Origin of the sequence: Chromobacterium sp. IRSSSOUMB001 (assembly GCF_023507765.1) — a bacterium.
GTDB classification, from domain to species: Bacteria; Pseudomonadota; Gammaproteobacteria; order Burkholderiales; family Chromobacteriaceae; genus Chromobacterium; species Chromobacterium haemolyticum.
In genome coordinates this window covers 1-57671 of the sequence record NZ_JALCYU010000015.1, presented here as the reverse complement: position 1 = coordinate 57671, position 57671 = coordinate 1, and the positions used below count along the sequence as shown (strand labels likewise).

At 59.6% G+C, this 57671-nt stretch carries 48 protein-coding genes (1 of these 48 running past the window's edge); 18 read left to right on the top strand and 30 right to left on the bottom strand.

All coding sequences use genetic code 11. The features are described from left to right. From MOV80_RS18665 to rpmH, 17 genes are all read right to left on the bottom strand, one after another. A protein-coding gene (locus tag MOV80_RS18665) for an oxidoreductase (RefSeq protein WP_146176164.1) crosses the window boundary here: on the bottom strand, positions 1-333 show its 5' end (the start). 633 nt of this gene lie to the left of the window's left edge; the window shows 333 of its 966 coding nt (coding positions 1-333); the start codon lies at positions 331-333; the stop codon falls past the left edge of the window. Between the two features lies 1 nt (position 334). Further along, positions 335-976: an imidazole glycerol phosphate synthase subunit HisH gene (gene hisH, locus MOV80_RS18660; RefSeq protein ID WP_107732989.1), complete on the bottom strand. Its 642-nt coding sequence runs from the start codon at positions 974-976 to the stop codon at positions 335-337. Between the two features lie 3 nt (positions 977-979). After that, on the bottom strand, positions 980-1753 hold the full coding sequence (gene hisF, locus MOV80_RS18655) for an imidazole glycerol phosphate synthase subunit HisF (RefSeq protein ID WP_107733155.1): 774 nt from the start codon (positions 1751-1753) through the stop codon (positions 980-982). 2 nt (positions 1754-1755) lie between these two features. Continuing rightward, positions 1756-3078: an N-acetyl sugar amidotransferase gene (locus MOV80_RS18650; protein ID WP_107732990.1), complete on the bottom strand. Its 1323-nt coding sequence runs from the start codon at positions 3076-3078 to the stop codon at positions 1756-1758. Next, positions 3079-3762: an acylneuraminate cytidylyltransferase family protein gene (locus MOV80_RS18645; RefSeq protein ID WP_107732991.1), complete on the bottom strand. Its 684-nt coding sequence runs from the start codon at positions 3760-3762 to the stop codon at positions 3079-3081. Further along, a complete protein-coding gene (locus MOV80_RS18640; RefSeq protein WP_205422972.1) occupies positions 3759-4814 on the bottom strand; it encodes a nucleotidyltransferase family protein in 1056 nt (351 codons plus the stop codon). The genes MOV80_RS18645 and MOV80_RS18640 overlap by 4 nt, the downstream gene beginning before the upstream one ends. Positions 4815-5444: 630 nt before the next feature. After that, a complete protein-coding gene (gene neuB / locus MOV80_RS18635; RefSeq protein WP_107732994.1) occupies positions 5445-6524 on the bottom strand; it encodes an N-acetylneuraminate synthase in 1080 nt (359 codons plus the stop codon). Further along, entirely contained in the window at positions 6514-7683 is a 1170-nt protein-coding gene (neuC, locus tag MOV80_RS18630) for a UDP-N-acetylglucosamine 2-epimerase (protein WP_107732995.1), read from the bottom strand. Before neuC ends, neuB begins: the two co-directional genes overlap by 11 nt. Continuing rightward, the gene (locus tag MOV80_RS18625; protein ID WP_107732996.1) at positions 7680-8867 is read right to left on the bottom strand and encodes a LegC family aminotransferase; all 1188 of its coding nucleotides are present in this window, start codon (positions 8865-8867) and stop codon (positions 7680-7682) included. The genes neuC and MOV80_RS18625 overlap by 4 nt, the downstream gene beginning before the upstream one ends. Before the next feature lies 1 nt (position 8868). Then, positions 8869-9864 (bottom strand): NAD-dependent 4,6-dehydratase LegB, encoded by a 996-nt coding sequence (locus tag MOV80_RS18620; RefSeq protein ID WP_205422973.1) that lies wholly within the window; start codon positions 9862-9864, stop codon positions 8869-8871. Positions 9865-9906: 42 nt separating this feature from the next. Beyond that, positions 9907-10866: a glycosyltransferase family 2 protein gene (locus MOV80_RS18615; RefSeq protein WP_107732997.1), complete on the bottom strand. Its 960-nt coding sequence runs from the start codon at positions 10864-10866 to the stop codon at positions 9907-9909. 368 nt (positions 10867-11234) lie between these two features. After that, positions 11235-12319 (bottom strand): IS3 family transposase gene (locus MOV80_RS18610; RefSeq protein WP_107732998.1). Its coding sequence is split into 2 segments (ribosomal slippage): positions 11235-12067 and positions 12067-12319, totalling 1086 coding nucleotides; the frame shifts between segments, so codons are not numbered across the junction. Between the two features lie 317 nt (positions 12320-12636). After that, positions 12637-13989: a tRNA uridine-5-carboxymethylaminomethyl(34) synthesis GTPase MnmE gene (gene mnmE / locus MOV80_RS18605; protein ID WP_019102217.1), complete on the bottom strand. Its 1353-nt coding sequence runs from the start codon at positions 13987-13989 to the stop codon at positions 12637-12639. A 124-nt stretch (positions 13990-14113) separates the two neighbouring features. Then, positions 14114-15766, bottom strand: a complete 1653-nt coding sequence (gene yidC / locus MOV80_RS18600; RefSeq protein WP_194427241.1) for a membrane protein insertase YidC — start codon at positions 15764-15766, stop codon at positions 14114-14116. A 21-nt stretch (positions 15767-15787) separates the two neighbouring features. After that, positions 15788-15997 carry a membrane protein insertion efficiency factor YidD gene (gene yidD, locus MOV80_RS18595; RefSeq protein WP_043639818.1) on the bottom strand — a complete coding sequence of 70 codons (210 nt, stop codon included), beginning with the start codon at positions 15995-15997 and terminating at the stop codon, positions 15788-15790. Beyond that, positions 15973-16338, bottom strand: coding sequence for a ribonuclease P protein component (rnpA, locus tag MOV80_RS18590; protein ID WP_039753648.1), 366 nt, complete (start codon positions 16336-16338; stop codon positions 15973-15975). Before rnpA ends, yidD begins: the two co-directional genes overlap by 25 nt. 4 nt (positions 16339-16342) lie before the next feature. Next, the gene (gene rpmH / locus MOV80_RS18585) at positions 16343-16477 is read right to left on the bottom strand and encodes a 50S ribosomal protein L34 (RefSeq protein WP_019100333.1); all 135 of its coding nucleotides are present in this window, start codon (positions 16475-16477) and stop codon (positions 16343-16345) included. Positions 16478-16934: 457 nt separating this feature from the next. Between rpmH and dnaA the strand changes: the two genes are divergently transcribed. The 3 genes from dnaA to gyrB all read left to right on the top strand — a co-directional run bounded on the left by dnaA (position 16935) and on the right by gyrB (position 22033). Further along, on the top strand, positions 16935-18329 hold the full coding sequence (gene dnaA, locus MOV80_RS18580; protein WP_043592546.1) for a chromosomal replication initiator protein DnaA: 1395 nt from the start codon (positions 16935-16937) through the stop codon (positions 18327-18329). Positions 18330-18383: 54 nt separating this feature from the next. Continuing rightward, positions 18384-19493: a DNA polymerase III subunit beta gene (gene dnaN / locus MOV80_RS18575; protein ID WP_043592545.1), complete on the top strand. Its 1110-nt coding sequence runs from the start codon at positions 18384-18386 to the stop codon at positions 19491-19493. Positions 19494-19642: 149 nt separating this feature from the next. Next, the gene (gene gyrB, locus MOV80_RS18570; RefSeq protein WP_043592544.1) at positions 19643-22033 is read left to right on the top strand and encodes a DNA topoisomerase (ATP-hydrolyzing) subunit B; all 2391 of its coding nucleotides are present in this window, start codon (positions 19643-19645) and stop codon (positions 22031-22033) included. A 410-nt stretch (positions 22034-22443) separates the two neighbouring features. On the opposite strand, the gene MOV80_RS18565 is transcribed toward gyrB, so the two are convergent. From MOV80_RS18565 to MOV80_RS18555, 3 genes are read right to left on the bottom strand one after another with little or no spacing between them, the layout of a single operon-like run. Next, complete coding sequence (locus tag MOV80_RS18565; RefSeq protein WP_249605374.1) at positions 22444-23022, bottom strand: BglII/BstYI family type II restriction endonuclease; 579 nt, start codon at positions 23020-23022, stop codon at positions 22444-22446. After that, on the bottom strand, positions 23019-23972 hold the full coding sequence (locus MOV80_RS18560; RefSeq protein WP_249605373.1) for a site-specific DNA-methyltransferase: 954 nt from the start codon (positions 23970-23972) through the stop codon (positions 23019-23021). Before MOV80_RS18560 ends, MOV80_RS18565 begins: the two co-directional genes overlap by 4 nt. Before the next feature lie 52 nt (positions 23973-24024). Next, complete coding sequence (locus MOV80_RS18555) at positions 24025-24597, bottom strand: recombinase family protein (protein WP_249605372.1); 573 nt, start codon at positions 24595-24597, stop codon at positions 24025-24027. 267 nt (positions 24598-24864) lie between these two features. Between MOV80_RS18555 and MOV80_RS18550 the strand changes: the two genes are divergently transcribed. The 3 genes from MOV80_RS18550 to MOV80_RS18540 are packed head-to-tail and all read left to right on the top strand — an operon-like array spanning position 24865 to position 27126. Next, positions 24865-25272 carry an HIT domain-containing protein gene (locus tag MOV80_RS18550; RefSeq protein ID WP_249605371.1) on the top strand — a complete coding sequence of 136 codons (408 nt, stop codon included), beginning with the start codon at positions 24865-24867 and terminating at the stop codon, positions 25270-25272. Beyond that, on the top strand, positions 25269-26339 hold the full coding sequence (locus tag MOV80_RS18545) for an HNH endonuclease (RefSeq protein WP_249605370.1): 1071 nt from the start codon (positions 25269-25271) through the stop codon (positions 26337-26339). The genes MOV80_RS18550 and MOV80_RS18545 overlap by 4 nt, the downstream gene beginning before the upstream one ends. Positions 26340-26385: 46 nt before the next feature. Beyond that, the gene (locus tag MOV80_RS18540) at positions 26386-27126 is read left to right on the top strand and encodes a hypothetical protein (protein WP_249605369.1); all 741 of its coding nucleotides are present in this window, start codon (positions 26386-26388) and stop codon (positions 27124-27126) included. Between the two features lie 62 nt (positions 27127-27188). On the opposite strand, the gene MOV80_RS18535 is transcribed toward MOV80_RS18540, so the two are convergent. The 4 genes from MOV80_RS18535 to MOV80_RS18520 all read right to left on the bottom strand — a co-directional run bounded on the left by MOV80_RS18535 (position 27189) and on the right by MOV80_RS18520 (position 29633). After that, the gene (locus tag MOV80_RS18535; RefSeq protein ID WP_249605368.1) at positions 27189-27566 is read right to left on the bottom strand and encodes a hypothetical protein; all 378 of its coding nucleotides are present in this window, start codon (positions 27564-27566) and stop codon (positions 27189-27191) included. A gap of 373 nt (positions 27567-27939) precedes the next feature. Next, a complete protein-coding gene (locus MOV80_RS18530) occupies positions 27940-29103 on the bottom strand; it encodes a histidine decarboxylase (protein ID WP_249605367.1) in 1164 nt (387 codons plus the stop codon). A gap of 18 nt (positions 29104-29121) precedes the next feature. Next, positions 29122-29364: a hypothetical protein gene (locus tag MOV80_RS18525; RefSeq protein WP_249605366.1), complete on the bottom strand. Its 243-nt coding sequence runs from the start codon at positions 29362-29364 to the stop codon at positions 29122-29124. Further along, positions 29361-29633 (bottom strand): phosphopantetheine-binding protein, encoded by a 273-nt coding sequence (locus tag MOV80_RS18520; protein WP_052052138.1) that lies wholly within the window; start codon positions 29631-29633, stop codon positions 29361-29363. Before MOV80_RS18520 ends, MOV80_RS18525 begins: the two co-directional genes overlap by 4 nt. Positions 29634-29757: 124 nt before the next feature. Here MOV80_RS18520 and MOV80_RS18515 point away from each other — a divergent pair, with 124 nt between their 5' ends. Further along, the gene (locus MOV80_RS18515; RefSeq protein ID WP_249605365.1) at positions 29758-34152 is read left to right on the top strand and encodes an amino acid adenylation domain-containing protein; all 4395 of its coding nucleotides are present in this window, start codon (positions 29758-29760) and stop codon (positions 34150-34152) included. A gap of 74 nt (positions 34153-34226) precedes the next feature. Continuing rightward, complete coding sequence (gene basC, locus MOV80_RS18510) at positions 34227-35543, top strand: putative histamine N-monooxygenase (RefSeq protein WP_249605364.1); 1317 nt, start codon at positions 34227-34229, stop codon at positions 35541-35543. Positions 35544-36003: 460 nt separating this feature from the next. On the opposite strand, the gene MOV80_RS18505 is transcribed toward basC, so the two are convergent. Beyond that, on the bottom strand, positions 36004-38154 hold the full coding sequence (locus MOV80_RS18505) for a condensation domain-containing protein (protein ID WP_249605363.1): 2151 nt from the start codon (positions 38152-38154) through the stop codon (positions 36004-36006). A 503-nt stretch (positions 38155-38657) separates the two neighbouring features. On the opposite strand from MOV80_RS18505, the gene MOV80_RS18500 reads away from it, so the two are divergent. From MOV80_RS18500 to MOV80_RS18465, 8 genes are all read left to right on the top strand, one after another. Continuing rightward, a complete protein-coding gene (locus tag MOV80_RS18500) occupies positions 38658-39227 on the top strand; it encodes a sigma-70 family RNA polymerase sigma factor (protein WP_019102302.1) in 570 nt (189 codons plus the stop codon). Beyond that, on the top strand, positions 39224-41023 hold the full coding sequence (locus MOV80_RS18495; RefSeq protein WP_114153328.1) for an ABC transporter ATP-binding protein: 1800 nt from the start codon (positions 39224-39226) through the stop codon (positions 41021-41023). Before MOV80_RS18500 ends, MOV80_RS18495 begins: the two co-directional genes overlap by 4 nt. Continuing rightward, positions 41017-42786 carry an ABC transporter ATP-binding protein gene (locus tag MOV80_RS18490; protein WP_200123067.1) on the top strand — a complete coding sequence of 590 codons (1770 nt, stop codon included), beginning with the start codon at positions 41017-41019 and terminating at the stop codon, positions 42784-42786. The genes MOV80_RS18495 and MOV80_RS18490 overlap by 7 nt, the downstream gene beginning before the upstream one ends. Next, positions 42783-43727 carry an iron chelate uptake ABC transporter family permease subunit gene (locus MOV80_RS18485; protein ID WP_039755394.1) on the top strand — a complete coding sequence of 315 codons (945 nt, stop codon included), beginning with the start codon at positions 42783-42785 and terminating at the stop codon, positions 43725-43727. The genes MOV80_RS18490 and MOV80_RS18485 overlap by 4 nt, the downstream gene beginning before the upstream one ends. Beyond that, on the top strand, positions 43724-44674 hold the full coding sequence (locus MOV80_RS18480) for an iron chelate uptake ABC transporter family permease subunit (protein WP_019102306.1): 951 nt from the start codon (positions 43724-43726) through the stop codon (positions 44672-44674). The genes MOV80_RS18485 and MOV80_RS18480 overlap by 4 nt, the downstream gene beginning before the upstream one ends. After that, positions 44671-45453 (top strand): ATP-binding cassette domain-containing protein, encoded by a 783-nt coding sequence (locus MOV80_RS18475; RefSeq protein WP_019102307.1) that lies wholly within the window; start codon positions 44671-44673, stop codon positions 45451-45453. The genes MOV80_RS18480 and MOV80_RS18475 overlap by 4 nt, the downstream gene beginning before the upstream one ends. Continuing rightward, entirely contained in the window at positions 45450-46439 is a 990-nt protein-coding gene (locus tag MOV80_RS18470) for a siderophore ABC transporter substrate-binding protein (protein ID WP_249605362.1), read from the top strand. Before MOV80_RS18475 ends, MOV80_RS18470 begins: the two co-directional genes overlap by 4 nt. 130 nt (positions 46440-46569) lie before the next feature. Continuing rightward, positions 46570-48810, top strand: a complete 2241-nt coding sequence (locus MOV80_RS18465) for a TonB-dependent siderophore receptor (RefSeq protein ID WP_249605361.1) — start codon at positions 46570-46572, stop codon at positions 48808-48810. A gap of 161 nt (positions 48811-48971) precedes the next feature. Here the strand turns inward: MOV80_RS18465 and MOV80_RS18460 are convergent, their stop codons facing one another. Beyond that, entirely contained in the window at positions 48972-49670 is a 699-nt protein-coding gene (locus MOV80_RS18460; RefSeq protein WP_118266234.1) for an NUDIX domain-containing protein, read from the bottom strand. Positions 49671-49803: 133 nt separating this feature from the next. On the opposite strand from MOV80_RS18460, the gene MOV80_RS23490 reads away from it, so the two are divergent. Both MOV80_RS23490 and MOV80_RS18445 read left to right on the top strand, forming a co-directional pair. Beyond that, complete coding sequence (locus tag MOV80_RS23490; RefSeq protein ID WP_081576231.1) at positions 49804-50616, top strand: ribose-phosphate pyrophosphokinase-like domain-containing protein; 813 nt, start codon at positions 49804-49806, stop codon at positions 50614-50616. Positions 50617-50642: 26 nt separating this feature from the next. Beyond that, the gene (locus MOV80_RS18445) at positions 50643-52361 is read left to right on the top strand and encodes a nicotinate phosphoribosyltransferase (RefSeq protein WP_118266236.1); all 1719 of its coding nucleotides are present in this window, start codon (positions 50643-50645) and stop codon (positions 52359-52361) included. Positions 52362-52421: 60 nt separating this feature from the next. On the opposite strand, the gene MOV80_RS23565 is transcribed toward MOV80_RS18445, so the two are convergent. The 4 genes from MOV80_RS23565 to MOV80_RS18425 all read right to left on the bottom strand — a co-directional run bounded on the left by MOV80_RS23565 (position 52422) and on the right by MOV80_RS18425 (position 57249). Then, the gene (locus MOV80_RS23565; protein ID WP_161523010.1) at positions 52422-53168 is read right to left on the bottom strand and encodes a fimbrial protein; all 747 of its coding nucleotides are present in this window, start codon (positions 53166-53168) and stop codon (positions 52422-52424) included. A gap of 283 nt (positions 53169-53451) precedes the next feature. After that, entirely contained in the window at positions 53452-55848 is a 2397-nt protein-coding gene (locus tag MOV80_RS18435) for a fimbria/pilus outer membrane usher protein (RefSeq protein ID WP_162896935.1), read from the bottom strand. Positions 55849-55889: 41 nt separating this feature from the next. Then, on the bottom strand, positions 55890-56621 hold the full coding sequence (locus MOV80_RS18430; RefSeq protein WP_043592523.1) for a molecular chaperone: 732 nt from the start codon (positions 56619-56621) through the stop codon (positions 55890-55892). 64 nt (positions 56622-56685) lie between these two features. Next, on the bottom strand, positions 56686-57249 hold the full coding sequence (locus MOV80_RS18425; protein ID WP_043592522.1) for a fimbrial protein: 564 nt from the start codon (positions 57247-57249) through the stop codon (positions 56686-56688). Between the last annotated feature and the right edge of the window lie 422 nt (positions 57250-57671).

The following is a 57671-nucleotide window of genomic DNA, read 5'->3' as shown; positions in this document are numbered from 1 at the left end:
AGAGTAGTCCTGCCGATTATTAAAAAGAAGCTTCTCTAGAATCATGAACCGAGTCTTAGAGGCTGCGAAAAGCTCATCGAGCGCTTGGCGGCGAACATCAGAGTTAGTAGCAACAATTGCGACATCAGTGGTATCCCGATCGGCTAAGCTTGTCGAGAATGCAATTCTATGCTCTATCTCAGATGGAACTGCTTCATAGCGTTCTTTTGCAACTTTAAGAGAGGTCTCTGATGGATCTATTACCTGGATGTCCAGAGGGAATTTAACCGATTTTAGGGCCTGTAAATGTCGGCTACCTAACTGACCTGCTCCTACTACCTTTATTTTAAACATGTCAAATCTCTAAAAAGCCGCGAATTATATTTAAACCTACCAACCCACTTTTTTCTGGGTGAAATTGACATCCATATATGTTCCCCTTGGCTACCGTAGCACATATGTTAACACTGCCATACTTTGTGTCTGCAAGGCGGTATTTGGGATTATCTGGCACCGCCATGAACGAATGGACGAAATAACAAGAGTCACCTATGTCCAGTCTATTCAAAATGGTATTGTCCCAAGAGGCTTCTTCTGCTGATTGTAGTACCCCCCAGCCGATATGAGGGACTTTTAAATGCTTGCCTTCAATAACCTGAGAGTGAATTGGATGGATTTTCCCTTCTATAATATTTAAGCCGGCATGTATGCCAAATTCTGTACTTTCAGAAAATAGCATTTGCATTCCAAGGCAAATACCAAGCATAGGTCTTCCGCTAGCAGCATACTCCTGTAACGGGTCAATCAGACTACGCTGGCGAAGGCCATCCATACCGTTTGAAAAAGCACCTACACCAGGCAAGACAAGGCTGGACGCTTCTAAGATGTCACGAGGATTGTCCGTGAGCAAGACCTCGGCACCACAATGCTGAAAGGCTCGAGTAACGCTAAAGATATTTCCAATGCCATAATCGACAATTGTCACCCGCTTGGGCATAAGTTAAGGCCTTTCTCTCAGGATGCGTACAGGTAAATCCTGACTGCGAGCGGAGCTTCGAATTTCATGAAGAGGTATACGGTTGTAGTGAAGAACATCCGCTATTGCCACTGCATTGGCATGCCCTTTATGGCAGACTTCTAATAAATGATCAATTGAGCCCATCCCTCCACTAGCAATTACAGGTATGGGGCAGCTGTCCGCAACGGCTTTGACCAATGCAATATCAAATCCTCTTCTTGTTCCTTCTTTATCTACAGAGGTTAGTAAAATTTCACCTGCTCCTAAGGAGGCGGCCTTCTGTGCCCATTCAACGACATCTAGCCCAGTCCTCTCCCTTCCATTATCGGTAAAGACCTCCCAACGGTTGGGAGCAATCTGTTTTGCTTCAATGGATACCACCATACATTGGGAGCCAAATGTTTTTGAAACCTCGGAAATAAGATCCGGACGAGATACCGCGGCTGTATTAATGGCAACCTTGTCAGCTCCGGCTCTTAATAACTCACGAACATCCTCCACTGAGCGAATTCCACCTCCAACAGTCAGTGGGATAAAAATATCTTGTGCTGTACGGCTGATAAGTTCCTTGAGGCTATTTCTTCCATAAAGGCTGGCCACGATGTCCATATAAATCAGCTCATCCGCACCTTGCTCGTAGTAGCGACGAGCGAACTCTTGTGGGTCGCCGAGTACTCGTAAGCCCTCGAGGTGAATGCCTTTAATCAGATTCGGCCCTTTAATATCAAGGCGGGGGATTAGTCTAATACTTGTCATTCTCATACACCGTGGTGCCAGACTTGCCGACGTAGTTTCCATTCTCCATTGTCAAACATCCACAGGTGTGGCGAGCGGAATGTGTTGGCAAGGTGCATAAAGTACTCATGGTCCATAATTGGCTGTTCAAACATTTTGGAAGCCTCGGGAAACTCTCTTTCCGGGATGCTCAAGTACTGGAAAATTTCGTCAGCAAAGCGCTCAGGAAACTCACCATCGAAGCGCTTGGCCAGAGCGACGCCTTCATCGCGAGTGATGTCTCCAGAACGGATTTCTTGAGCTGCGTCATAAGTGGCGCGTCCAATACCAAACTTGATGTAAGTGGTATAGTAGTGAAAATCGTCTATGCGGTCATCAATACTATTATATTTGCTATAAGTGCCGGGCGTACGCTCCGGGGAGGCCTGAAAGCCACCATGCTCAACGGAGTAGTAATAGCAACTCTGTGGGTGCCACTTGAGGTAGTAGCCCAAGTAGTGAACTTCAACTTTCTGTTGTTCTATATGTTCAGGGTTGGCTGGCAGGTAGGGTTGAAGCTCGTACTCTTCTACCCCAAAATGCTCTTTGAGATCCGATAGTGATGTGCCGCCTAGGTAAATCTTTGATTTGTCGGATGCTGTGAAATAGGACCAGTCTCGTTTGGCAGATTGTGTGTCAGCAATTGGATTTCCGTATTCAGCCTCGTTCTCTCCATAAAAAACCAGCGGAATTTTATGTAATAGGGCCATTTTGGGAGCCAAAGCCTTCTGGCCAAACATAAACGGCTGGAATGGGTGGAATAGATTCTCAACGGCGAGACGCGTGATCAGGCGATGTATGCGGCCATTGGGTGTGCATAGGAAGTTATCAAAGCCGGCATGAATCCAGCTTTGGAAATTTTTCCAGCCCCATTCCGTGTAGATATGGGGGGCCCATGTTACTGTCAATGGGTGCATCCCATATTTTGTTCTCAGCATGTGGGCAGCATAGAAGCTGTCTTTGCCGCCTGAGCCCGGAACGATACAGTCGTAACTCCCATCCTTGCTGCGATGACGGTCGCAAAGTTCTCGTAGAGCCCGTTCACGCTCGCTCCAGTCTATTGTTTGATGTTTTTGTTCTGCCATACGGCAGGCATCGCAGATGCCATGTTCATCAAAGTGAATTGTGGTTTTCTTGCTATCCTTGGTATGGCCATATTCCACCGCCGAGTTTGGTCGTTGGTTGGAAATTACACATTTTTTGCAAAATGTAATATCGTGGGGTAGTCCATAGCGAGTTTCATGCGAATTAATGTCTTTTTTGAATGGCTCGATGTCGAACTCACGGCGTTGCGGGTAACGAAACATTTATTGGTTCTCCAAAATAACTTTAAGTTGCTGAAAATCTGATTCTGTATCTAAATCAATGGAGTGTTCTGCAGACATCTCATAGGCGATGGTGTCGTGAGCAATGAACTTCCTATGCTGTTTGAGCCAATCGGTGCGTGCAAGATAGATTGCGCCATTAAGTGTATGGACTGTGGGTAGGTCTTGTCTTCGTGTTGGTTGTGCCTCAGGCAATAAAGGCAGTAGTTGTTTATCCTTATTTAAAGTAAACATCCAGTATGGGCTTTCTTTTACTTCGCAAACGGATACACAAGATGGGGCATTGAGTCGTATGCAATGTTGTATGGCATTGTCGATATCCTCTGCAGTGCGCAAGGGGGAAGTCGGTTGCAAAAGTAGCACCCAATCATAGCCAGAGCAGCGTGTAATCGCATCAAGTACTACCTCAATGGTTGCGGTATCATCTAATGCTAGAGCCGTATCACGAATAAATGGAACCTCACACCCATACTGTAAAGCTGTGTTAATGATTTTGGAGTCATCGGAGGAAAGTATTACTCGATCGACGAAGCGTGCCCCCTTTGCGGCTTCAATGCTCCAAGCAATTAGTGGTTTGCCTCCGACTAAGCGGATATTTTTTCCCGGCACACCTTTAGAACCTCCGCGTGCGGGGATAACCGCTAATACAGATTGCCCAGAAATCATTGACGTCTTCCTTGCTGCTCCCATTCTGATTGCGCACGCTCAAGCTCTTCTCGACGGCCTACATCTAACCAGTATTCACGCAGTGGGTAGGCCGATGTGGCTTGATTATCAGCCCGTAGTCTTTCGAAAAGTGTGGGCATGTCGAAGAATGTATCATCCGGAATATGATTAAGTGTTTCTGGGGCGAGTGTGTAGATGCCAGCATTCACAAAAAAACGGTGAACAGGCTTTTCATCAATAGAGGTTATGCTGGTTCCATCAATATTGACAACTCCATAAGGCACTTGAAAATCGTACTCGCGCACGGCCATGGTTGCCATGGCGCTATGTTCCTCATGAAACTTAAGCATCTGGTCGAATCGAAGTCGTGTTAGCAAATCGCCATTCATGACAATGAGCGGATACTCGGGGCGCTCTGGCAATAATGATAATGCACCTGCTGTACCTAGACGTTTATTCTCGTGTAGATAGCGAATGTTGGCTCCATGCCGATGGCCATCACCAAAATATTCTTGGATTGATTCTGCTAGGTAGTTGACCGATAGATAAAACTGATGAAACCCTTGCTCCACAAAACTTTCTAGGATGTTTTCTAAAATTGGTTTGCCGCCTACGCGCAACATGGGCTTAGGACAGTTCTCAGTTAACGGAAGGAGTCGTGTGCCCAAGCCTCCTGCCATTAAGACCACCCAATTAGGGCGTTCGATCATGCCCGTCAACGCATCCAGAGTAACTAAGTCAACAACGCATTGGCTGTCATCTAAAAGAGGAATGTGATGCAAAACCTTGCGTCGCATCAACATCAATAGCTCATTTGGAGCGGTAGAGGCATGGGCTGTGATGGGATTGCGGTTCATGACTTCTGCTACTGGAGTAGTCATATCGCAGCTTCGCAAAATTGCCCGCCTAATATCTCCATCACTAATTAGCCCGGCTAGGCGTCCGTCTTCGTGGAGCACCACAGCTAGCTGCAGGCCGGAGCTATCGATGCGAGTTATGGCATCGCGCAACGTTGCTTGTTGACCAACAATCACACTTCGAAAGTTTTTCAAACGCAACCTCTCTTCACGGCAGGATTTCCCATCATCAGAGTTCCTTTTTCTACATCGCGCGTTACGATTGCTCCAGCCCCTACAATGGAGCCAGCGCCAATCACTATTCCTGGTAGTACAACAGCGCCAGCCCCAATGTATGCTTGTTTCTCTACTCGCACGCCACCGCAAAGGATTGTGCCGGGTCCTATAAAGGCATGGTCCCCGACCTCACAGTCATGGTCGATTCTAGCTCCCGTATTTATCAGGGTATTAATCCCAATGCGGGTGGAGCATTGAAGTATGGTACCAGCCATTACTTGCGCACCTTCAAGTAGTATGACCTCCCGACCGATCACTGTTGTTGAATGTACTACCGTGGCGAAAGTGAAGCCATGTTGTTTGGCGTGATCGTAAACGTTTTTCCGTAACATGGATCGTGGCTGGGAGCCAACTCCGTTTACTAACATAAATTCGGAAGTGGAGGTGCCCATCAGCCAGTTCTCATCGCCCACTACAGGGACCCCATAAATATGTTGTCCAATAGCGATGAATGGGTCCAAAACGACGCTTACGTGATGTCCCATGCTCTCAAGGGTGTCTAGTAACACTCGGGCATGGCCCCCTCCCGCCAACATAGCTAGCTTACTTTCAGCCATCAATGAGCTCATCAGTTATGTAGTCGCGAGTAGCGGGCGTGCCTTGTAGTTCCCAGTAGCGATATGGACTGCAACCATTTCCTGGTCGCTTGCAGGAGAGATCTAGGAGTTGAGATCTTTGCGTCGACCGAGCGGCTACTAGGCTTTTCCGAGCAATAGGTCTATTCCCCCATTCGCTGAGGGTGGGGCGCTTGATTCCGTCCCCAAGACAGGTCTCGACTTCGCGAATGGCGTTAATCATATCGCAAAGTTCCGATGGTTCCAGTGAGGCACGATGATCCGGTCCCGGCAGATTGCGATCCAGAGTGAAATGCTTCTCAATAATGGTGGCGCCGCGGGCAACGGCAGCAATGGGGATGTGAATTCCTTTTGTATGATCGGAGTAGCCGGTACGTAATCCGAATGCCTGTGCCATTGTGTCCATTGCTCTTAGGTTGACCTCAAGCGCTGGTGCAGGGTATTCGGTTGTGCAATGCAATACCGATACGCGCTGCTGTAAGGCGGCTTGCCCTAATTTTGAGGCATAAGCCTCTTCAAAAGCTGTAAGAGAAGGGGCGGTATCTGCGGGAGCGGTAAAGCCAAAGGCTAACACGCCGAGTGCGGCTTCCACCTCGCTGAGTGTGGACATGCCTGTAGACAAGATGACCTGACGGGCTGACCTGGCTATTTCCAGTAGAAAGGGCGCATTTGTGATGTCTCCGGAAGAAACCTTGATGATCTCCAGTCCAAAGCGCCCAGTGAGTAAGGCGAGGCTTTCGCTGTCAAATGGTGTAGACATGAAGGCGATTCCTCGGTTATGGCAATGGGCAATTAGATGTTCGTGCTCCTGCTCACCCAGTTCGAGCTTTCGGATCATGTCGAGCTGGCTTTCCTCTGGGTCGGTCGCCCGCTTTTGGTAAGCCGCCTTTGATGCATGTTTCGCCACTAGCGAACTTGCCTTAAAGGTCTGGAATTTCACCGCATCCGCACCAGCTTTTGCAGCAGAGTCAATTAACTGCAGTGCCAGATCAAGTGAACCGTTGTGGTTCACCCCGGCTTCTGCGATGACGAAAGTAGTCGATTCAGTAGTCATGCGCAATATCAAAGAATGGTTTTTGGATATCCGGTAATGCGGATTTTAGCTGCTGTAGGATGGCAGAGCTCGCGTCACCACAGCCATATAGTGATTGTGTCTGCAACAATTGAGTTTGGAAGCCTGTCGATAGTGAGTGACGAATTGCTGCGGCAATTTGAGCATGCTGTTCCGTAACATCGATAATCGAACTTGCTTTTAAGCGTCCTTTTTGTCGGTCACCGATATTGACGGTAGCCTTCCTAAGCGCGGGTGCTTCCGTGAGGCCGCTTGATGAGTTGCCAACAATAACATCGGCTTGTTGCATCAAGCTAAGGTAACAAAGTTGTCCCAGCGAAACAAAGCCTCTCGTCCGTGCGGGGCGCTCGGCTACAAAATGCTCTACGGCTTGGCGTAAGGCACGCCCCCCAGTATCCGCATTTGGGTAGGTGAATACGATAGTTGCTTCTTCGAATTCTCGCAGCGCAGTTAGCAACTCTCCCATGGCTGCTTCTGGCGAGCGTTCCCCCAATGTGACCGGATGGTAGGTGACTAATATTAGAGGGGCAAGCAGGCTCATGTCGAGCTTTTGTTCTAGTTCCGGGCGAGTTAGTAATTTTGAGCGCTTGAGATGGTCCAAGCCTGGCGCGCCTACATTGAATACCCGCTGGGGTGCCTCGCCGAGCTGTATGACGCGTTGACGATATGGTTCTGCCGCAACAAAATGCAAGTGCGCCATTTTGCTGATTGCATGGCGGATTCCCTCATCGTAAGCCCCTTCAGTCGTTTCTCCTCCATGGATGTGGGCTATGGGGATGCGTGCCAACATGGCCGCCTGAGCAGCGGCGAGCATCTCAAAACGGTCACCTAGAATAACCACGATATCAGGTTTGAGATTGTTTAGCGTATCGGCAAATCCGATGATACCAAGTCCTAGTGACTTCGTTACGGCAACCGGCGTATCCGCGGATAGCAACATCTCAACCTTGGCATCAATGGAGAAACCATCAATCTCAATCTGTCGATACGTAAGGCCAAATTCTGGTGATAGGTGCATTCCTGTGGCAATGACCTGGAGTTGAAGGGCTTGGTCGGCTGAGATATCTTTAAGCAGCCAATAGAGCAAGCCATATTCAGCTCGCGAACCGGTTATTACGCAGATCTTACGGTGCGAATTCATCGGCTTAACTCTGCGAGATAGGCGCTGCTAGGAATGTTTATGAGACTGGCCTCTAGTTTTTCGGCAGTAGGTAGCTCGGCCCGGGGGCAGCTGGCATACATCGGAAGCTTATGTAGCAGAGTCCATGCGGGGCGACATTGAAACCCTGCGTCGTTGGCAGTGCTTAGCAAGATGTCGCGTGCACTCATGCTTGGATCGATTAAGCGAACGGCATTGAGCCAGTAGTTACTGTGACAGTCCTTTGGCTCTTCGACAAAATGTAGGCCATGTGCTGACTGGAAAACTTCGCGGTAACGTTCTGTTAGTTGACGTTTGCGTGCCAGAGTATCTTCAAGGCGTTCAAGCTGTGCGCATCCTAGCGCTGCATTGAGATTTGGCAGGCGATAATTGTAGGCGATCTCATCATGAAAGAATTCCCAGCGGTGTGGACGCTTAGCTGTTGTGGTGAGGTACTTGGCTTTGCGGGCCAATTCTGAATCGTTGGTTAGAATTGCCCCGCCTCCGCCGGTAGTGATTACTTTGTTTCCATTGAAACTCAGTATGCCTAAATGTCCGAATGTTCCGGTGTGACGACCTTGGTAGTAGCTTCCTAGCGATTCAGCTGCATCCTCTATTACAGGTAGTCCAAAGCGGCCGGCTACCTCAAGTAGCTCAGTGATTTCAACGGGATGGCCAAAGGTATGCATTGGTACAATCCCTGCTATGCGCCTGCCTGTCAACGTATTTCGTAGTCCCCCCGCGGCTCGTTCAGTCGTTTGCTTAAGATGCTTTTCTAGTGCTTCAGGGTCGAGGCCTAATGTTCTTTCTGTGCTGTCAACAAAGTGGGGTATCGCGCCACAATGAGCAACCGCATTGGCGGTGGCAACAAATGATAGCGATGGAATAATCACTTCGTCGCCTGGTCCAATGCCCATTAATAAGAGAGCTATATGCTGTGCTGCGGTTCCGTTTACAACGGCCACCGCATGCTTTGCTTCGGTATATGTTGCTAAGCAGCGCTCAAACTCATCAACATATTTTCCTATGGAAGATACCCAGCCTGTGTCAATGCATTCTTTGACATATTTCCATTCATTGCCGGCAAACTCGGGCTCGTGGAGGGAAAACCCCTTTTCAGGAGCTCCCAATACCTGCTGAAGTACTGAAACAAAGGTTGATGCGAGGGGAAGAGGAGTATTATCCATATCAAATGTTGTAGCGGTCCGCTTTGTATGCTGTTAGGTTTTTCGGGTCTAAAAACCATTCCACTGTTTCAGCTATGCCTCGACGAAATCCTTCATGCCCTCCATATACAGGTTTCCAGCCAAATAGGCGCTGCGCTTTTTGATTGTCAGCCCAGAGTCTTTCTACTTCAGAGTTTTTAGGTCGGAGACGTGTTTCATCAGTGTGTATCTCGATAGACTTGCCAAGAACGTCAGCAATGAGCTGTGCTGTGTCTCCAATGGAAATTTCATAGTTGCTGCCGAAATTAATTACCTCTCCTTCTCCAGATTGACTTTCTAGCGCAGCGATGAAACCTGCAACAGTGTCCTGCACAAAGTTAAAATCTCTAGTGGGTGAAGTTGCACCCAATTTGAGTACACGGTTCCCATTGGCAACTTGAGTAATAATGGTTGGTATAACGGCACGTGCAGATTGTCGGGGACCATAAGTGTTGAATGGGCGAGCAATCACGACAGGTAAATTGAAAGAAGCGTAGAAAGAGTAAGCTAATTGATCTGCGCCAATTTTGGATGCTGAATATGGTGACTGACCTTGAAGCGGATGCTCTTCCGTGATTGGAACGAAGCGCGCCGTGCCATATACTTCGCTAGTAGAGGTGTGAACCACGCGATTAATTCCGAGGTCTCGAGCCGCTTGTAGGACATTCAGTGTGCCCTTAATATTGGTATCAAGATAGGTGTCGGGGGAGTGGTAAGAATAGGGGATTGCGATTAGGGCGGCTAAATGGAGTACGGCATCACATCCTTGAAGTGCCGTCCTGACCCCATGGGGGTCGCGAATATCTCCAGCGAAAACATCTAGGTTTTGTCGTATATGGTCGGGGGTGTGATCTAGCCAGCCCCATGAATTAAATGAGTTATACAGCACAAAAGCACGCACATCATGCCCTCTTTCGATGAGAGCTTCGACAAGATGCGAACCAATAAAACCGTCTGCGCCAGTAACAAGAACCTTCACAATACACCTCACAGTTGGAAGTTTATTTATTTTAGAGTGGTGCTATATTTTATTTAGAAGTGATGCGACAAAAACCCCTGAATTGCCAAAAATAGTTTGGCGATGAACTCCGGAAGAGAATATTGCAAAAGTCCGAATGATTAAGGGTTTTTTTCGTGCGAGAGAAAATGACTCTAGAGTACTCTTATTTTCGAGGGTCAGTCTGTCTTTGATTGATGCAAGTGCAGCTAGGTTTGTATTTAGCCATTCTCTATATCTGCCGTGAAATATTTTGTGTAGACGAGTCAAGGACGCGGACACGCCTTTATTAGTGCCAACAAAATTTCTAGCATGCTGACGGTAACGAATATAAGGGGTTGGGTCATAAAGAACGACTCCCCCGCAACCTGATACTAGTAAGTAAGCCCACCAGTCATGGGATACTATTTTGAGGTTTTTGCCTGTTGCTAGCATTATATCGCGGGCTGCTTTGTTAAACACCATTGTATTTCCGCCGGCAATATTTTGTAATAAGGCATTGGAAAAGCAGGGGGGTTTGCAAAGAGTCTTTGAAAAGCCTATCTTGTTGTTGTTCTCATCAACAAGGAGGGTTCTTCCGCAATATAAGGCTGGAGTTTCTTTAGGAATTTGTTCAAGTCTGGTTAGGGCGGCACTTAGTTTATCTGCTTCCCATATGTCGTCTTGATCTGAAAAGGCATAGTAGTCTGCATCAATGTTGGGGTCGCAGACGAGGGATAGGAAGTTGGCTGCGAACCCTTGTTGTGGGCCGCGTCGTATCGTGAGACGACTTTTGCCCCAAGTGGATTGGTACTTCTCAAGAATGTCCATGGTTTGATCAGTGGATCCATCGTCAGATGCCCAAACGCTCCAATTGTTTAGCGTCTGAGTTACAAATGAATCTAGCTGGTCAGATAAATGAGGCTGGCCATTGAAGGTGCCGAGCAGAATCGCCACCTTTAGGTCGGCGATGTTGGTGTCATTGACCGGGCCTGATCTGGGCATGGCTACTACTCCAGTAAAACCTATTGCGTGGTTGGAGGGACTTTTCAGTTCGACATCGTTTGAGTGTGACGACAAAGCTTGCCTGAATTAAGTATATTCATCAACTTACCTCGAATAGGAGTCCCGTTTGCAGTGGCCCGGCAGCACGTCTAAGACGTGGGCTTGGGGGGAAAAAATAGACAGGCAAATAACTTTTCTCAAAAATTAATGACGTGCGTATATTTAATTAAGTATAACCTGTTGCACTGCTTGCCGACAATGCTTGCCGGAATTGTGGACAGGTTCGGAAACTGGAAAAACCTGTCCGAGAGTGGAGATGGGTGACCTCCTCCCGACTAACCGAGCGGTCTAAGCTGGAGATTGCCGGCTTAAAGATGAGCAAGTCGGAACTCGCTCGGGGTCTGGTCGCCCAGCGAACTGTGAGGCCTGAATTCGTTGTAATCCTGTCGCCAACGCTCGATTTTGTCACGCGCGTCATCCAGCGACAGAAACCAATGCACATTCAGGCACTCATCCCGCAGACTGCCGTTAAACGACTCGATAAAAGCATTATCCGTCGGTTTTCCTGGCCGCGAGAAGTCCAGCGTGACACCTTGTTGGTATGCCCATTGATCCAGTGCCATCGATATAAACTCGCTGCCATTGTCGACCTGAATCCGTTGTGGTGTCCCGCGCAAGACTTGAACATGCCGCATCGTAGCAACCACGTCCGCAGCTTTCAGCACGAAATCCACCGTGATCGCCAGGCTCTCCCGGCTAAAATTATCCACTACAGTTAAGGCCCGGATTTTCTGGCCGTTGAACAGCTGATCGGCGACGAAATCCATGCTCCAGCAGGCATTCAAACTGGAGACCGCCGGCCGGGCTTGCCGGTGTGCGGCCGCCACTCGCCGCTTGGGCCGCTTGCGCCGCAGGTTCAGACCTTCCTCGCAGTAGATCCGGTAGGTCTTCTTGTGATTGATCTGCCAGCCCTCACGCCGTAGCAGGACGTGGATGCGGCGCGCGCCATAACGAATACGCGTGGCGGCGATCTCGCGGATCCGCTGTCGCTCCGCGCGATCGTTTCGAGGATGAGGGCGATAAAAATAGCTAGCTTGCCGCAATTGAATGACTGCGGTGGCACGACGGATGCTGACGCGGTACGCGTCAATCAGGAAGTTGGCCAACTCGCGTTTGCGGGCCGGCCTCACAGCTTTTTTTGGATGACTTCCTGCAGCATCAGCTTGTCCAGGCTCAGGTCAGCGACCATGCGCTTGAGGCGGGCGTTCTCTTCTTCCAGTTGTTTCAGGCGGCGCAGCTCGCTGACACCTAGGCCGCCGTATTTCTTCTTCCAGTTGTAGAAGGTGGCTTCAGAGATACCCATCTTGCGGCAGACCTCGGCGACGGTGGTGCCGGATTCCGCCTGGCGCAATGCGAAGGCGATCTGTTCTTCGGTGAACTTCGATTTTTTCATGACAAACCATCCTGCCCGGATGGGCTTAAATTTGCCAGAAATCTCTACTTTTCACCGCTACGTTTTTGCGGGAGGAGGTCATTTTTGCGGGAGGAGGTCAGTCAGGAGGAGGTCAAATAGAGCACAGTACACCAGACCTCGAACAGGTCGACTGTCCTTGGCTTGATTTTTTGCGTACGCTATTCCAAGTAGTGGTCCGATCTGTTCGACCTGTTCACGACTTACGCCGCTTGGATAATGGCTTCTTCGCATTCGGCAATTATCTTAGGACGAAAAGGTCGTGAACAGGCTCTTAGATTTTGCAAGTTGTTAGAGGGTTACTTGCCTATGCAGAAGCGGCTGAAAATTACCCCCAGCAGATCGTCGGCGCTGAATTCGCCGGTGATCTCGGACAGCGCGTTCTGCGCCATGCGCAACTCCTCGGCGAAGATTTCCACTTGCTCCCAGTCCGCGTGCGCCAGCTCCAGATGTTCGGCGGCGCGGCGGATGGCGTCCAGGTGGCGCTGGCGCGCCAGGAACACGCCTTCGCCGCCGCCGCTGTAGCCTATCATTTCCAGCAGCTTGGCCTTGAGCAGCTCCACGCCGGCGTGGGTGCGCGCGGACAGGCGCACCAGCGGGTGGCCGTCTTCATCGGCCAGGCCAGGCGCTTCGCCGGACAGGTCCACCTTGTTGAACACGTGCACGCGCGGCAGCGCCGCCGGCAGCCGTTGCAGGATGGCCTGTACCTCGCCGGTCAGGCCGTCGCGGCTGTCCGCCAGCACCAGGGCCAGGTCCGCGCGCTCCACCGCCTGCCAGGTGCGTTCTATGCCTATCTTTTCCACCACGTCGTCGGTGTCGCGCAGGCCGGCGGTGTCGATGATGTGCACCGGCACGCCGTCGATGACGATTTCCTCGCGCACGGTGTCGCGGGTGGTGCCGGCGATGTCCGTCACGATGGCGATGTCGTCGCCGGCCAGCGCGTTCATCAGGCTGGATTTGCCGACATTGGGCTGGCCCACCAGCACCACGTGCATGCCCTCGCGCAGGATGGCGCCCTGTTTGGCGGTGGCCTGCACCTGCACCAGCCGGCCGCGCAGCCGTTCCAGCTTGCCTAGCGCGTCCGCCTGTTTGAGGAAGTCGATTTCCTCTTCCGGGAAGTCCAGCGTCGCCTCCACCAGCATGCGCAGGGTGATCAGCTCGTCCACCAGCACGTGGATTTCCTTGGAGAAGGCGCCTTTCAGCGATTTAAGCGCGCTCTTGGCCGCGGTTTCGCTGCTGGCGTCGATCAAGTCCGCCACGCTTTCCGCCTGGGCCAGGTCCAGCTTGTCGTTGAGGAAGGCGCGCTTGGTGAATTCGCCCGGTTCCGCCAGCCGCGCGCCCAGCTCCACGCAGCGCGCCAGCAGCATTTTCAGCACCACCGGCCCGCCGTGGCCTTGCAGTTCGATCACGTCCTCGCCGGTAAAGCTGTTGGGGCCGGGGAAGTAGAGCAGCAGCCCGTTGTCCAGCGGCTGGCCGTGGGCGTCGACGAAGTCGGTGTACAGCGCGTAGCGCGGCTTGGGCGTTTTGCCGCCGCTGACGGCGGCGGCGAAGGGCAGCAAATCCTTGCCGGACACGCGGATTACGCCAACGCCGCCGCGGCCGGGAGCGGTGGCGATGGCGCAGATGGTGGCGGGGGTGTAGCTGAGGCTCATGGGCATTCCTTGGAATCTGGGCCGCGGCCCCCGCGCGGCGGGGCGTCGTGGCGAATACGCTTCAATTATCCAGCAAAAAACCCGGCCATGCGGCCGGGTTTGGGGTTCAGAGCGCGCGGGGCAATCAGGATTGCAGCGCGGCCTTGTTTTTCTTCTCGATGCTCTTGTTGATCTGCCACTGCTGGGCCATCGACAAGATGTTGTTGACCACGTAGTACAGCACCAGGCCGGACGGGAAGAAGAAGAACATCACCGAGAAGGCCACCGGCATGATTTTCATCATCTTGGCCTGCATCGGGTCCGCCGGCGGCGGGTTCAGGAAGGTTTGCAGGAACATGGTGGCCGCCATGATTACCGGCAGCACATAGTACGGGTCCGGGCGGGCCAAGTCGGTGTACCACAGAATCCACGGCGCCTGGCGCAGCTCAACCGAAGCCAGTAGCGCCCAGTACAGGCCGATGAACACCGGGATCTGGATCAGCATGGGCAGGCAGCCGCCCAGCGGATTCACCTTCTCGGACTTGTACATCTCCATCACCGCCTGCTGGAACTTCATGCGGTCGTCGCCGTACTGCTCCTTCATGCGCTCAAGACGCGGCGCCAGCGCCTTCATCTTGGCCATGGAGCGGTAGGACGCGGCGGTCAGCGGGTAGAAGATGGCCTTGACGGTCAGGGTCAGCAGCACGATGGCCCAGCCCCAGTTCTGCACCAGCAGGTGCAGCTTGGTCAGCAGCCAGAACAGCGGGGAGGCGAAGATGTGGAAGATGCCGAAGTCCTTGGCGTATTCCATGCCGTCGGCCAGCTTGCTGATCACATCGTACTCTTCCGGGCCGGCGAACAGCGGCACGGACACGCTCAGGCTCTGGCCCGGGGCGATGGTGGCGTAATCCACCAGCGCGGCGGCGGAGTTCAGGCCGTTGCTCTGCTTCAGCTCAAAGCGGCAGGACTTGTCGTCCTTGCACACGCTGGCGCCGTCCAGCGGCTTCAGAATCCACGCGGACATGAAGTAGTGCTGGATCATGGCCACCCAGCCGTCGCTGCCGGTCTTGGCGTAATCGCCCTTGCCCTTGGCCAGGTCGTCGAAGCTCACCTTCTGGAATTTGTTTTCCGAGGTGTAAACAGCCGGGCCGGTGAAGGTGTGGGCCAGGCGGCCTTCGCCTTCCGGCGTTTGGCTGTCGCGCAGCAGGCGGTAGTAAGCGGTGGCGGCCAGCGGCGCGGCGCCGCCGTTGGCGATGTCGTAACGCACGCCAATCTTGTAGCTGCCCTTGGTGAAGGTGTAGATCTTGCTTACCTTCACGCCGTTGGCTTCCGGCGCGGTCAGCTTCACTTCCAGCTTGTCGCCGGAGAGCTCGTAGCTGGTCTTTTCAGCGGTGAACACGGTTTTGTGGGTGGGCAGCGCCGGGTTGCTGGCGGCCACCAGGCCGGTTTGCGCCACATAGACGCGGCCGTTCCGGTCCGTCAGCAGATCAAGCGGCTTTTTGCTGTCCACGGCGGAATCGTGCTTCAACAGCGTCAGCTGGCGCAGATCGCCGCCCACGGTGTCGATCTCCGCCTTCAGCACATCGGTGTTCACCGTGATGCGCTGGCCGGAAGTCAGTTTGTTGGAATCCACCGGCTGGGCGTTGTGGGACGCGCCGTTGGCGGCCTGCGGCTGTGTGGCGGCCTGCTTTTGCGCGGCAACTTGCTGCGGCGTCGGCTTGGGCGCGAAAAACTCCTGCCAACCTAGCAGGATGCCCAGGGACAGCATGATGAAGATTATGAGGCGCTTGGAATCCATCTCTCGATACCGGATTTAAGTTCAGGGAACTGGGTCGTAGCCGCTGCCGCCCCAGGGGTGGCAACGTCCGATGCGTCTGGCGGCCAGCCAGCCGCCCTTGAGTGCGCCGTGCTTTTTCACCGCTTCGATCGCGTAGCTGGAACAGGTGGGCTGGAAGCGGCAACGCGGTGCCAGCCACGGGCTGATAGCCAGCTGGTAAAAACGGATCAGGAGGATGAAGAGGCGCGACATCGTGCCAGTTTAGCAAACAGAGAAGACAAAGCCGTGATCACTTCAGTTCGCTCGGCGCGCGTAAAAGGCACCTTGGCGCGGACCACGAAGTCCATGTCCGGCAGAGTTTGCCGGTTCAGGCGGAACCATTCGCGCACCGTGCGCTTGATGTAGTTGCGACGCACGGCCCGCTTGTGGACCTTGCGGCCCACCACCAGGCCCAGCCGCGCGTGCCCCAATTCATTGGGTCGGGCCGATACCTGAAACGTGGCGTTGCTGCGCGACATCCGCAAACTAAAAACGGATGAGAACTCATCCGTTTTTAATAGCCGGTGCGCACGGCGAAAGCGGTAAGCCGACAAAGGCTTATACGGCCAGACGCTTGCGGCCTTTGGAACGACGAGCTGCGATCACAGCACGGCCGCCGCGGGACTTCATGCGGACCAGAAAGCCGTGAGTGCGTTTACGACGGGTATTGGAGGGCTGGTAAGTACGCTTCATGATTGGAATTCCTGTTTCGAAACGGAAATAAACGCGTGATTTGACAGGATAAACGCCGGTTTGTCAATGAGGAATTTTCTAAGCACCTGTGGATAACTTTGAGAAAAACCGTTAGAATGCCAAGGCTTACCGTTCCGAGTTCGCTGCGCAATTATTGAACGCGCGCCGGGGCGGAACGCCAACCCTAGAGAAGCACTGCCAAAATTCAGCCCCACCCACTGGAGCAACGCGCGCCCGCGCAAGCGCGGCGCGGGCCGATCCAGGAATTTTGCCAGCGGTTCTCGGGGGCCGCCCCATCCATGCATCGCCCGCCTTGCGGCCCGGCGATGCGCGGCCCGCGGCCCTTGAATCATGCCGAACACACGTCGTCCGCCCCGCGTACGGGGCGCGGCGGCTTCTCCCGCCGCTTGGCCGTAACGCCGACAGCGGGTTTTTCGCTTTTACTTGCGTATATGTAATGACCGAACTGGATCAATTTTGGCCTGGCTGCCTGGCCCGCCTGGAGGCCGAACTGTCTTCGCAACAGTTCAATACCTGGATCAAGCCGCTATCGGCCGAAACCACGGAAGAGGGCATCGCGCTGTTTGCGCCCAACCGCTTCATCATGCAGTTCATCAAGGACCGCTTCCTGGCGCGCATTGAAGAACTGGCGGTGGAACTGGTGGGCGAATGCTTGGTGGAGCTGCGCTTGGGCGCGCCCGCTGGCCGGCCGCTGGCCGCGCCCGCGATGGCGCCGGCCAAAGCCAAGCCCGCACCCAGCGTGCCGGCGCCCAGCGCGCCGTCCCAGGCCAAGCAGGCCGCGGTCAAAGCCATTGGCGGCAGCCACGAAAGCACCCGGCTCAACCCCTCGTTCACCTTCGACACCCTGGTGACCGGCAAGGGCAACCAGCTGGCGCGCGCCGCGGCCATGCAAATTGCGGAAAACCCGGGCGACCAAGCTTACAACCCGCTGTTTGTCTACGGCGGCGTGGGCCTGGGTAAGACCCACTTGATCCAGGCCATCGGCAACCACGTGTTCCAAAAGAACCCGCAAGCCAAGATCCGTTACATCCACGCCGAACGCTACGTGGCCGACATCATGCGCGCCTACCAGCACAAGGCCTTTGACGAATTCAAGCGCTACTACCACTCGCTGGACCTGCTGCTGATCGACGACATCCAGTTCTTCGCCGGCAAGAACCGCACCCAGGAAGAATTCTTCTACGCCTTCAACGCGCTGATCGAGGGCGGCAAGCAGGTCATCATGACCTGTGACAGCTACCCCAAGCAGATAGAAGGCATGGAAGAGCGGCTGATCTCCCGCTTCTCCTGGGGCCTGACCGTGGAAATCCAGCCGCCGGAGCTGGAAATGCGCGTGGCCATCTTGATGAAAAAGGCCGAGGCCGACAGCATCAAGCTGGACCACAACGTGGCCTTCTTCATTGCCCAGAACGTGCGCTCCAACGTGCGCGAACTGGAAGGCGCGCTCAAGCGCGTGGTGGCCTACGCCCGCTTTACCAATCAGAACATCTCGCTGGAACTGGTCAAGGAAGCGCTCAAGGACATCCTGGCCGCCGGCAACCGCCAGGTGACCGTGGACGCCATCCAGAAAACCGTGGCCGAGTACTACAAGATCAAGCTGTCCGACATGCACAGCAAAAAGCGCAGCCGCGACATCGCCCGGCCGCGCCAGGTGGCGATGGCGCTGGCCAAGGAACTGACCCAGCTGTCCCTGCCCAATATCGGCGACGCCTTTGGCGGCCGCGACCACACCACCGTGCTGCACGCCTGCAAGACCATTGCCGAAATGCGCGGCAACGACGCCGATATTGCTCACGATTACGACACGCTGCTGGCCATGCTGCGTAACTAAGACCATGAAGCCTAACTTGAACCGACTCACAAACACCCAACGGGAGCCCGCCCCATGCTGATCCTGCAAGCCGAACGCGATGCCCTGCTCAAGCCACTGCTGGCAGTCACCGGCATTGTCGAGCGTCGTCACACCCTGCCCATCCTGTCCAATGTGCTGATAGAGAAAAAAGGCGGACAAGTGGGCTTCCTGGCCACGGACCTGGAAATCCAGATCACCACCGCCAGCAGCGATGAATTACCGGGCGAAGACTTCCGCCTGACCACCTCCGCCAAAAAGCTGCAGGACATCCTGCGCGCCATCCCGGGCAACGCCACTGTGACCCTGGAACAACTGGACGGCGGCCGCCTGACCCTGAAAGCCGGCAAGAGCCGTTTCAACCTGCAAACCCTGCCGGCAGACGACTTCCCGTTGTTGTCCGTGGGCAGCGCCAGCGACTCCAGCTTTAGCCTGAGCCAGCGCGAACTCAAGCGCCTGATCTCCCAGGTGCAATACGCGATGGCGGTGCAGGACATCCGCTACTACCTGAACGGCCTGTTGATGCAGACCGACGGCAACCAAGTGCGCCTGGTGGCCACCGACGGACACCGCCTGGCCTTCGCCAGCGCGGACGTGGAAGCCAACCTGCCCAAATCCGAAGTGATCCTGCCGCGCAAGACCATCATCGAGCTGTACAAGCTGCTGCAGGACATCGACGACCCGATCAATATCGAAGTGCTGGCCAACCAGGTGCGCTTCAGCTTCGGCTCCACCGTCATCATCAGCAAAGTGGTGGACGGCAAGTTCCCGGACTACAACCGCGTCATCCCGCTGGACAACGACAAGATCTTCCTGATCGAACGCCTGGAATTCCTGCACGCCTTGCAGCGCGCCGCCATTCTGGCCAACGAGAAATTCCGCGGCGTGCGCCTGGTGCTCAAGCCCGGCTCCATGTCTATCCTCTGCACCAACAGCGAGCAGGAAGAAGCGGAAGAAGAACTGGAAATTGCCTACCAGGGCGGCGAGCTGGAAATCGGCTTCAACATCAACTACCTGATGGACGTGCTGACCAACCTGCCGGCGGACACCCTGCAAATGGCCTTTGGCGACTCCAACCGCAGCACCCTGGTCACCATACCGGACGTGAGCAACTTCAAATACATCGTCATGCCCATGCGGATTTGACGCCGGCCGCCACCCGGCAGCCCGCTGGCGGCGGAGGCCCCGCCACCGCCCCGGCAAACGGATTTTCAGATTGACCGGCAGAGGCCGGCCGCGCGGCGCCAGGAGTCACTCCCGGCCCGCCCGGCCCCTCTCCATACAGAAAGCAGCAGATGAGCGAACAGGAATACGGCGCGGATAGCATCAAAGTCCTCAAAGGATTGGATGCCGTACGCAAACGCCCCGGCATGTATATTGGCGACACCTCGGACGGCACCGGCTTGCACCACATGGTGTTTGAAGTGCTGGACAACGCCATTGACGAAGCGCTGGCCGGCCATGCCGACACCATCAAGGTCATCATCAACCCCGACAACTCCATCACCGTGGAAGACAACGGCCGGGGCATCCCCACCGACATCCACCCGGAAGAAGGGCGATCGGCGGCGGAAGTGATCATGACCATCCTGCACGCCGGCGGCAAATTCGACAGTAACAGCTACAAGATCTCCGGCGGCCTGCACGGCGTGGGCGTTTCCGTGGTGAACGCGCTGTCCGATTGGCTGAAACTGAAAATCTGGCGCGACGGCAAAGTCCATGAAATGGAATTCCGCCGCGGCGACGCCGTGGCCCCGCTCACCGTGACCGGCCACACCAACCACCGCGGCACGGAAGTGACCTTCCGCGCCAGCGAAGAAACCTTCGGCCTGGTGGAATTCCACTTTGACATCCTGGCCAAGCGCATCCGCGAACTGTCCTTCCTGAATCAGGGCGTGGGCATCCAGCTGATAGACAAGCGCACCGGCAAGGAAGAAAACTTCGCCTTCTCCGGCGGCGTGGCCGGCTTCGTGGAATACATGAACCGCAACAAGACCGTGCTGCACCCCAAAGTGTTCTACGGCATTGGCGAAAAAGACGGCATGAGCGTGGAAGTGGCGATGCAGTGGAACGACTCCTACCAGGAAAGCGTCCAGTGCTTCACCAACAACATCCCCCAGCGCGACGGCGGCACCCACATGACCGCGCTCCGCCAGGTGATGACCCGCACGCTGAACCAGTACATCGAAGAATCCGAAGTGGCCAAAAAGGCCAAGGTGGACACCTCCGGCGACGACATGCGCGAAGGCCTGACCTGCGTGCTCTCCGTCAAACTGCCGGACCCCAAGTTCTCCAGCCAAACCAAGGACAAACTGGTTTCCAGCGAAATTGGCCCGGTGGTCAATGAAGTGATCAGCGAAGCGCTGAAAACCTATCTGCTGGAACACCCCAACGACGCCAAAATCATCTGCGGCAAGATTGTGGAAGCCGCCCGCGCCCGCGAAGCCGCGCGCAAGGCCCGCGAAATCACCCGCCGCAAAGGCATCATGGACGGCCTGGGCCTGCCCGGCAAACTGGCGGACTGCCAGGAAAAAGACCCCAAGCTGTGCGAACTGTACCTGGTGGAGGGTGACTCCGCCGGCGGCTCCGCCAAACAAGGCCGCGACCGCAAATTCCAGGCCATCCTGCCGCTGAAGGGCAAGATCCTGAACGTGGAACGCGCCCGCTTCGACAAAATGCTGCAAAGCCAGGAAGTGGCCACCCTGATCACCGCCATGGGCTGCGGCATTGGCAAGGACGAATACAACCCGGACAAACTGCGCTACCACCGCATCATCATCATGACCGATGCCGACGTGGACGGCGCCCACATCCGCACCCTGCTGCTCACCTTCTTCTACCGCCAAATGAGCGAACTAGTAGAGCGCGGCCACATCTACATCGCCCAGCCGCCGCTGTACAAGGCCAAACTGGGCAAGCAAGAGCGCTACCTCAAGGACGACTCCGAACTCAACCAGTTCCTGCTGCAACTGGCGCTGGAAAAAGCCGAACTGATCCCGGCGGAAGGCGCCGCCGCATTGTCCGGCGACACCCTGGGCGAAATTGCCCGCCAGTTCCTGCTGACCCGCTCCGTGATTGAACGCGAAAGCCGCGTGATAGACCCGCTGGTGCTGGAAGCCATGCTCAAGACCGGCCCGCTGTCCCTCAGCAGCCAGCAAGAAGCGGACGCCGCGCTGGCCAAACTGAGCGCGCTGCTGCCGGCGGACGCCATCGAACTGCAACTGCTGCGCGACGAAAAGAACGACGGCCACCTGATCAAGATCATCCGCAAACTGCACGGCAACGTGATGGTAACGGTGATGGACCAGGACTTCCTGGAATCCGGCGACTACGCGGAAATGAAGAAAACCGGCGACATGCTCAGCGGCCTGCTGCGCGAAGGCGCCCACGTCAAACGTGGCGAAACCGTGAAACCGGTGGCGGAGTTCGGCGAAGCGCTGGACTGGCTGCTGGCGGAAGTGAAGAAGGGCATGAACATCCAGCGCTATAAAGGCCTGGGCGAGATGAACCCGGAACAGCTGTGGGAAACCACCATGGACCCCACTGTGCGCCGCCTGCTGAAGGTGCGTATTGAAGACGTGATGAGCGCGGACGACGTGTTCACCACTCTGATGGGCGACGAAGTGGAACCGCGCCGGAACTTCATCGAGGGCAATGCCTTGATTGCGCGGAATATTGATGTGTAAGGATGTAGGGTGACACTCAAAGTGAAATTTGTGTCAGGTTAGTGAAAAAATGCTGACACAGATAACGAAAAACCCACCGGTTAGTTTCGGTGGGTTTTTTCACTATGGATCAAACTGTTGCTTTTCGGCCTGAGCTGCCGGTGATAATTGTCTTGTGCGGCAGCAATACTGCGATTAGCGGACTCTGTCGAGATCTCGCAGTCGAGTCACTGTTTTATCTGCTGGCGAACGGTGGAGGGTAAACATCGACCTCGCACCACCGCCACGCGCTATACCTACAATTTACAATTCCCACTCTATTGTAAATTGCGGTAAATACATCAATAAATTCAATGGGTTGCGCGGCAGTATTTTCACGATGCCATGATTTGTACCATGTCCAGTAGTAACTGCACATGAATTACTCTCAGTTAGGCATCAATCCCAAGGATCAAAACAGGGGTGTCAATATTTGATACCCCGCGCTGGGTCAAGTCCCAAGCGAACTGTTCAAAATAAGAAACCCCAGTACTCATTTCGTCGGCAAAATTTTTCACTGGGACAATTTCAATCCCAGTATCAATCAGCCCCATATTCCTAAAGATAGTCATCTTCGCGCACACGTTGTAAACCATAAATGCATACTTTCCGAATTGGACCTCAATGCCAAGTTTTACGCCTGGCTTTACAAAATCCATATCTCGAAAGGGCTTAACATGCGACTGTTTTGCAGGCGTATATCCCGGCAAAATCTCACCATGTACATAATCACAGTTAACCTTGTGATTAATCCAGCCGTGAGGATGCAACTGATTTTTGAATTCATTATTTATATCAACTGGTGAGTACAACATTGTACCCATCATAGTTTTCTCTTTGCTGACCTTAGTTTTAAATTGCGCTGCATTGATGTTGTTAATTGCCTGCGTAATTTCAGCTAGCTCGGCCGCATATTGGCTTAAAACCTTTTGCTTGCCACCATTAAAATCATATTGCGCGACTATTCTCATATTAATTTTTCCTGTTTGTCTTCAAGCCATTGGGTCGGAACTTGCGCCACTTTTTCTTTGCCTGTTGGTTTGTGAACTGGCTTTCCAAGTGGCCGAATTTTTAGCGTCCCGTTTTGAAACTCTTTCACTCTCTCGGTTGCCAGTGCATTATATGTAGAGTCTCTGTCTATCATCATTCCGCGACGGTTCTGTTTAATGGCCGCGATTACACTACTACCGACCCCTCCAAACGGATCCAAAACCCAGTCATTTTCATTAGTCAACGCCAAAACACAGCGCTCAATCAATTCAATAGGGAACTGACATGGATGCTCTGTCTTTTCTGGATGATTAGACTTAACATTAGGTATTTCAATGCGACCATCTTCCCACTCTTGGCAAATTATTCGCCAATAATCGGAAGGATTTTTCCCTAGGGGATTTCCACTAGGCTGGCCGGCCTTTTCACCCTTGTAGTGGAGCTTGCCAGGATATTTTGAAGGAATACGAACGGGGTCCAAGTTAAATGTATATTCATCCCCTTTGGTAAACCAAAGTAGCACCTCGTAGCGACCGGAGAAGCGCTTGCTAGCGTGCAGGCCGTGGTCAAAGTGCCAAACAATGCGATTTCGCAAACGCATCCCCAGCTCTTTGAATAAGGGATAAAAATAAATATCTAGTGGAAAGACCTCCCCTGCATCAACATAGTTTCCTACCTGCCAAACAATACTTCCATCTTTCGCAGTAATGCGATACATTTCTTTGACTATTTCATTTTGCCAAGCGAGATAGTCGTTTAGGCTTACTTGCTTTTCGTACACCTTCCCAATGTTGTACGGAGGTGAAGACACTACTAATTTGAAAGTATCAGAAGGCAGTTTTTTCAACTGTTCTAAGGTGTCGTCTTGGCAAATGACGATGTGCTCGTTCACATCGAATTTTTGACTGATTGGATGGTGTTCTATCATCATTTCGAGATCGTCTTTACCTTTTAGATGGCCCCGGACCCTAGCCCGCGCCTAATTATTGTCCTGCCGACGAATTGACCCCGGCGTGTTTATATATTGTTGCCCTCGATACCCCGTAGCGGTCAGCTATCGCAGTAACTGGAATATTTTTATCGCACAAAAGGGCCTTGATTTCACGTATCTGCTGTTGTGTTAGCGCGGGCTTTCGCCCACCCTTGCGACCTCTTGCACGGGCTGCAGCAAGGCCCGCATGTGTGCGCTCCCGGATTAGATTTCGCTCGAACTCGGCAAGCGCCGCGAAAACATGAAAAACAAGCTTTCCAGCAGCGCTACCCGTCTCGATCCTCTCACCCAAACTCTCGAAACCAATGCCTCGCCGCTCCAATTCGCCAACAATTCGTACTAGATCGGGAAGGCTGCGGCCAAGGCGATCCAGTCGCCACACGACAAGGGTATCGCCTTCACGCAGTGCCTTGCAGCATTGCTCTAGCTCAGGCCTACCTGCTGACTTTCCGCTGGCCGTCTCCTCATAGATCGTTGAACATCCATTCCGCGCCAGGGCATCCCGTTGTAAGTCAAGATTCTGATCGTCGGTCGAAACACGTGCGTATCCGATGCGTTGATTCATTAACGATTACGAGACGTTGAAAAATTGACGGGAATTTTAACAGAAAAGAGGCCATTGCGAGGTGATTTTGGCACGTGATGAGCCTGTTCACAAAACGACCGTTTGCCAAACACCAAGCAGAAACCGAGATAGGTTCAGGCACCGTTAGCAATGACCAAGTTGGACTGCTCCGGTACTCAGTAGGCAATCTGGGTAATGTGTTGACCTACTCCCATCCATGAAATAGTTAAAAGGCATATAATCTCGTCGACTTCACCATCCAGCTGAATGATTCAGCCTAATCGCACTGTCATGTCCCTCTGCCCCTTCTGCTCTCTGTCTCCGGACCGCCACCTGTTCGCCAACACCTACGGCGTGGTGATCCGAGACGGCTTTCCCATTTCTCCTGGCCACACACTGATCATCCCGCGCCGGCACATTGCCTCATTCTTTGCGCTGGAGCCTGCGGAGCGAGAAGGGCTGATGGTGTTGCTGGACCAGGCTCGTCAGCAGTTGTTAGCGGAACTGAAGCCGGATGGTTTCAATATTGGTATCAACGATGGCACGGCTGCAGGGCAGACGGTGCCGCATTTGCACATCCACCTGATCCCACGTTTTGCTGGGGACCGGGAGGACTCGCGTGGCGGGGTACGTTGGATCATTCCTGAAAAAGCAGACTACTGGTCGCCGCGATGACGGCGGTGCCTTCCGCGCAGGAACAAATCGCTTTCATCCTGAAGCTTCAGCGTTTGTTCAGTGAGGGCGAGTTCAGCGCCACCTACAAGTTTGCCTTGCTGTTGACTCTGGCCGAGTTGGCGGTGGAGTACGGGGACGATAGTGGTGCGGCCTTGAGCCTGCCAATGGCCAAGGTGGGGGAGAAGTTTGCCGAGCTTTATTGGCGGCATGTTCCGCCGTATTCCTCTGGCTTGGTGGACACAGTGGGTGAGACGCTGCATCAGAATAAGGGCTCGGTGGTGGCGATCATGCGGCCTTTGCGACAACTGCATGCCTTGAGCCATGGCCAGTGGTCACAAGTGCGGGCTTTGTCGGTTTGGCCGGCTTGCCTAAAGGCTATCTGCCAAACGGTGCGAGTTATGCCCTTGAAGCATTTGCAGATGCTGGGTGGCCAGTTGGACCCTTTCCTTTATACCTATCCATGCCCACCTGACCGGGTGGTGTTGAGCGCCGGGGTGGCGTTCAATCTGCGTCGTTATCAAGAGCTGGTGCAGCAACTGGCCAAGGCCGGTTGGCTGGAGCATGTGCGCAGTAATAAGCTGAACCGGGTGATTCTGGGGATGCGGGATGATCTGGAAACCTTCATGTTCGGTTCCGCTCGCGCGGATCTTAGCGAGGTGGCCAAGGTGTTGGGCCCTTTGCAGCAGCAGTGCTGTTTCTATTGTCAGCAGCCTATCAAGGGCAAGGCGCAGGTGGATCACTTTATCCCCTGGTCTCGTTATTCGCGGGACACCGCGCACAACTTTGTGTTGGCGCATGCTGCCTGCAACCGCAGCAAGCGAGACATGTTGGCGGCCAAACCGCATTTGGAGCGTTGGCTGGAGCACCTTTCTAGGCATGGCGATGAGCAGGGTGTGCTATTAGCACAGTTGGGCTTTGTCTCAGACCAAAGGTGCTCGCTTAGTGTGGCGGAGTGGGCGTATCGGAGTGGTGCGTATGCGCAGTCATTTAGTTGGTGGCGAGAACATGAAACAGAGCTGATTACTGATGTGTGCCTGGATGCATTTTATAAGGTGAGTGTTTTTTAAGCTGTTATTTGTTTCCTTGTGAATTCGGGTGAAAGGGAGCTGTGTTATGGGAGAATTACTGCAGCAAGTGAAAATGGTGTCGGAGCAGTTTGGAGACGTAGTGTCTTTTATTTTAATAATTGGGGGTGTGCTGTATCTGATTGAGCGGGCGATAAATATTTATAAAATGCTAAAATTGGATCGCAGAGAGAGAAGGAAAGAAGATTTTGCAGTTGTTGGTTCTTTGGTGGGGGGCGATCGATATCTTGAATTGTTGCACGCGGAGAGCAAGTTTCAGGAAGCGTTTTTTAGAGAGACAGGTTTGAATTTGAATAAAAAAGATAGGGAGAATATACTTGAGCTCTATTTTTTGGTTTCTATGCGGAGCACTGATCTGAAACATCTTTATTATTTTGTTGAGAAAGCAGGTGATGGTAAGTTTAAGGTGCAAATTACAATTGCAGAGCTTTTTCAGCTGGCTGCAACAATTCTAATTGCTTTGATAATTGCAATTACAGGGGTGAAGGTGATGTTATCTCTTGGGTCTTCACATGTAATTTGGCTGCCGATTATTTTGTTTGCAACCATTTTGTTTGTGTTTGCCTTTATCTTTATGTCTAGAGCTTCTATTTTGGAATGGGTGGTCGTCTGTAAAGTAGCTGATCGCTTGGCTGGTATGGATAAGTTGATAGGTAATCCTGGATTTTTAAATCAGGTTAAAGGTGCATGCAAACAGGGTTGGAAATCATTTGTCTATATAGTTTTAGGGGTGGTGATTTTAGTGTTGGTTGCGGATGTCTTGCTATAATTAATTTTCTGATTAGCAAAGCCTATTTGAAGCGCCGCAGCCCCGCTGCGGCGTTTCCACATCTACATCACCGAGCAAATCAGTCTGTGGCTGGTTTGTAGTTCTTGCTGCACGGGCTCCAGCAAGGTCACGATCTGGTCGCAGTTCAGCGTTTTGTCTTCCGGACAGCTTTGCAGCAGGGTCAGCAGTGCGTGCAGGCTTCGGTTGGCGTAGTGGAGGTGCATGGTGCCGCAGGTGATGCTTTCGTCCACGTTCAGGTAGTGCCGGTCCAGTTGTTGGCTTAGTGTTTCCAGTTCCGGCTGGCCTTGGGCGCTGACGCGCAGCGCTGTCAGCAGGTCTTGCAGCTGTTGCAGGATGGGGGTGTCGCTGGCGCTAGCGGTGATGGTCTCGGCCAAGGCGCTAGGATCAGGATTGCTTTGGCTGATATTAAATATATTCACTATGGCCTCCACAAACATTTGCTTAAGGAAGCCTGCGCGGCACGCACGGGAGGCGTGGGCAGGCTCATGACAAAGTGGGAGGACCGGAACGTTCCACGGCAGCCCCAAGGGGCTCAGTGCCATGAGCCCGCCCGGTGGTGGCAGACGCATGAGCACATAGCAAGTCGCAGCCAAGCGATTTGCTAAGAAACGTTCAAAACGGGCCTCCCAGCCCATGGCTGCGTTATTTGGCGCAGCGCATGGGCAGAGTAAGGGGGGCTAGGCCCAGCGTCAAGGCGGCGGCGGGCTGGGGGTGGGGATTACAGCAGAAAGCCGCCCTTTCCGGGCGGCTTTTTACGCGGCATTGCCACAAGGTGGCGGATCTAAGCTGGCTTTAAGCCGCGCTCATGGCGGCGCCGGCCGGGGCCGTTACGGCGCCAAGGTCCTGGATGATGTCGTCAATCAGGCGGTCCAGCCGCTGGCTGTCGTGGTGGTGGGGCGTGGTGATCAGGTGGGCCGCGCCGCCGGATCGGGCCAGGCCGTGTTTGTTGCACACGGGTTCGGACGGGCTGGGGAACACCACGGTGATGGAGTTCTGGCAGCGCCAGGCCTGGATGCCGGCGGCCTGGAAGCGGTCTATCGCGTATTGGGCCATGTCCAGGCAGTGGCGCACTTTGCGACGCCATTCCGCCAGCGGCCGGCTCTTGATGGCCGCCCACAGCATCATGGGGGTGTGCCCGTTGCGGGAGCCGCTGATGGTTTGGTCTCTGGCGGAGATGTAGTCGATTTCCACGGAGATGCGCGACACATTGCTGCGTTTGGCCAGCACGATGCCGCACGGCATGGGCGAACCTATCATCTTGTGCCCGGACACGCTGATGGAGTCGATGCCGTCGGCGAAGGAGTAGGGCTGCGGGGCGTCGACAAAGGGCAGGATCATGCCGCTGAGCGCGGCGTCCGCGTGCAGGTAGTAGTCCCGCCGCGGGATGCCGGCCTGGGCCAGCTTGTCTTGGATGATGCCGATGTCGTCCACGGCGCCTTTCATGGTGGTGCCCACGTTGACGAAGACGATGGGGTGGCGTTCTTGGTCCTGTTGGATTTTGGCCACCAGGTCGTCGTAGTCGATTTCGCCGCTGGGCAGGGAGTCCACCGCGCGGGATTTGATGCGCAGCAGCTTGATGATCTTGGCCACGGAGTAGTGGCTGTCCTTGGAGTAGTACAGCGTGGCGTCCGGGAACAGTTCTCGGGCGAGGTAGCAGCCAAACATATTGCCTTCGGTGCCGCCGTTGGTCACGTAGCCCCAGCTTTCGTCAAAGGGGATGTGGAACAGTTCGGCGAAGAAGTGCATGACTTCGCGTTCGAAGTCGAAGGAGTTCAGCAGGTAGTTGCTGCTTTCGTTCCAGTCGCCGCAGTTGTTGATGGAGAAGCGCAGGAAGCGGTGCAAGGGGGTGTAGTCGAAGTCGGCTGACTCTGGGTAAGCAAGATTGAAATATTGGTGCTGCAAGCAGTACTGCCAAAAAGATTCGATACGGTTTTGGTCTAGAGAAGACAGCGACATGGGTGGCTCCGTGGTTTCTCAGTGGGTTGGAGTGGGTATTACCGGGTGTTTTTCCTTGTTGACTGGGCGTGGGTTGGCGCCCGGTTTTTGTCTGTTTTTTGCATCCGCGGTGCGGATGATGGTTTTCATTGCCGGGGCTGCCCGGCGGGCGTGAAGGGCCCAGGGCGCATCGGATGCGCGGTTTTCTTTGTGCTTGGCAGACAAGCTCAAAAAGCGGGCCAAAAACGTGAACAGCTTTTCGCCACACTGGTTGTGCTTCAAGCACCCGCTTGTCGGGCCTCCAGCAACGCTTCCCAGTCCGCCAGTGTGGGGGAGCGGCTCAGTTCTTCCGTGCGCACGGGGATGCCGCGGGCGTTGAGTTCGGCGGCCAGCGTCATTAGGCGCAGGGAATCCAGGCCGTAATACATCAGGTTTTCCGTGGGGTTCAGTTCCCCGTCTTCCGCTATCAGTTGCCGTAGCCGGCTGTGCAGCCATTGGCGCGGGCTGGCGGCTTCCAATTGCCTTGGTTTTGCTGGCTTTTCATTCGTCATGAAGATTTCACCTTGATCATTGCATCACGCTAATGGTGTAAATTATAATCATTCGCATTTAGAGATGCCATATGGAGATGAAAGAAATGCAAGAAATCCATTTGTCAATTTTCAGGGGCGTGAAATGAGAGAGTTGACTTCAATGCAAGCGGCCTGCTGGATGGGCCGGGGCGATCATTCGGATCTGGGTGGCGTCTCTGCGCATTTGTATGCGGAGTTCGACGGCCAGGCCATTGATCTGCCGCGTTTGGTGGCCGCGCTGGGCAGGCTGGGCCGGGAGCACGGGATGCTGCGCGCCTGCGTAACGGCGGACGGCATGCAGGCGCTGGCGGCGGCGGATAAAGTGCCTCATTTGGAGGTGGAGGATTTCACCGCCTTGGAGGGCGAGGCGCTGGCGCAGCGCCTGGAAGCCAAGCGCCAGCAGTGGACACATCAGCGGCTTGACCTGGCAACGGGTCAAGCCGTTCGTTTTTCCATCAGCTTGTTTGGCGCGGGGGATAGCCGGCTGCATGTGGACGCGGACATGATCGCCGTGGACCCGTCCAGCTTCCGTGTGCTGATGGAGGATTTGGCGCTGTTTTATGAATCCCCGGACGCGGAGCTGCCGCCCACGCCGTCTTTCTTTGAGTGGTGCGACCGGGCGCGGGACGAGCCCTGGCTCAAGGCGGCCCGGGAGCGGGACCGCGATTGGTGGCGGGAGCAATTGCCCAATATCGCGCCGGCGCCGTCCTTGCCGCGCCGGGCGGTGCCGGCGGGCGCGGCGTCCAGCCATCGCCTGTGCGCCTGGCTGGCGCCGGAGCAGCGCCAGGCTTTGCGGCGCTTGGCCAAGGCGCAGCGGCTGACGCTGTCCGGCCTGATGCTGGGCTTGTTCGCCCAGGCCTTGGGCGCGGCCACCGGGGACCGGCGCTTCCGGCTGAACGTGCCGGTGTTCTGGCGGCCGCCGCTGCTGAAGGGCGCGGAACGCATCATCGGGGAGTTTGCCAACCTGGTGTTGCTGGATGTGGATTTGGACGCGGCGCCGACTACGGGCGCGCTGTGCCGAAACCTGGCCGCGCAGTTGCTGGAGCGCGCCGGCCATTGCGCTTATCCGGGCGTCAACCTGATGCGGGATTTGTCCCGCCATCACCGTTCGCCGCAGATTGCGCCGGTGGTGTTCACCGCGGCGCTGGACATGCCGGGCGGGGAGCTGTTCTCGGAGCGGGTGCGGCGCGCCTTCGGCGCGATGAACTGGGTGATTTCGCAAGGGCCGCAGGTAGCGCTGGACGCGCAGATCGTCAGCGCGGACGGCGGGGTGTTGATCAATTGGGACATCCGTCTGGACGCCTTGCAGCAAGACTGGGTCACGCAGCTATTCAACGATTTTGTGGCGCTGGCCACGGCGGTGGCGGCGGACCCGGCCGCGCTGGAGCGGCCGCTGGCGCAGCCGGAGGCGGAAACGCCGTTGACGGTGTTGCAGCAGGCGTATCTGCTGGGCCGCACCGCGCAGCTGCCGCTGGGCGGGGTGGCGATGCAGGAATTCCGTGAATACCACGGCGCCATGGACCCGGCGTTGTTGCGCGCCCGGCTGGGCGAGATGGTGCGGCGTCACGATTGCCTGCGTACGGTGATAGATGTTGCGCGTTTGCGGCAGCGGGTCCGCACGCAGCCGCGGGTGAATCTGCGGGAGGTGGATTTGCGCGCCTTGTCGCCGGCGGCGGCTCAGGAGCGGGTGGCGGCGGCGCGCGAGGATTACGCCCACGCGCTGTTTGATCTGGAGCACTCCCCGTGGGAGCTGACGCTGTTCCTGCTGCCGGACGGCTCCTTGACGGTGTTTGCGCGTTTTGACGCTTTGATTGTCGACGGCCGTTCCATCGCCGCGCTGATGCTGGAGCTGTTCCAGGGTGTGGTGGAGCCGAGCAGGCCGGCCGCCGCCACGGCGGCCGAGGTGTCCGCGGAAGCGCGCAAGGCGGACGCGCTGTATTGGAAAAACAAGCTGGCCGATTGCTGCGGCGCGCCGAGGCTGCCCTGGCGCAAGCCCTTGGATCAATTGGGCGTGGCGCGCTATGAGCGGCAAAGCCTGACGGTGAGCGCGGAGCGTTTCGAGCGGCTGAGCAAGCTGGGCAACGGCCAACGCTTTTTCAAGAACACCACGGTGATGGCGCTGGTGTTGGAGGTGCTGTCGCACTGGCTGGACGAGGGTGGCTTGTGCGTGGCGGTGCCGGTGGCGCCGTTGCCGTCCGGCGGTTTCTCCAACCGTTCCAGCTTCATCGCGGTGGCGTGGCAGGCGGGGCTGGACAGCCTGGCGGAGCGCGGCCGCCGCTTGCAGGCGGACGTGATGGAGGGTTTGCAGCATCTGGCCTTCTCCGGCGTGGATCTGGCGCGGATGTTGTTTGAAAACCATGGCCCCGGCCCGGCGCTGCCGGTGGTGGTGACCAATGGCTTGTCGTGGCCGGCGGCGGCGGAGGGCGCAATGCGCCAGATAGGCGGGCTGACCCAGACGCCGCAGGTGGCGATGGATCTGCGCTTTTCCGCGCGGGCGGACGGCGCGCTGGTGTTTGATATCGACTACGCCCGCGACGCATTGGAGCCGGCGCTGGTGGGCGCGGTGCTGAGCGCGCTGGAGCAGGCCATCGAGCAGGTGGTGGACAGCGGCGTGTTCGAGGCACCGGCCGGGCGGGTGCTGGATTACGGCCATTACCGGCTGAACAGCGTGGAAGCCGAGGCGCGGCGCGAGGATTTCCTCGGCCGCATCGCCGCCCATATCTTTGACCCGGACAACGCCAGGGTGGCGCTGATCAGCGGCCAGCGGCGGATACGCTACGGCGAGCTGGGCGAGGCGGTGTCCCGGGCGATGGCGGCGCTGAAGGCGCGCGGCGTGAGCGCGGGCCAGGTGGTGGCGGTATGCCTGCCGCGCAGCCCGGAGCACACCATCCTCACCCTGGCGTGCGCCTTCAGCGGCGTGGTGTGGGTGCCGATAGACGCGGCGTCCCCGGAGGAGCGGCTGCGTTATCTGCTGGACAACTGCCGGCCAAACCTGGTGGTGGCGGCCCAGCCCTTGCCGACGGAGCATGCGCGGGCCACGCCGGAACAACTGCTGGCCGAGCCCGCGCCGCTCGCCGCGCGCGGCGGCTGGCAGGCGCTGTCCCTGAGCGAGACGCCGGCGTATTACCTGTACACCTCGGGCACCACCGGCAAGCCCAAGTGCGTGGTGTTGTGCAACCGGGCCACGGCCAATGTCATTGGCTCCACGCTGGAACACTGGCAGGTGAGCCAGCGCGATGTGTGCATGTCGGTGACGCCGCTGCATCACGATATGTCGGTGTTCGACGTGCTGGGCAGCCTGAGCGCCGGCGCCACGCTGGTGTTGCCGGAGGCGGGCGAGGAGAAGGACGCGGTGCGCTGGAACCAACTGGTGGACGAGCACGGCGTCACGCTGTGGTGCACGGTGCCGGCCATGCTGGAGATGTTGCTGTCTTGCCGGCGGGAAGGCGGGCTGCAAAGCCTGCGGCTGGTGGCCCAGGGCGGGGATTACATCAAGCCGTCCATCATCGCGGATTTGCGCGCCGCCCTGTCGGCGGCGCGGCTGCTGTCCTTGGGCGGGCCGACGGAAACCACGATCTGGAGCATCTGGCACGACATCCTCGCCGAGGATTGCGCCAAGGTGCCCTATGGCCGGCCGCTGCCCGGCAACCGCTATTGGCTGCTGAACGAGCGCGGCGAGCATTGCCCGGCCGGCGTGGCCGGCCGCATCCACACCGCCGGCGTCAATCTGGCGCTGGGCTATCTGGAAAACGGCGAGCTGACCCAGCACGACTTCGTCATGGTGCGGGACGAGGCCGGCCAGGAGGCGCGGGCCTTCCGCACGAGCGACTGCGGCCGCTACCGGCCGGACGGGGTGATGATGTTCGACAGCCGGGTGAACGGCTACGTCAAGGTGCGCGGCGTGCGGGTGTCGCTGCCGGACATCGAGATGGAGCTGATCAAGCATCCGGCGCTGGCCCATGTGCTGGTGGTGGATGTGGGCGACGAGCGGCAGGGGGAGCTGGGCATAGGCGCGCTTTACGTGGCCAAGCCCGGCGCGGAGGCGAGCGCGGCGGATCTGCGCGAGCACGCGCGCCGCGTCCTGCCGCAATCTCATGTGCCCACGCGCTTCCTGCGGGTGGAGCAGCTGCCCTTGTCGCAAAACGGCAAGCCGGACCGCCGCGGCGCGCGCGCGCTGTTGCAGGCGCCGGCCCAGGTTCCGGCTCAGAACCCTGTGGCGCCGCCGGCGCCCGTGGCCGCCGTTGCCGAGGCACCGGCCCCGGCGACACGGCACCGGCGCCCGGTGCTGGACATTTATCTGGGCGTGCTGGGGCGTTCCTATCAGGAACTGGCCGACGAGTTGCTGGATTTCAGCAGCATGGGCTTGCTGCCCCAGCATCTGAAAGCCATTGCGGCGCGCATGCGGGAAACCTTCGCCGTGGAGCTGTCGCCCGGACAGCTGCTGCGTTGCCGCAATGTGGCGGATGTGGAGCGTTTGCTGGTGGCTGGTCAGCCTTGATCAAACTCATCCCGGGGCGGCTTCTCCGCCCTGGGGACAACCGATAGAACCTTGGGAGTTTTTCGTATATGGAAATGGCGAACATAGATGTTGCCGGCGTTGGCATCGGGCCGTTCAATCTGGGCTTGGCGGCCTTGTTGTCGCGCCACTCGGACATCAAAGGAGTGTTTCTGGAGCGCAAACCGGCGTTCCGCTGGCATGAGGGTTTGTTGTTGCCGGGCACCACGCTGCAAGTGCCGTTCCTGGCCGACTTGGTCACGCTGGCGGACCCCACGCATCCACTCAGCTATCTGAACTATCTGCACCAGCACGACAGGCTTTACCAGTTCTACTACTACGACAACACCCTGGTGCCGCGCATCGAATACGACGATTACTGCCGCTGGGCCGCGCAACAGTTGCCGGCCTGCCGTTTTGGCGAGGAGGTGCGGGACGTGACTTACGACGCCGGCGCGGGGCGCTTTGTGGTGGACAGCGAATCGGCGTCCGGCGGGATGCGCCGCTATGCCGGCCGCGATTTGGTGGTGGGCGTGGGCACTTCGCCGTGGCTGCCGGCGTGGGCGCGCGCCAGCCGCCACCCGCGGGTCATCCATTCCGCCCAGTTCATCCCCAATCAACAGGCGCTGTCGCAATGCCGGCGCGTCACCGTGATCGGTTCCGGCCAGAGCGCGGCGGAGTGCGTGCTGGCGTTGTTCCGCGAGCTGAGCCCGGAGCAGGTGGCGGCCGGGGCCTCCATTCAGTGGATCACGCGCGCGCCGGGCTTCCACCCGATGGAGTTTTCCAAGCTGGGGCAGGAGTGCTTCACCCCGGCTTATATGCAGTACTTCCACAGCATCCCGCGGGAGAAGCGCCGCGAGGTGGTGGCCGGCCAGGGCCTGCTGTACAAGGGCATCAGCTTCTCCACCATCGGCGATATCTTCGACTTGCTCTACGAGCGCTCGATAGGCGGCCGTGATCCGGGCCTGAAGCTGTATTCCAATTGCGATGTGGAAGCGCTGGAGGAACTGGGCGCGGACGGCGCGTTGCGCATGACTTGCCATCATCGGCAACTGGGCCAGCGCTGCCAGCTGGAGACCGACGCCATCGTGGCCGCCACCGGCTACGCGCACGCTTGGCCGCAGTGGTTTGAGCGGCTGAAGGAGACGGTGCTGGAGGTAGACGCGCAGGGCGATTGCATCGTGGAGGAGGATTTCACCGCCCGCCGCCGCGATCAGGGGCCGGGCCGGGTCTTTGTGCAGAACGCGGAGATTTTCCAGCACGGGGTGGGTTCGCCGGACCTGGGCATAGGCCCGATCCGCAACGCGGCCATCATCAATCAGTTGCTGGGCCAGCCGCGTTATCGCCTGCCGCAGCGTTCGGCGTTCCAGCATTATGGGCTGCCGCGGGGGTAGCTTGTTTCTGGCTAGCTGGTTTTGAATCCGCTGCGCGGATGATGGTTTTGATTGCCGGGGCTGCCCGGCGAGCAGGGAGGAGATATTTGCTTGGCCAAATATCCCCTCCACCCCTAAAGGCCACCCTGCAAGCCTGGCCTACGGCTCCCCGCCGGTTCCCGTCAGGCCCGAGGCGCGGCTGAACTCGCGATTTGCTAACGTCAAATCGCTCAAACAGGGCAGCCGCTTAAAACCTCGGGCCTGCCACCCGGCGGCAGGCTTGAAGGGACCCAGGGTACGTCGAATACGAGGTTTCCTACGTATTTACGTAACATCTCAACGCACTTACAAAAGATCGTAAACAGACTCTAAGGCTGTTTTCGGCCGGCTATGACATTGACGCCCCCGCTCTCGTTTGAGGGCGGGGGCGTCGGGCTTTGCGCGCCGTAGCGCCGGCGCGCGGCGGACCGTGAGCGGCGGCTTAGTCCAGCAGTTCTTCCAGCTTACGCTCGCTGGCGTCGCCCGCGCTCAAGAGCGCGAACAAGCGGTGCAGCGTGGCGCAGATGGCCTCTAGCTGGGCGGCGGAGTAGCGCTCCGCGCGGTAGGTGATGACCAGGCGCAGCGAGCCGTCGTGCGCGTCTTCCATGATCTCGAACTGCAGGCCGAACATGGATTCGCTCTTGTCCGGGTCGATCTGGCGGTAGCGGATCTCGCCGCCGTCCGGGGCCGGCAGCGCGCCGTTGAGCGCGTTGTTGGCGTGAACCTGGATGTAGACGTCGAACAGCAGGCCGTCCGCCGGCGTCATGCCCAGCGCGTTTTGCACCAGTTCCAGCGGAATGTCGGCGTAGGCCATGGAGTCGTTGATGGTCAGGGTCACGTCCTTGAGCAGGCTGCCCAGCGACTGCCGACGGTCGAAGCGCACCCGGTGCGCCACCATGGTGGTGAAGTAGCCGACGGTGTCGAAATACGCCGCGTCGGTGCGGCCGGAGGACGAGGTGCCGATCACGATTTCCGGCAGATCGCCCAGCTTATGCAGGGCCAGCGCGATGGCGGTGTAGACCACGCTGAACAGCGAGGAATCGTGACGCTTGGCGAAGGCGGTGATGGCTTCCAGCGCGCCCGGCTCGGGCTTGAACTCCAGCCATTTGGCTTTGAAGCCGGCGGGCTGGTTGGGCGCGGCGGCCGACGCGGCCGGGTCCGGCAGGCGCAGGCCCGGCGTGGCGCCGCGCAACATCGAGGTCCAGTAGTCCATGTGGCGCGGGTTGACGCCCTGGCTCTGTTGTTCCAGAGCGAAGGCGTGGAAGGAGGGCGCCGGGGCGGTCCATCGCGGCGCCTGTCCGGCGGCGCGGGTGCGATAGGCCAGCGCCAGCTCGTCCATCATCACATTCAGCGACCATTCGTCGATTGCCATGTGGTGCACCAGGAAGGACAAGGTCTGGCGGCCGGTGGCCGGGTGGCGCAGGAAGCGTATCCGCAGCGGCAGTTCGCGGCTCAGGTCGAAGCGGTGGGTGGCTTCGTCTGCCAGCGTCTGCCCTTCGCTCTCCGCGCTGCTCCAGAACCACTTGTACCCGCCGATTTCCGTCAGCGGCACGATGCGCTGGAGCGCGGCGTCGTCTTCTTCATGGAAGGTGGTGCGCAGGCTGGCATGGCGTTCCAGCAAGTCCGTGAAGGCTAGGCGGAACAGGTTTTCATCCACCGGGTCCAGGAAATCCAGCGCGAAAGGCAGGTTGAAGATGGTGCCGAAGTCGTAGGCGGCGTAGGCGCGCCACAGCGAGGCCTGCGCCAGCGCCAGCGGGGCTTGGCGGACTTCGCCGGACGGCGCGGCCTGGCGGCGTTGTTCGCTGACGGTGGCGCGGGCGGCCAGCGCGGCGGCGGTTGGGGCTTCAAAGAAGTCGTTGAAGCGGATCTGAATGCCGTGCTTGCTTTGCAGGGTGCCGATGATGCGGGTGGCCAGCAGGGAATGGCCGCCGAAATCGAAGAAGTTGTCGTCCGGCTTCATGCCGGGTTCCGCCAGCACGGCGCGCAGTTCGCCCAGGATGACGGCGGCGACCGCGTCCACGCCATCGGCTGCGGGCTGGCCGGCCGCCGGCGGGCGGTCAGCGGCTCCGCCGGCCTCTAGCGGCGTCAGGGTCAGCGGCCGGCGCGTGGGCTCCAGTTGCTGATAACCCTGGGTCAGCGCGTCCGCCAAGGCGTTGAACGGCTGGGCGGGGTCCAGGATGGGGTGCAGGCTCAAGGCCAGCACGGCGCTGTGCTCGGTATGGATGATCAGGGCCTGGAACGGCGGCTGCGTTGCCGCGTCCCAAGGCGCCGCGCGCAGCGCCTGCAGGCGGTTGGCCAGTTCGGCTTCCTTCATACGGGGGAAGGCGATGCAAGGGTGCCAGCCGTCCACATGGGATTTGCACAGATCGCCATCGTCGCTGAACTCGTAACGGGCGTTCAGCTCCGGCCGGGCCTGGATCAGCTGTTGCAGCGCCAGGGTGAGCAGGGCGAGGTCCGTCTGCGGGTCCAGCCGCCAGGCGTCGATGTGGCGGCTCAGGCGTTCCGGGTGCTGCTGCTGCAATAGCCAGCATTGTTCTTCGTGAAGGCTCAGGGACAGGCGCTGCGACGGGATGTCGGGGTGGGGGTGCGACAAGGGTAGTCTCCTTCTGGAATTCAACGGCCAATAATCGTTGCGGGCGGCGACTGGAGTTGCTTGGTGGTCGCCTGTTCTCTAGGGCGTCGTCGGGAGATGACGGCCCTGGGAATGGGTGCGGCTGGTTCTTGCGATGAGATGTTTACGGCATGGGAGGCGCGGGATTCCGGCCGTTTTTCTTAGAACCTGTTCAAAGTCTGCTGCGCTTCGGCGATACGGCGTTGAAAACAACTTCGAAATGCTCATGTACCGCTTGTACATTCCGCTTTCTCAGCCGTTTTCGCCTTGTCTCGCTCTTGCTCGCGAGACTTTGAACAGGTTCTTACGGGCCCATCGGGCTGAGAGGGCGCTTATACGTCATGCCTGGCGGCCGTAAACTGGATTTTCGGCATAATTAATGCAAAAGACATTGTTTGTTTGCGTTGGGTATGACGTATTGACAATGTCGATGATAATAATAAAAATGATTATCATTTGCAAATTCAAGTGAAAAGGAGAGGGGCGTGGACAATGGCCCGATCACTTTTCAGTCGCAATTGCAGAGCTTGTACCTGGATCACCACGGCTGGCTGTGCGGTTTGCTGCAGCGCAAGTTGGGCAATCCAAACGATGCGACGGATCTGGCTCACGACATTTACCTGCACCTCATTCAGAAAGGGCGGATTCCGCCGGCGGATGAATCCCGTTGCCATTTGGCGCAGATCGCCAAAGGCAAGGTGATTGATTTGCTGCGCCGCCGCCGCTTGGAGGCCAGCTATCTGGAAAGCCAGGCCCAGCAGCCGGAGCCGCGCGCGCAGTCTGAAGAGGCGCGCGCGCTGGTGAAGGAGGAGATCAAGGGGGTGGACCTGGCGCTGATGGGCAAGTCGTTCAAGGTGCGCCAGGCGCTGCTGCTGTCCCGGCTCAACGGCATGAGCTACGGCGATATCGCCGCGGAGCTTCAGGTGTCGGTGTCTTCGGTGGAGAAGTACGTTGCGCTGGGCCTGCAAGCCTGCCGGCGCAGCGTGGAGGCCGGCATGGGGCCGGGCGCGTGCAAGCAACAACCATTAATCCGTGTTGTAGAGGAGTTGTCATGAGTGTTGAGGAAGAGGTTTTGGGAGAGGCCGCCGCCGCCGGGCCTATCGCCCGCGTGTTGGCGCCGATACGCGGCCGGCTGATCGCCGCCGGCCTGCTGGCGGGGCTGGGCGCCATGCTGAGCCTGGCGCCGCTGGCCGGCGTCGCCCATATCGCGCAGCTGGCGCTGGGCCAGGGCGCGGCCGCGCTGGGCGGCGATGACTTGTGGCGGGTGGTGGGCCTGAGCCTGCTCTGCCTGTTTGCCGGCATGACGCTGATCTTGGCCGGCGATGTGGTGGCCCATCTGGCGGACAACCGCATCACCGGCCTGCTGCGCCTGGCCATTACCCGCCGGCTGGCCAAGGTGCCGCTGGGCTGGTTCACCAGCCGCGCCTCGGGCGAGGTCAAGCAGGCGATGCACGACGATATCGGCATCCTGCACAGCCTGACCGCCCATTTCTACACTACGCTGGGGCGCAGCGTGGGCGCGGTGCTGGCGTCCATCGTCTACATGTTTGCGATGGATTGGCGCATGGCCATCGCCTCGCTGCTGCCCTTCCCGCTGTTCTTCCTGTTTTTCGCGCGGGCGCACAAGGCCAGCGCGGCCAATATGGAGAGCTTTGGCGCGGGCATGGCGCGCATCAACAACGCGGTGGTGGAGTTCGTCAACGGCATTCCGGTGGTCAAGGCCTTTGGCGCGCAGCACAAGGCGCACGGCAGCTACCGCGCGGCGATAGACGCTTTCGCCAGCGCTTTCACGGATTTCACCCGGCCGCTGGTCAGCGCAATGGCCAACGCCAACGCCATCATCGCGCCGGTGTCGGTGCTGGGCGTGGTGCTGGCTTTTGGCGCGCTGATGGTGGGCCTGGGCTGGATCGCCCCGGTGGACGTCTTGCCCTTCGCCCTGGTGGCGCCGGGGCTGAGCTCGCCGCTGTTGATGCTGAGCTACATCACCCATGACCTTAACCATGCCACCGGCGCGGCCCAGCGCGTACACGCGCTGCTGCAGACCCCGGTGCTGGAAACCGCCGCCGGCGGGGCGCGGCCGGCCGACGCCGAAATCCGCGTGGAAGGGCTGAGTTACGGTTATTCCGAGCAAGAGCCGGTGTTGTCCGGCATCGATTTCACGCTAGCTCCCGGCACGGTGACGGCCATCGTCGGCCCCTCCGGCGCCGGCAAGTCCACGCTGGCGCGGCTGCTGCTGCGCTTCTTCGATCCCAGCGCCGGGCGCATCACCCTGGGCGGCGTGGATTTGCGGCAGTTGGACAGCGCGGAGCTGTACCGGCGCATCGGCTTCGTCCTGCAGGACGTGCGCCTGATCCACGCCAGCGTGCGCGACAACATCGCGCTGGGCCGGCCCTCGGCCAGCCAGGCGGAGATCGAAGAGGCCGCGCGCACCGCCAATATCCACGAACGCATTCTCAGCCTGCCGCGTGGCTATGACTCGGTGATCGGCGAGGACGTGCAGTTCTCCGGCGGCGAGGCCCAGCGGCTGAGCATTGCCCGCGCGGTGCTGTTGGACCCGCCGGTGCTGGTGCTGGACGAGGCGACGGCGGCGGCCGACGCGGAAAACGAGGTGAAGCTGCAGCAGGCGCTGTCCGCCTTCGCTCGCGGCCGCACCCTGGTGGTGATCGCCCACCGGCTGGATACGGTGATGCAGGCGGACCAGATCCTGGTGGTGGACAAGGGCCGGCTGATTGAGCGCGGCCGCCATCAAGAGCTGCTGGCGCAGGGCGGCTGCTACGCGCGGTTGTGGGCGCAGGGCCATTACGGCAAGACCGAGGAAGTAGAACAGGAAGGATGGGTGCCGCAATGTTGAAAACTTTTATTCGGCTGCTGGGGGACGATGCGGCCAAATTGCGCCGCTACGCGTGGCTGGCCTTGATTTACAGCCTGCTGTGCGGCGTGACCATCGTGCTGCTGGCGCCGGTGCTTAGCCATTTGCTGGCCGGCGAGGCGCGCGCGGCCGGCATGTGGCTGGCGGCGCAGGCGCTGGGCGTGGCGCTGTGCTGGGGCCTGCGGCGCAAGGTGGAAAAAGCCGGCATCGCCGTCGGCATCGCCGTGCTGCAAGGCGGGCGCCACCGGCTGGCCGAGCATGTGGGCAGCCTGCCGGTGGGTTGGTTCAGCGCGGGCAACACCGCCCGGCTCAACCACATCGCCACTCAGGGCATGATGGAAATGGCCCAACTGCCGGCCCATGTGTTCACTCCGTTGTTTGTCGGCGTGGTGACGCCGGTGGTGGTGCTGGGCGCGCTGTTCGCCGTTAATCCGTTGATGGGCTGGGTGGGGCTGGCCAGCCTGCCTTGCCTGCTGCTGGTGTTTGGGCTGACCGCGCGGCTGAGCCAGCGCGCGGACCAGGCTTACCAGCAAAGCACGGCTCAGAGCAGCCAGCGCATGGTGGAGTTCGCGCAGGCCCAATCGGTGCTGCGCGCCTTTAACGGCGAAAGCGGCGGCACGCGTTTTCTGGAGCAGGCCATCGCCCAGCAGCAGCAATCCGGCCGGCATTTGATCCGGTTGTCGGCGCTGTCCTCGGTGCTCAATGTGTGGGCGGTGCAGGCCAGCTTCGCCGCGCTGTTGCTGGTGGCCGCCTTGTGGCTGGGCGACCACGCCGGCCTGGGCCTGACCCCGGCCACGGTGATTCCGGCGCTGGTGGCGCTGATGCTGATGAGCCGCTTCATCGACCCGCTGCTGGATGTGGCCGGCTACAGCGAGGTGCTGCGCGGCGCGCGCGGCCAGTTGCAGGCGGTGGCCAAGCTGTTTGAGGTGGTGCCCATGGCGGAACCGGCCCGTTCCGGCGCGCCGGCGGACGCCTCGGTGGAGCTGAACCGGGTGAGCTTCCGCTACGGGCCGGAACAGGCGCCGGTGCTGAACGGGCTCAACCTGCGCATAGCGCCGGGCAGCATGACCGCGCTGGTGGGCGCGTCCGGCTCCGGCAAAACCACTTTGCTGCGCTTGATCGCCCGTTTCTTCGACGTGGACCAGGGCGAGGTGAAAGTGGGCGGCGTGGATGTCCGCGATCTGTCCAGCGAACGGTTGGCCGGCCAGATCAGCCAGATCTTCCAGGACGCCTATCTGTTCCAGGGCAGCATTGGCGACAACATCCGCATCGGCAAGCCGGACGCCAGCGACGCCGAAGTGTTGGCGGCGGCCCGGCTGGCCGGGGTGGAGGAAATCATCGAGCGGCTGCCGCAGGGCCTGGATACCCCGGTGGGCGAGGGCGGCGCGCGCTTGTCCGGCGGCGAGCGCCAGCGCATCTCCATTGCGCGCGCGCTGATCAAGGACGCGCCCATCCTGCTGGTGGACGAAGCCACGGCGGCGCTGGACACCGAGAACCAGGCCGCCATCGCCCAGGCGCTGGCGCGGCTGCGCGGCAAACGCACCCTGATCGTCATCGCCCACCAGCTGTCCACGGTGGAGATGGCGGATCAGATCGTGGTGTTGGAGGACGGCAAGGTCCGCGAGCAAGGCAGCCATGCCGAGCTGAGCGCGCGCTCCGGCCTCTACGCTCACTTCCTGGAGCAGCGCAGAAGCGCCAAGGGCTGGCGCATCACCGCGGCGCCCGTCGCAGAGGCCGTGTCTTGAAACGACTTGCCTTGCCGCTGCTGCTGTTGACCTGCAGCGGCCTGTCTTTGATGGTGGGGGCCAAGCAGATGGCCTGGACCGGGCCGCTGGCCCTGTCCGACGACAGCTGGCTGACCCTCACCGCCAGCCGGTTGCCGCGCTTGGCGGCGCTGCTGCTGGTGGGGGTGGGGCTGTCGGTGTGCGGGGTGATTTTGCAGCAGATCGTGCGCAACCGTTTTGTGGAGCCGGCCACCTCAGGCGGGCTGGACGCGGCCAAGTTGGGCATTCTGGTGGGGCTGAGCCTGGTCCCGGAGGCCGGCAACCTGGGACGGATGCTGTTTGCGCTGGCTTTCTGTTTTGCGTCCAGCCTGGTCTTCATCGCCATCATCCGCCGCATCCAGTTCAAGAACACCGTGCTGGTGCCGGTGATAGGGCTGATGTACGGCAGCGTGCTCAGCGCCGTGGCCGAGTTCTACGCCTACCGCCACAACATCCTGCAAAGCATGCAGGGCTGGCTGCTGGGCGATTTTTCCAAGATCGTCGAAGGCAATTACGAGATCGTCTACCTGATTCTGCCCATCGTCGCGCTGGCTTATTGCTACGCCCACCGCTTCACCGTGCTGGGCATGGGCGAGGAGATGGCCGCCAGCCTGGGCCTGAGCTACGCGGCCACCGCGGCGCTAGGCCTGGTGCTGGTGGCGGTGACGGTGGCCGCCACCGTCATCACCGTGGGCGCGATTCCCTTTGTCGGCTTGGTCATTCCCAATCTGGTGGCGCTGCGTTGGGGCGAGAACCTGCAGCGCACGCTGCCCATCGTCGCCGCTTGCGGCGCCTTGTTGATGTTGGTTTGCGACATCATCGGCCGCCTGCTGATCTACCCGTTTGAAGTGCCCATCGGCCTGACCGCGGGCAGCGTGGGCGGCGTCCTGTTCCTGATGATGATTCTATGGAAGCACAAATGAGGGATGCCCTGATCCGCCGCGGCGTCTGGGCGCTGGCGGCGGCGCTGGCGCTGGCGTTCCTGCTGCTGGGCTCCGGCCTGGATTTCGATTACGTGATACCCAACCGGCTGCTGCGCCTGGCCGCCATCGTGGTGGCCGGGGTCTGCATCGCCGTGTCCGCGCTCACCTTCCAGACGCTGACCGGCAACCGCATCCTCACCCCGGCCATCATGGGCTACGAGGCGATCTACCTGCTGCTGCAGTCCCTGCTGGTGATGGCGCTGGGCGCGCACAGCCTGGCGCTGCTGGGCCGCCACGGCAACGCGCTGTTGTCCATCGCGGTGATGCTGGCTTATTCCTGGGCCATCCACCGCGCGCTGTTCCGCAAGGAGCGCAATGATCTCTATCTGCTGCTGCTGACCGGCCTGGTGCTAACCATGGTGCTGGGCACTTTTACCCAGTTCATCCAGCTCAAGACCAGCCCGGGCGAGTTCGCCATCCTGCAGGGCTTCAGCTACGCCTCCTTCAACCGGGTTCAGCCAGGGGCGTTGCTGTTCGCCGCGCTGCTGACCGCGGCCGCGGCCTGGCTGGTGAGCCGTCGGCTGGCGGTGCTGGACGTGCTGCTGCTGGGGCGCGAGCAGGCGATCTCCCTGGGCGTGGATTACCCCGGTAATGTGCGCATGCAGCTGGCGCTGATTGCGGTGTTGGCGGCGGTGTCCACCAGCCTGGTGGGGCCCACCGCCTTCATGGGCGTCTTCGTGGCCAACATCACTTACGCGCTGGCGCGGACTTTCCGGCACCGGGTCACGCTGCCCATGGCCTGCGCCATCGCCATCGCCATCTTCATCGCTGCCCAACTGCTGGTGGAGCAGCTGTTCAATTACAAAACCACCGTCAGCATCCTGGTCAACCTGGTGTGCGGCGCCTATTTCCTGGCGCTGATGGTGCGTAGCAGAGGACATGCATGATCACGCTTGAGCGCGTCTACAAGGCCTATGGCGACAAACAGGTGCTGCGCGACGTCAATCTCAGTTTTCCCTCCAAGCAAGTCACCTCGCTGATCGGCCCCAACGGGGCCGGCAAGAGCACGCTGCTGATGTCCATCGCCCGGCTGTTGAAGCCCAGCGCCGGACGCATCCTGATGGACGGGGAGGAGATAGAGCGGATCCCGCTGCGCGGCTACGCCAAGCGCGTGGCCACGCTGCGTCAGCACCCCAATATCGGCCTGCGCCTGACGGTGGAGGAGCTGGTGGGCTTCGGCCGCTTTCCCTACAGCCAGGGCCTGCTGAGCCGGGACGACCGCCGCGCGGTGGACGAGGCGCTGGCCTTCCTGGAGCTGGAACCGCTGCGCGTCCGTTATCTGGACGAGCTTAGCGGCGGCCAGCGGCAGATGGCTTTTTTGGCGATGTGCATCGCCCAGCAGTCCGATTATCTGCTGCTGGACGAGCCGCTCAACAACCTGGACATGAAGCACGCGGTGCACATCATGCAGGCCATACGCCGGCTGAGCGAGGAACAAGGCCGCACCGTGATCCTGGTGGTGCACGACATCAACTTCGCGGCCAATTACTCGGACCACATCGTCGCCATGAAGGCGGGCGCCGTGCACGGCTGCGGCCCGGTGGCGGAGGTGGTCACTCAGGCGCGGCTGCGCGACCTCTACGGCCTGGCCGTGGACATCCTGCCCAGCGAGCGCGGCTTCGTCTGTAATTACTTCAACCCTACCCCCACTGGAGAACCCGTATGAGCAACGATAAGAGGCCGCGCGCGCGCGCGGCCCTGCTGGCGCTGGCCGTGGCCGGCGGCCTGCTGGGCTGCGACGCCCGTCAGGCGACATCCGAAACCGCCGCCGCTCCGACGACCCAGGCCGCCTACGCCCCGGTCACCGTCAAGCACGAACTGGGCACCACGCAGATCAACAAGCGGCCGGAGCGGGTGGTGGCCTTCGACATGAGCGAGCTGGACGCGCTGGATCAGCTGGGCGCGCCGGTGGCGGGCATCTCCAAAGATTACGTGGCAGGCTTCCTGAAGAAGTACGAGCAGGACCCCAAGGTGATGGACGTGGGCACCACCATCCAGCCCAATCTGGAGCGGCTGCACGCGCTCAAGCCGGACCTGATCCTGATCTCGCCGCTGCAGGCGCAAAGCTACCCGGAGCTGAGCCGCATCGCGCCGACGCTGCATTACGACATCGACCTCAACAACCGCCCCGGCCATACCCTGGACACGGCCAAGGAGCATTTGCTGACCCTGGGCCGGATTTTGGGCAAGGAGGCGCTGGCGCGCGAGAAAGCCGGCGAGATCGACGCCAAGATCAAGCAGGTGCGCGAGGTGACCGCCGGCCGTCCGGAAAAGGCCTTGATCGTGCTGCACAACAACGGGGCCTTTACCTCCTACGGCGTGCGTTCGCGCTACGGTTACATCTTCGACACCCTGGGGGTGAAGCCGGCCAGCAACGAGACCAGCAACGGCCTGCACGGCCAGCCTATCTCCAATGAATTCATCCAGCAGGCGGACCCGGACATCCTGTACGTGATAGACCGCACCGCGGTAATGGAGCGGCGTCCGGCCTTGAATCTGAAAACCCTGGACAACCCGCTGCTGCGGCAGACCAAGGCCTGGCGCAAGGGCAAGGTGATCTTTGCCGACGCCGAAACCTGGTATCTGTGCACCGCCAGCCTGAGCTGCCTGAACCGGATTGGGGATGAGGTGATCAAGGGCTACCGTAGTTAAACCGGACGTGGCGCGGGCGGCTTGACGATGTGCTATCAAAAATGATTTTCATTTCTATTTGAGGGTTTGGCATTTTGCTTCGGAATACATAGTGAAGTGAAACAATCTCCTCACGTAGAAAGGAACTTGGATGTTGAGTCAGAAACGGTCGGCCTCCCCCATATCAACTACACGCCGACTCGCGCCGCAATCCGCCTTCCCGCTGAATAAACTTCTCTCCGCCACCCGCCTGGCCCTGATGGTGGGCTTTGGCGGTATGGCCTTGGCTCCGGCCGCGCTGGCGCAAGGCACGGACGCCGCGCCGGCCAAGGTCCAGGCGGGCAACAGCGCGCCGGAACGGCTGGAGCCGGTGGTGGTGCAAGGCCGCCGCGTCTACGCCGGCGGCCAGTTGGCCACCGATAGCCGAGTGGGCGTACTGGGCAATCTGGATGTGATGGACACGCCGTTCAGCACCATCAGCTACACCGAGGACTATGTGGCCAATCAGCAAGCGCGTGAGATAGGCGCGCTGATCGGCGCCGCCGATCCCTCGGTCCACGTGGCCAGCAAGGGCACCATCCTCGAGAAATTCAATATCCGCGGCTTCCCCACCTCCGCCAACGATATGACCTTCAACGGCTTGATCGGCATGGCGCCCAATCTGCGCGGCTCCACCGAGATGGCGGCGCGGGTGGAAGTGCTGAAGGGGCCGTCCACCCTGCTCAACGGCATGCCGCCGGAAGGCAGCCTGGGCGGCAGCGTCAACATCGTGCCCAAGCGCGCGGGCAACACGCCGCTGACTTCCATCACCGCGACTTATGAATCCGACAATATGCCCGGCGTGCACGTGGATGCGGGCCGGCGCTTTGGCGACAGGCAGCAATGGGGCGTGCGCTTCAACGGCGTTTACCGCAACGGCGACACCGCGGTGGACAAGCAGAAACAGGGCATGAACCTGGCCTCGCTGGGCCTGGACTGGCGCGGAGAACGCGCCCGCGTCTCGCTGGATCTCTACCACCAGCGCGAGAAGATGGACGGCATCAACTACTTCGGCATCTTCTCCATCGCCCCGGGAGTGACGCAGCTGCCCACGCCCAAGAAGGGCGATTACCAGTTTGCGCCGGATTGGGCCACCAATACCAACACCACCCAGGTGGCCTTGCTGCGCGGGGAGTACGAGCTGAGCGACGCGCTGACCCTGTACGGCGCTTATGGCCATCGCAAGGCGGACTTCGACGCCACGATCACGCGCGACACCCTGCTCAATAACGCCGGCGATCTCAGCGTGGGCGTCTACCGCCTGGTGAACGAGGGCACGCAGAAATCCGGCGAGGCCGGCGTGCGCGGTCATTTCGACACCGGCAAGATTCAGCATAAGTGGTCGCTGGCGGCCACGCGCTTCACCTCCGAGCGCAGCTACCGGGATGGAATGGGCCCAAGCTTCACCACCAATTACTATGCGCCGTCCTTCGGGCCCAAGCCGACGTTCCGGTTTATGGGCAGAAGCGTTGAGGACAAGCTGGGCAGCATCGCCCTGGTGGACACGCTCTCCTTCATGGACGGCAAGGTGCAGTGGACGGTGGGCACGCGGCGTCAGAATGTGCAGAGCAGCAACTACAACGCCGCCGGCGCGCAAACCTCCAACTACGACCAAAGCCGCTGGTCTCCGGCCACTGCCTTGCTGGTCAAGCTATCGGAACAGCTCTCGGTTTACGGCAACTACATCCAGGGTCTGAACCAGGGCGGCGTGGCGCCGGACACGGCCAAGAACGCCGGCGAAAGCCTGCAGCCGTATCAGACCGAGCAGTATGAACTGGGCGCCAAGCTGGATTGGGGCGGCCTCACCCATAACCTGAGCCTGTTCCAGATCGCCCGGCCCAGCGCTTACACCAGCCCGGACAGCAATGTCTTTGGTGTGTACGGCGAGCAGCGCAACCGAGGTTTGGAGTGGAGCTTCTGGGGCGAGGCCAGCCGCGGCCTGCGCCTGATGGGCGGCGCGTCTTACACCAAGGCCGAGCTGACCAAGGCGCTGGACCCGGCCCATCTGGGCAAGCAGGCCACCGGCGTGCCCAAGGTGATGGCCAAGCTGGGCGTGGAATACGATATCGCCGCTCTACCGGGCCTGACCGCCACCGGCAACGCCCAGTACGTGGGCGAGCGCTTTGTTCGCGACAACAACCAGCTGTCCTTGCCTTCCTACACCCTGTTTGACCTGGGCGCGCGTTACACCACCAAAGTGGCGGCCAAGGAAATCACCCTGCGCGCGACGGTGCAGAACGTCGCCAACCGAGCTTACTGGGTAGGGTCGTGGAGCGGCGGCGACGGCAGCGGCTTGTCCGGCGGCCTGGGCGCGCCGCGTACCTTGCTGCTGTCCGGCACTTTGTCGTTCTGAGGCTCTGCTTGCGATCCGCTGCGCGTCGCGGGATTTCGCTTGAGCGGTGGTTTCCGCTTTGGGCCGTCTTGGCTCGCGAGAGCGTGAGCCGGCGCTAAGCGCGCAGGGAAGCTAGTCAACGCCGCGGCTTCGGCCGCGGCGTTGTCGCGTCTGATGCCGGCTTACCAGCGCGCGCGCTTGAACAGGCTGAGCCGGTTGATGCGGAACAGACGCGCCGGGCGCTGCTTGCCGCCCAGGAATTCTTCGGTGGCCTCCAGTATGGCGGCCTCGTCCGCGTATTCGCCGGGCTTTGCGTCGGTTACTTTGATGCCCAGCCGTGAGCGGAAGGTGCCGCGGGACACGGTTTCGCCAAAGATCTGCTCGTAAGTGCGCTGAAGCTGGGTGAGGGTGAACAGCTCCGGCAGCAGCCAGCAGGGCAGGGTGGAGTAGCTGGCCTTGTTGCGTACCCGCTGCACCGCTTCCCGCACCTGCTCCGCGTGGTCGAAGGCCAGCTCCGGCAACTGGTCCACATCGTAAAAGTGGAACACGCCGTCGCCGGCGTCCCGCAGCTGCTGCAGCGGGATCAACGCCACATGGGCGATGGCCACCGACCAGCCGCGCGGATCGCGCCGCGGGCCGGCGAAGGTGCGCAGCTGTTCCAGATAGCGGGGTTCCAGTCCGGTTTTGTCGCGCAACACGCGCATGGCGGTGGCTTCGCAGCTTTCGTCCTCGTCCACATGCACATAGCCGCCGGGCAGCGCCAGCTGGTGTTGGCAGGGGGCATGTTGGCGACGGTGCAGCGCCACTTGCAGGCCGGTGGCGCCCAGGGTGAGCAGGACGATGTCCACGCTGACGGCGGGCGCGGGGCGAGAGGTGCTCATAGGCAGTCTCCGGTGTGGTTTTACGATATTTTCCGCCATATAGTTGCAAAACTCAACTAAGGTCATTTATACTGCACGCAAGTTAGTTGAAATTATCAACTAAGTAAGCCAACACAGCGCAGGAGTCGGCATCATGTTCAAGGTTTTCGCGGTTTCTCAGCAGGGCGCCAGCCAGCCGCTGGCTTTTCAAAGCACGGTGTTTCCCGGTGGGGAAGTGCAGGTGTCGGTGGAGCTGGATGCGCCGGCGGAAGCCTTGCGGCTGCATGCCCACCTGCCCGACGCGCAAGCGGTGATGACCTTGCTGATGCTGAGCGACGCGTTGCGCCGCGCTTATCCGGGCCGGCCGCTGGCGCTGCATCTGCCTTATGTGCCGTATGCGCGTCAGGACCGGGTAGCCAATCCCGGCGAGGCGTTGAGCGCCAAAGTGTTTTGTCAGTTGATCAACGCCCAAGGCTACAGCCGGGTGGTGATCCAGGACCCGCACAGCGATGTGGTGACCGCTTTGCTGGACCGGGTGGAAGTGGAGGACCCGTTGCCGGCGCTACGTCGGGTGCTGGAGCGGGTAGGCCCGGCGGCGCTGGTGGCGCCGGATGCCGGCGCGCGCAAGCGAGTACTGAAGCTGGCGCGGGAGTTGGGCTGCGAGGCGGTGTTGGCGGACAAGGTGCGGGATACCCAAAGCGGCCGCATCAGCGGCACCCAGGTGACCGGCCCCTTGCCGGCGCTGCCGCTATTGGTGGTGGACGATATCTGCGACGGCGGCCGCACCTTCACCGAGCTGGCCAAGGCGCTGCGCGAACGCCAGCGGGAACAGGGGCTGGACGCGCCGCTGCACCTGTACGTGACCCACGGCATTTTCAGCCATGGCCTGGAACCGCTGCTGGCGCATTACCAGCAGGTGTTCAGCCGCAATAACTGGACTGCGGATACCCGCTGCCAGCTGGTTTGACTTACACATTAGATAGGGAATACATCATGAACGCCCCCATTCGCCCCCTGGCCCGTGAACTGAACCAACTGCAGCCGTTCAATCTGGCGGACTTCTACAAAACCGGCCATCCATCCATGTATCCGGCGGCCACCACCAAGCTGGTGGCCAATTTCACCCCGCGCTCGGCCAAGTACGCGCCGGTGCTGCCGGAGCTGTTCGACAACAAGGTGGTGTGGTTCGGCCTGCAGGGCTTCATTCAGCAATACCTGATCGACTTGTTCGACCAGGAGTTCTTCCGCCAACCGCGGGACAAGGCGGTGCGCAAATACCAGCGCCGCATGGACACGGCGTTGGGTGCGGGCGCGGTGCCAGCAAGCCGGCTGGAAGCGCTGCACGCGCTGGGTCATCTGCCGCTGGAGATTCGCTCCCTGCCGGAAGGCGCGCGGGTGGATATCAAGGTGCCGCCGGTGATCTTCAGCAATACGCATCCGGACTTCCCCTGGGTGGCCACCTATTTTGAAACCCTGTTCAGCTGCGAATCCTGGAAGCCGTCCACAGTGGCCACCATCGCGTTTGAATTCCGCAAACTGCTGGACTATTTCGCTCGCCTCACCGGCAGCGCCCCGGAGTTCGTCAATTGGCAGGGGCATGACTTCTCCATGCGCGGCATGAGCGGGGTGCACGACGCCATGCGCTGCGGCGCCGGCCATCTGCTGTCCTTCACCGGCACCGACACCATTCCGGCGCTGGACTATCTGGAGGACTTTTACGACGCGGACGCGGAGCGGGAACTGGTGGGCGGCTCCATCCCGGCGTCGGAACACAGTGTGATGGCGCTGCGCATCCTGTTGACGCTGCAGCGGCTACGCCGCGACCCGGCCCACGCCGGGCTGGAGGAGGGAGCGCTGCGCCAGCTGGCGGAGCGGGAAGTGGTGCGCGAGTTCGTTAGCCAGGATTATCCGCAGGGCATGGTGTCCATTGTCAGCGACACCTTTGATTTCTGGAACGTGGTCACGGTGATTGCCCGTGAACTGAAGGACGATATCCTGGCGCGGCGGCCGGACGCGCTGGGCAACGCCAAGGTGGTGTTCCGCCCGGACTCCGGCGATCCGGTGAAAATCCTCACCGGCTACCACGACGACGAGCTGGTCCGCGTTGACGGCCTGCCGGCGCGGGACGCGGACGGCGCGTACACAGCGCTGAGCGGCGGTCTGCGGGTGACGGAGGCCGAGCGCAAGGGCGCGGTGGAGTGCTTGTGGGAAATTTACGGCGGCACGGTCAGCGCCGCCGGCTACCGGCTGCTGGACAGCCACGTGGGCCTGATCTATGGCGACTCCATCACCCTGCCGCGCGCCCGCGCCATCCTGCGCCGGCTGGCAGCCAAGGGTTTCGCCTCCGGCAATGTGGTGTTCGGAATCGGCAGCTTTGTCTACGGCATGAACTCGCGGGACACCTTCGGCTACGCGCTGAAGGCGATTTACGCGGAGGTGGACGGCGAGGCGGTGGATATCTACAAGGACCCGGCAACGGACGACGGCACCAAAAAATCCGCCAAGGGCCTGCTGCGGGTGGAGCGTGAGGGCGATCATTACGTGCTGCATCAGCAACAGACGGCGGAGCAGGCGGAAGGCGGCGAGTTGCGGCCGGTGTTCCGCGATGGCCAGCTGCTGTCGCGGCAATCGCTGGCGGAGATCCGGCAGCGGCTGATGGCCTCCTGGCAGTGTCCGGAGCCGGGCAGCATTCGTTGGAGCGTGGAGGACTGAAGCCGCCGCGTCGCGTTTCCAGGCCGGGCGGCATGCCCGGCCTTTTGCGTCGCCGTAGGCTTAATCAAAGCTCAACTCCACGGTGGCGGCGGCATTGACCTCGCCGGGCTGGATGGGGGCGCCGTTGACGGCGTAGCGCACCACCATGGGCAGCGCGTGCTGTTGCCTGGCCGCCAGGCTGGTGAACTCGGTGCCCAGTACATACGCACCGGTTTCGCCCTGGCGCTGCAGCTCCAGTCCAATGCCCTGGGCGTTGTTTCGCCCGCCGGCGATGCTCAGCAGCGTGCCGGTGTTCCCTCGCGCGTTGGCGTCGCTCAGCCTGGCGCGGATGCTGGTGCCGGGCGCGCAGTCCAGATCGATGTTGAACTGCTTATCGCCGGCGCGGCCGGTGCCGGCGAAGTCGAGGGTGCTGACGTCGGGCAGGCGGACAGTCTGGCTGGCGTTGCGGAACGAGCAGCCGATGGCTTTGATCGCGGAGGGGTTGAACGCATACATGTAGAGCGGCTGGTTGTAGATGTGTCCTCCCGGCGGGGCGCTGTAGTGCATGGCGTAATGCATGGGCGCAAGCACCCGGCTTGTGATATTGCCGGTCTTGATCAATTCGAAGGTGTCCTCGAGCATCGTTTTCTTCTTGTAATGAATGCCTCGGCGGTTGGTGTCGCTTTTATTGAGTGGCCCCTTGGAGAAGACTTGCGAGGTACTGGTGTTGTGGTTGTGGTTGCTCCAGCGGATGCCTATGCCCTCGGTTTTGGTATTTCTGACATGGCTCACCGAGGATTTGCCATGGTCTTGATTGCTGGGGGACACATGGACTTTCCAGGAGTAGTCCTGTCCCCGACCCAGCTTCAAACCGGTTGAGTTGCAGGAAATTTCTGTTTTGACTCTGGCCGTGGCCAATACCGTGCCGTTTGGCGCATCCCGTAACACCGTAATCTCGTTGGGGAAAGGCTGGGTCACGCTAGAGGTTGCGGAGCAAGTGGCATGAATGTGGTTGGCAATACCGCTTAGCACGAGCAATAGCAGCAATTGGACTCGTGGTAGGTGCGAACAAGTGCTTTGGGGAAGTTTCTGGCGTTTCATCTGATGACTTTCAATGGCAGGCGAGGGTTTGCCGCTGGTAATGCCGCCCCGGCTTGGCTGGCGGCAGCTTATAGCGAGCGGTGCAGCCGCCGTCGCTCCATTTCACGGCCAGCAGGCCTTGCGGCTGCGTGAGCAAGAGTAGCGTCCGGCCTTGCGGGTCCGCGATGCCCAAGGGCCGGCCGGCGGCGTCTTCTACGCTGGCGCCAAACGGCACAGCGCTGCCGTCGCGGCGACGCAGACTGAATTGAACGCGGCGTCCGCTGCGCGCCTTGAACACGGCCTTCACCACCGCGCCGCGGCGCGGCACCACTTGCTTGACGCTGTCTTCCAGCTCCAGCGCGGCGCCCAGCTTGCGGCTGTTCAGGCTCAGGCTGTTGGCGCGGTAAGGCTGAGCGTCGGCGCGCACGGTATAGCCGTTGCCGCCCAGGCCGGCGGCGCCGTCCACTTGCAGCAGGGCGAAGGTGTCGCCGACTGCGCGGCTGAGGTTGACGCCGCCGGCGTGGACGACAACGGCGCCGCTGGCGCCCAGGCTGGCGGATTGATGGTTGCGCGCTGTGCTGTAAGCGGCGCTCAGCTGCGCGACATCGCCCTGATGGACGCCGCTGGCGCTCAGGCTGGCGCCGCCCTGGCTGTCGCGGCTCACGGAGACGGTGTAGCTGTCGGCCTCGCCCAACTGGCCGCTGAGGCTGGTGTGCAGCGCGTTGCGGCCAAGCTGGGCGCTGAGCTGCGGGGCGCGTCTCCCAGTGTCCAGCGGCAGGCTGAAGCCCAGCATGATCTGGCTGGAGCCTTGGCCGCGGCCGTCGCGGCTCCGGCTGAGGCTGAGGTGGTAGTGAAACTGTTTCCAGCGATGGCTGTAAGCCAGGTTGAGGCTGTGGCTGGCGCCGGGCCGGCCCCAATAGTTCTGCCGGCTTAGGCTGAGATAAAGGCTGCCGCGGCGGCCCTCCCGGCCCAGTGTTTGTTGGGCGCTGAGGTCTATCCGGGCGCGCGCGCGGTGTTGGTTGGCGCGCCGGGCCAGGTCCGCCGCGTGGTCATTGAAGCTGCGGTAGCCGGCGGTGGAGTAGCGGTAAGCGGCCAGGGTGAGCTGGGTCTGGGTGCTGGGCAGGGCCTTGTGGTACAGCAGGCGCAGGCTTTGCCCCTGGCTGCGCCCGCCTTGGGCGCGGCTGAGGGATTGGCTCAGGTCCAGCGACAGCGCGCCCAGCGGCGTGTTGGCGCCCAGGCCCAGGTTGACTGCCTGGAAGCGCGGCGAGAGCTGGAAGCCGGCGGCCACCGTGCTGTCGTCGCTGAGGCCGTAAACCAGCGCGCCGGCGGCCAGCCCGGGGCGGGCCGCTTCGCCGCCCTGGTACTGGCCCAGCGCGGCGTGGTATTTCCAGCGGCCTCGGGCCTGCATCAGCGGCAGGCTGGAGAAGCTTTGATGGCTGACGCGGCGGCTGCCGTCGGCTTCGGTCACTGTGATTTCCAGTTCGCCGTTGGAGCCGGAAGGGGTGATGTCGGTGAATTCGAACGGGCCGGGAGGCACATCGGCGCGGTGCAGCACATAGCCGTTCTGACGCACTTCCACCGTGGCCTGGCTCTGTGCCTGGCCGCGGACCACCGGCCGGTAGCCGCGCTCGCTGTCCGGCAGCATAGCGTCGTCCTGGCTCAGTTGCGCGCCGCGAATGCGCACGCTGTCGAACAAGACGGCGTCGGTGTATTGCTCGCCCAGCGTCAGTTGGCTGCGCAGGGCGGTGATGTCGCGTTGCAGCAGGGTGCGGTTGCTGCGTATCTCTGCGGCTTGGCCCGTATTCCAACTGAGGGTGGCGTCGTTGCGCAGGCGCCAGTCGCCCAGATTGAGCCCGTTTTGCAGGCCGAGATAAAACTGGCGGCTGGCGCGGTCGTCCTGGCCACGGCTGTATTGGCTGCTCAATTGATAATTGGCGTAAGCGGCGTTGACGCCGGCGTCCCATAGCGCCGGGTCGACATAGCCGTCCGCGCGGCGCAGGAGATGGGCTTGGGGCACGCTCAGCTCAAGTTGCAGCCGGGTGGAGTCGTAGCGTACTTGCGCGTGCTCCAGGCGTCGGGGCAGATCCACGCAGGCCTCGTCGCCGGCACCGGACGCGGGCAGTTTGACGCCCAGCTTGCGCAGCAGCGCGGCGTCCAGGCAGGGGCGGACTTTGCCGTCCGGCTGCTGGCGGAACAGGATGTCGCGGCGGTCGGCCAGTTGATGGTTGAGCAGGATGTCCACGCGATAGCTGCCGGGCAGGACGTTGTTGCCCGCGTTCAGCACCGCTTTGAGATCCGCCGCTTGCCCGTCCAGTTTCAGAAAGCGGGTGTTGAAGGCAGGCGCGTCCGCCGCCAGCGCTTGCGCGCAGGCGAGCAGCCAGCAGGCGCAGGCCAGCGAGGGCGCGGCGTTGCGGCGGGCATGGGGCATCAGCGGTTTGCTTCTCATCGTCTCACGGTACAACGGTCGGCTCAGGGCTCCAGCCGCTGCGGCTGAGCGGGCGCTACGCCTTGCAGCCGGGCTTCAAAAGCCTGGCTGGCGCCAAAGTCGTTGATGATCTGGTAGCGCAAGCGCGCATCGTTTGCGGTGTCGGCGGGCAGTGGCCATTGTCCGCCGGCGCCGGGTGCCAGCATTTGGGCGCGGCTGATTTCCTTGGATTTTCCGCCGGAGAGCAGGGTCAGGCCGGTCACGGTCACGTGGTAGCGGCTGGGGTTGTCCGCTTGCAGCCAGCTGTTGCCGCGCTCGCGCCTCAGCCGCCAACGTAGGCGTTCCGGCGCTTGCAGCGCGTCGCCGTCCAGGCCCGGCGGACGGTAGAACACCTTGACGCGCTGGCGCACCGCCAATTGCAGCACATTGCCTTTCCCGGCGGCCTGAGGGATTTCTTGCACATTGAGCCAGAAGGCGGTTTCCTGTTGATCGGACGCGCCGGCGCCGGCGTAGAGGATGCGCAGCAATTGCTCCTGTCCGGCCGGCAGCCGCGTCAGCGGCGGAGTGATGGCGAAGGGCAGTTCGGCCTTGTCGCTATCCAGCGCTTCCAGCCAGGATTGCACCAGGATGTCCGCGCCGTGATTGCGCACTGTGACGGAGGCTTCCGGATGCGCGCCGTCGAAAATGACGCGGGTGCCGTTGAGGCTGATGCCGGCGCTGGCCTGGGACATGGCCAGCCAGGCCGCCAAGCCGGCGGCGTGCAGCAGGGTTTTCATGATGGGGGCCCTGAAAATAGACAACGGCGGGAAGCCCGCCGCTGTGGGTGGAAGAAACTAGGGCTTAGTCGTAGCTCAGTTCGAAGGGGAGGTCGGCTTGTACGTTGCCTGCGGTTATCGTGGTAACTGCCGGGTCCTTAACGAAAGCGGCATCAAACGTTATGGTTTCTGTACTTGGAGTGGACTTGTTCAGCAGTTCTCCAGACACAAGGTCATAGCTTATTGCCTTCCCCGTCTGATACAGCGCGATGCCAATGCCAGCCGCCGGTGAGCCGCTGGCGATGTTCTTCAGGATGTTGGTTTGGCCTGTGAGCGTGTTGGTGCTGTTTAGAGCCTTGAGGGACACGGTCAAATTCTTAGCGCCCGTGCAGGTAATGGTTATTGAGTGCGCTTTGAAATGACTGGGTCTGCTCGCCAAGGCTTGTACCTTGTCCATGGAGATCTCGCCCAGAGCGACATTAATAGCGGGAATAGCCATCGCTGTGCTGCCGTCTACCGAGCAACTGGGCGCAGTGACTTTGCCAGTGAACTTGATGGTGCCGGTTCGGGTGACGGCGGCCTGAGACGTCAGCGGAAGCGCTGCGGCAAAGACGGCGGCCAGGGTGAGGAGGGTGTGCTTTTGTTTCATTGTGGTCTCCAGTGGTTGCGGCGCGCAGGTGCTTGGCCTGGGCCTTGGGTGGAGACCGCATGATAAAAACACATTCAATTCAGGTCTTTAGCGTGGTTTTGAACGCCTCTTACCTTTTCTTACCAAGTCATAACTTTCCTTGTTTTGACTTTATTAATGTCGGCAAACAAGATTTAAGCCGCTTTAGTTGATTGATAAGAGTTTAAACCTGTCCTTTTGGCCAGTTTTGTGAAAATAGCAATTTTCTTGGATTGCCCGCTAAGTACCGGTTATCTAAAATGTTTTGGCTAAAATTTTGTCATCTCCACCCCCATTACGCCTCACGGCCCCCATCCGCAGACCAGGTCGAAGCCCGTCGCCATGGGGGCTTTGCATAAGGCCGGTTTGGGGGTGTTTTGATTTTGGATCGTTCGAAGGACCAC

Coding starts and splice junctions, on each gene's coding strand:
- hisH (WP_107732989.1), bottom strand. CDS start 976: ATGCCCAAGCGGGTGACAATTGTCGATTATGGCATTGGAAATATCTTT.
- hisF (WP_107733155.1), bottom strand. CDS start 1,753: ATGACAAGTATTAGACTAATCCCCCGCCTTGATATTAAAGGGCCGAAT.
- MOV80_RS18650 (WP_107732990.1), bottom strand. CDS start 3,078: ATGTTTCGTTACCCGCAACGCCGTGAGTTCGACATCGAGCCATTCAAA.
- MOV80_RS18645 (WP_107732991.1), bottom strand. CDS start 3,762: ATGATTTCTGGGCAATCTGTATTAGCGGTTATCCCCGCACGCGGAGGT.
- neuB (WP_107732994.1), bottom strand. CDS start 6,524: ATGACTACTGAATCGACTACTTTCGTCATCGCAGAAGCCGGGGTGAAC.
- neuC (WP_107732995.1), bottom strand. CDS start 7,683: ATGAATTCGCACCGTAAGATCTGCGTAATAACCGGTTCGCGAGCTGAA.
- MOV80_RS18625 (WP_107732996.1), bottom strand. CDS start 8,867: ATGGATAATACTCCTCTTCCCCTCGCATCAACCTTTGTTTCAGTACTT.
- MOV80_RS18615 (WP_107732997.1), bottom strand. CDS start 10,866: ATGCCCAGATCAGGCCCGGTCAATGACACCAACATCGCCGACCTAAAG.
- mnmE (WP_019102217.1), bottom strand. CDS start 13,989: ATGAGCCTCAGCTACACCCCCGCCACCATCTGCGCCATCGCCACCGCT.
- yidC (WP_194427241.1), bottom strand. CDS start 15,766: ATGGATTCCAAGCGCCTCATAATCTTCATCATGCTGTCCCTGGGCATC.
- yidD (WP_043639818.1), bottom strand. CDS start 15,997: ATGTCGCGCCTCTTCATCCTCCTGATCCGTTTTTACCAGCTGGCTATC.
- rpmH (WP_019100333.1), bottom strand. CDS start 16,477: ATGAAGCGTACTTACCAGCCCTCCAATACCCGTCGTAAACGCACTCAC.
- dnaA (WP_043592546.1), top strand. CDS start 16,935: ATGACCGAACTGGATCAATTTTGGCCTGGCTGCCTGGCCCGCCTGGAG.
- dnaN (WP_043592545.1), top strand. CDS start 18,384: ATGCTGATCCTGCAAGCCGAACGCGATGCCCTGCTCAAGCCACTGCTG.
- gyrB (WP_043592544.1), top strand. CDS start 19,643: ATGAGCGAACAGGAATACGGCGCGGATAGCATCAAAGTCCTCAAAGGA.
- MOV80_RS18565 (WP_249605374.1), bottom strand. CDS start 23,022: ATGAGAATAGTCGCGCAATATGATTTTAATGGTGGCAAGCAAAAGGTT.
- MOV80_RS18560 (WP_249605373.1), bottom strand. CDS start 23,972: ATGATGATAGAACACCATCCAATCAGTCAAAAATTCGATGTGAACGAG.
- MOV80_RS18555 (WP_249605372.1), bottom strand. CDS start 24,597: ATGAATCAACGCATCGGATACGCACGTGTTTCGACCGACGATCAGAAT.
- MOV80_RS18550 (WP_249605371.1), top strand. CDS start 24,865: ATGATTCAGCCTAATCGCACTGTCATGTCCCTCTGCCCCTTCTGCTCT.
- MOV80_RS18545 (WP_249605370.1), top strand. CDS start 25,269: ATGACGGCGGTGCCTTCCGCGCAGGAACAAATCGCTTTCATCCTGAAG.
- MOV80_RS18540 (WP_249605369.1), top strand. CDS start 26,386: ATGGGAGAATTACTGCAGCAAGTGAAAATGGTGTCGGAGCAGTTTGGA.
- MOV80_RS18530 (WP_249605367.1), bottom strand. CDS start 29,103: ATGTCGCTGTCTTCTCTAGACCAAAACCGTATCGAATCTTTTTGGCAG.
- MOV80_RS18520 (WP_052052138.1), bottom strand. CDS start 29,633: ATGACGAATGAAAAGCCAGCAAAACCAAGGCAATTGGAAGCCGCCAGC.
- MOV80_RS18515 (WP_249605365.1), top strand. CDS start 29,758: ATGAGAGAGTTGACTTCAATGCAAGCGGCCTGCTGGATGGGCCGGGGC.
- basC (WP_249605364.1), top strand. CDS start 34,227: ATGGCGAACATAGATGTTGCCGGCGTTGGCATCGGGCCGTTCAATCTG.
- MOV80_RS18495 (WP_114153328.1), top strand. CDS start 39,224: ATGAGTGTTGAGGAAGAGGTTTTGGGAGAGGCCGCCGCCGCCGGGCCT.
- MOV80_RS18490 (WP_200123067.1), top strand. CDS start 41,017: ATGTTGAAAACTTTTATTCGGCTGCTGGGGGACGATGCGGCCAAATTG.
- MOV80_RS18480 (WP_019102306.1), top strand. CDS start 43,724: ATGAGGGATGCCCTGATCCGCCGCGGCGTCTGGGCGCTGGCGGCGGCG.
- MOV80_RS18475 (WP_019102307.1), top strand. CDS start 44,671: ATGATCACGCTTGAGCGCGTCTACAAGGCCTATGGCGACAAACAGGTG.
- MOV80_RS18470 (WP_249605362.1), top strand. CDS start 45,450: ATGAGCAACGATAAGAGGCCGCGCGCGCGCGCGGCCCTGCTGGCGCTG.
- MOV80_RS18465 (WP_249605361.1), top strand. CDS start 46,570: ATGTTGAGTCAGAAACGGTCGGCCTCCCCCATATCAACTACACGCCGA.
- MOV80_RS18460 (WP_118266234.1), bottom strand. CDS start 49,670: ATGAGCACCTCTCGCCCCGCGCCCGCCGTCAGCGTGGACATCGTCCTG.
- MOV80_RS23490 (WP_081576231.1), top strand. CDS start 49,804: ATGTTCAAGGTTTTCGCGGTTTCTCAGCAGGGCGCCAGCCAGCCGCTG.
- MOV80_RS18445 (WP_118266236.1), top strand. CDS start 50,643: ATGAACGCCCCCATTCGCCCCCTGGCCCGTGAACTGAACCAACTGCAG.
- MOV80_RS18435 (WP_162896935.1), bottom strand. CDS start 55,848: ATGCCCCATGCCCGCCGCAACGCCGCGCCCTCGCTGGCCTGCGCCTGC.
- MOV80_RS18430 (WP_043592523.1), bottom strand. CDS start 56,621: ATGAAAACCCTGCTGCACGCCGCCGGCTTGGCGGCCTGGCTGGCCATG.
- MOV80_RS18425 (WP_043592522.1), bottom strand. CDS start 57,249: ATGAAACAAAAGCACACCCTCCTCACCCTGGCCGCCGTCTTTGCCGCA.